Raw genomic sequence first — 57,671 nt, forward strand, 5'->3', positions numbered from 1 at the left:
TTCATCGAAATAGTCGCTGTCGTCATCTTTATCCCAGTATTCAAACTCAAGTATATCTGATGTTGTTACCGTACCAAGATAGTTTGCAGCCTCGAATGGATCGCCAGACTCACTCATATAAAAGTCATAAGATGCACCATCCACCGCTACTGATAAGCCGAACAAACGAAAGTGGTCTTCCATTGTCTCGCGTTCATATGAATAGGTCGTAAATATTGGGGAGCTAAAGTCGCCGCTCATCACTACGATAGTTTTATAACCGTCTTTAAGGTCTACCGTTACGGTGTCTATATACACTTCCTGATCGTTTGCATCTGTGCGTATGAATTCGAGCTCAAGCTCACCATCATCCATTGAATACATTGACGTTGTGTCACCAAATTGTGCTGAGCCAAAGCTATCTCCATCTACTTCCCGCATTTCCACATTCGCGCCATTAGGAGACGCATTGTAAAACTGAAGATAAGCATAAGAGTAATCTGAACTGGTGCTGTCTGAGCCACCACAAGCAGTAAGCCACACGAGGGCAATAAATCCCATTGCCAGTGTGCGGAACCAGGTTCCAGTAAGCAAAGAATGAGAGGTCAATTGCATAAATTGAATGTCCTTTAAAATTTTTCTTTTGTTGGATGAGTGCCAGTGTCGAACGGGATAGGCACAGTTGAAGTGCTTTATGGGCACGCACAATACAGCGATATGGCTGTCTTAGATGGGATTAGTTCTTGGCTTTACGCTCTCTTTGCAAAGCTGACATATCTTTATAAAACGCTGACCGCTTTATGCAGAAAATTAGGTGCAATAACCTTTTAAAAAAATAAAAAAGCCTGCAAAAGCAGGCTTAAAAGTTGTCGTTAGGGAGACCGAAGTAACTACTCGTATGAGTAAGAAAGCGTTACACCGCTATACGAAGAATAGGCACGGATTCCAATATGCCAGGTTCCAGATGCTGGCGCATCAAAGGTGCACACTTCGTTATTACCATTTTGGTAGGGGCGACAATCAAAGCTACTTGTCTCTGGTTGAGAGCCAAACTTCACGTAAAGGTCTGCATCGCCAGAGCCACCAGAAGTTTGAATTGTCATTCGCGTCACACCTTCAGGAATTGTCCATGTGTAGCGGTCCCAGTTTCTGCGCGTTCCAGACAAGTTAGTTAACTGGCCCGATACCGGCTCTACACCCGGGTCTGTTCCGTTGTCACCGCCACCGCTACCGCCGGCACAACCGTTAGTATTAAGATAGTTGTAAGCGTCTGCGAGCTGCATTAAACCGTAACCATAGAAGTTATCTCGACCTGCACTACCTTTATCTTCTGCTGTCGCATTAAGCGCACTTCTGATTTCATTGTTTGTACACTGCGGGAAATAACTCCATACCAGAGCTGCACCACCAGCGACGTGCGGCGTTGCCATTGAAGTACCGCTAAGTGCTGCGTACGTATTTGTTGGGTAGGTCGATTGAACCGCACTACCTGGCGCTGCGATTTCTACTTGGTCGTTATACTGGCTGTAGCTTGCACGGTTTTCATTTGAGTCTACCGCTGCTACTGACATAACGGCATCGTAAGATGCTGGATAAGATTTGGCGCTATTACCATCGTTACCTGCAGCTGCAACTAACAACATGCCTGCATCAGTGAAGCTTTGCATAGCGTTGCGCTCGGTAGTAGAAGCGCTGCCCCCACCTAAGCTCATGTTCACAACATTAGAGCCGGCATCCTGACACTGAGAGATGGCATCGATAAGATCTGACGCATACGTCCATTGGCCATTATCGTTAAAAATTTTAACGATGTGCATGTTAACACCCGGGTATACACCAACCACACCTTCATTGTTGTCGTATGCCGCTATCGTTCCCGCTACGTGCGTACCGTGACCGTTGCCATCGTTATACCAGTTACCTACTGCACTGTTGTTTGCCTGGCCTGTTACACCATCGTTAGTACCTGGCAAATCTGGGTGACCCAAATTGTAACCTGTGTCGATGATACATACTTTGCGAGCAGTGGTGTCTGACTGGCTGAACTGGTTGGCCTGAACCATGGTATACCCGTAAGGGGTTGTTTGCGCCATTGGCTTACGAAGTACGTCCACCTCAATACTTTCTACGTTAGGGTTATTGCGAAGCTTGTTCAGCGCTGATTTGCTCATGGTAGCCGCTACCATTTTTTGCTTTTTCAGCTCTTTATTGATAGCGCCACCTGCTTTTCTGACTTCAGATTTTGCCGCAGCAATGTCGAAAGGTTTTTTACCTTTAGTCTTCGCGCTTTTAAGTTTATTGCCGTTCAGTTTGTCGTTTGAAGAAACAACCTCAATCGACTCGCTTTGCATCTCATCTTTAAACTTAACGATGTAGCGCTGTGGCCCTGCGGTAACTAAACGATCAACAGTTAGGCGTTTACCTAATGCTTGTTCTACGGTTTGAGGTTTCTCTTTGACTTTTACCAGGCCTTCGCCGGCAGCCATTGCAGAGTTACCTGTTAAACCGAGTGATACAGCTAGAGCAGCTGCTGTTAGACATGTGTGTTTCTTATTTAATTTTGAGTTCAAAATTTATTTCCTGTTTTATCTGTCTTATTAACTTCAGCACTGTTTTTGTTCGTGCTTTTGAAGCTATTTGTTATTAAATGACATACAGGTATAACCATTACCTCATACGAAAAGCTCATCCATGACAACCGACGCAACAGCGTTGCAACGACCTACCCGTTTGTCAGGTATGCAAATAAGCAAGTGCGTCAGCTTATTCGCAGAGCTCATATTAGTCGGCTAATCAATACGTTGAGTATAATACCTCAACCTTGGTGAGTATTTTTCATACCTTTAAATGTGGGCAGAACCCCCCTCTAATGTACGCAAGCCACTCTAATCAAACGCTATGAGCGAATTCATATTAGGAATGAAACCCCATAATTAACATTTATTTTACAATTAGAAATGTAACAAAATATTAAATGCTATTCAGTAAAGCCTAAAAACTATACCTTTCGCGTTAGCAGAGTGATTTTTTATTGAGAAAAGCAGAAACGAAAAAGGCGCGCCAAAACTCGTTCTGCGCGCCTTCCAAATTTTTTGTGTGCTTTTGCGCTTAACTATCGACGCAACAGCATTCATATAGCACTACAAACTGCGCTGCCTGACTATTTCGTATAAACAAACGCCAGTAGCCACCGATACGTTAAGACTGGTTACGCTGCCTGCCATTGGCAATTTAACCAGTTCATCACAAGTTTCCTTGGTCAATCGACGCATACCCTTACCTTCAGCGCCCATTACCAGCGCGGTCGGGCCTTTTAGATCAACGTCATAAAGGGTTTTGTCGGTCTCACCTGCTGTACCTATAATCCACAGTCCCTTATCTTGAAGATGCTTTAACGTTCTAGCTAAGTTTGTGATTTGAATAAGGGGCACGACTTCCGCTGCACCACAGGCCACTTTTCTCACCGTACCGTTAAGACTTGCTGAATTATCTTTGGGTACTACAACCGCGTGAACACCTGCGCCATCCGCGGTACGCAAACAAGCGCCCAGGTTATGTGGGTCAGTAATACCATCTAACACTAAAATAAGCGGCTGCGCCTCGTTTGCCAGAATCTTATCCAAGTCGGCTTCATCTAGTACACGGGCAGGCTTCGCCTTTGCTACGACACCTTGGTGCTGTTCGCCATTCACTTTATCGTCTAGCGCTTTGCGCTGACTAAATTGAACCGAAATGCCAAAACGTCGTGCTTGGTTAACAATGTTGGTTAAGCGTTCATCGTTACGCCCTTTTAGCACCCACACTTCCATTACACGCTCTGGCTCTTTTTCAAGTACCGACTGCATAGCATGTAACCCGTATAACCATTCTTGCTGCGCCATTTAACGCTTACCTCTTTTATTCAATGACAATGTTTTGCCGCTGCTACCGCCTTTTGCGCCACCGCGACTTGACGACTTTCCACCGCTACGACTGGACGAGTTTGACCCGCCTTTACCCTTGCTGCCTTTCTTGTCAGAACGGGAGCCTTTGTCAGAGCGAGGCTTATTATCGAAGCGAGTAGGTTTATCAGCTGCTTTTTTCGCTGATTTCACTTTAACCTTCTTGCCTTTTGCGGAGCGCAGCATAGACTTATCGAGCAATAAATCAATCTTTCTTTCATCAAGATTAACCGCAGCAACCGTGACTTCTACCGTGTCACCTAACCTAAACTGGCCATGGCCTGACTCGCCAACGAGCGCTTGTTTTACGTCGTCGTAGTGATAGTAGTCATCATCTAGCGATGTAATGTGCACCAGGCCGTCGATATGGTATTCCGTTAAGCGAACGAATAAACCAAAGTTTGTCACCGAGCTCACCACACCTTCAAAGGTATCGCCAACGTGATCGAGCATAAACTCACATTTCAGCCAGTCGGCAACATCGCGGGTTGCATCATCGGCGCGTCGCTCGGTCATTGAACACTGCTCGCCTAGCTGCTCTACTTCCTCGACTGTATAGTTTTTCGCACCACTTACTGCTTTTTTGCCCTTCTGTTTAGCGATAATTCCTTTAAGCGCTCGGTGTACCACTAAATCAGGATAGCGACGTATTGGTGACGTAAAGTGCGCATAAGCCTCAAGGGCCAAACCAAAGTGACCCACATTGTCACCATCGTATACCGCCTGCTTCATTGAACGCAGCAACATGGTTTGAATAAGTTCTTCGTCTACACGGCCACGAGTTTTAAGCACCACATCGGTAAACGCAGCAGGCTCTGCATCTTCAACAATACGATGAGGAATGCCTATTTCACTTAAGTAACTGGTAAATGCGGTTAGCCTGTCAGCATCGGGCTTATCGTGCACTCGGTATAGCGCTGGCGCTTCATGCTTTTCAAGCATCAGGGCCGCACTTACGTTCGCCATGATCATGCACTCTTCAATAAGCTTGTGCGCATCGTTACGTACTAGCGGTACAATATTTTCAATTTTGCGCTGAGCATTGAAGACGAATTTCACTTCTTGGGTTTCAAATTCAATGGCACCACGTTTGGCGCGGGCCTTTTTGAGAGCGCGGTAAAGGTCGTGCAAGTTACGAAGGTGAGGCACGTGTGGCTCGTAGCGCTGATGCAGCTCTTTATCACCTTGTAGAATACCCCATACTTTATTATAGGTAAGACGGGCATGAGAGTTCATCACTGCTTCATAGAACTGAAACTCTTCTAGCTTCCCTTGGGCGCTGATGGTCATTTCACACACCATACACAGGCGGTCAACTTCAGGGTTTAGTGAACACAGTCCGTTCGACAACACCTCAGGTAACATGGGGATGACTTGGTCAGGGAAATACACTGAGTTACCGCGCTGCTGCGCTTCATCATCAAGGGCTGTGCCGGTGCGCACGTAGTGGCTCACATCAGCAATGGCTACCCAAAGCTGCCAGCCACCATCATCGAGAGGTTCGCAATAAACAGCGTCATCGAAATCTCGGGCGTCTTCACCGTCAATAGTCACCAGCGGAAGCTGGCGCAAATCCATACGCCCTTCTTTGGCTTCATCAGGCACTTGATCGGTAAGCTTTTCCACTTGCTTAGTAACGCCGTTTGGCCACTGATGCGGGATATCAAACGTGCGAAGGGCCATTTCGATTTCCATACCTGGCGCCATGTGCTCGCCAAGTACTTCAACAATTTTTCCCACTGGATTCATTTTGCGACGTGGGCGCTGAGTAAGTTCTACCACAACCACCTGCCCCATGCGGGCACCATGTGTACTTTCGGGCGGAATGACAATTTCGTGCTGCAAGCGGCTGTCATCTGGCACAACCATGCCAAAACCTTGCTCTACAAAGTAACGACCCACGATAGGTTCGCTACGAGGCTCTATGACTTGGGTAATAAAGGCTTCTTTTCTACCGCGGCGATCAGTACCGCTCACTCGCGCCTCTACAACATCATCGTGAAGGAATAAATTCATTTGCCCTGCACTTATAAACAAGTCACCGCTTTTATCTTCCGGGCGTAGAAAGCCAAAACCATCTCTATGGCCGATAATACGACCTTTAATTATTTCATCACGGTTTTGAAGTATGTATTTCTTCTGTTTAGTGAACTGTACCTGCCCCTCGCGCTCCATAGCACGTAGGCGACGCTGAATACCAATACGCGCTTCTTCGTCGAACGCGTTCACCAAATTACAGATATCAAGAAACGACAACGGGTTGTCGTGCTCTTTTAGTAAACTCATTAAATATTCCCGGCTAGCTACCGGATTGTCGTACTTCTCTTTCTCGCGCTGATAATGCGGATCGTCACTCATGTATTTTAAATTTACCTTTTGTATTTCGCTCAAAACGTTTTTATTTGCGGCCTTTATTTTTAAGGCACCAGAGAAAACGTTGGAATATGAATTTTTAGACACTCGAACCGAATTTGGTTCAGGTGGTTAATTGATGCACAGTATAACAGTATTTACGGTAAAAGATTACGCGTTGTTTGGGCATATTGGATTTAACAAATTACTTCGCTGGAAACCCAAATGTCGTTGCCGTGCTAAGCGAACTGCTTCAATTTGGGTGACACTGAAATTTTTTTAGTCACCCTCTTGCCGTAACGGCGATAAGCCAGTTAGCTGAGTTTTGGTTTAGTAAATTGATTTTAAACTGGGTTTATTATTTGCTGTTCTGTACAAATCGTAGGCAACTTGGTAATGCATCCAAGCCTGAGCACTTATTCCGCTCACGGCTTCTAGCTTGCGAGCAAATTCAATAGTTAGATTTGAATGCCCGTTAACAAATCGCGATAAATGTTTAGTCGAAATTTCTAGACATTGCGCAATCTCGTTTTGCTTCAACGATGATTTCGACATACACCGACGTTTGAACACTTCACCGGGATGAGGCCTCTTGAGATGTTCGGGCCTTGACGCTCGTTCTCCAGCATCAATTATTGCATTGCCCTGGTTACCTCTGTATTCAATACCTATGTGCATACTTTGTTTCATGGATTGTATTCTCTGAAATCAAGACTGAAACAGTCACCATCGTTAAAATAACAAGTTACCGCTCCACAAGGCTCTACGCTATTCACCGTGATTGTCACATACCAAAGAGCGCTTTCTTCGGATCTTAGTGCGCCGATATCTAGCAAATCAGATATTTGTGATGCAGCGTCCAAATCGAACAAAGCATTCCAGACTTCATGACGATATGCTAGCGGAAGCCATTCATCGTAATCTGAGAGCCACATTTCGAGTAGCTCTTGATGTAGGAAGCTCACAATTGTCATATAACGACCTATATAAGATTACCATAGAGGTAATCCTGTCTCAAAAATATGTTTATATTTTAATCGAGCACAAATGTGTAAACTTCGATCTAACGTTCAGTTATCGATTCACTTCAGCCTGACATCCCATTGTCACAAACACTCAGTATAAAAATGGGTTTGCATTTTTGTTTCACGCACGTTCAACAAAACAATTACATCACTAGTTATCTTACAAACCCTTAAAAGAGCATGGATATGGATAGAAGATCATTTATTAAACTGTCGTCATTCGCTGGAGCAAGCGTGGCTGTGTCTACTGGGCTAGCGGGCTGTACTGTTAGCAATTCTGCAAATAACTCCCCCAAAACTGACGCACAGTTTACCCATGGAGTCGCTAGTGGCGACCCACTAAAAGATGCCGTTATTATCTGGACGCGCGCCTTGCCTGCACAAGGTACAGGGATAGTTAAAGCCAATATTTTGTGGGAAATGGCAAGCGATGCTGATTTTAGCGATGTGGTAAGCAGCGGCATGGTTGAAGCCAAAGCAACCCATGACTTTACTGTAAAAGTAGATGTAAAAGGTCTCAGCCCCGCCCGTCGTTATTTTTACCGCTTCAAAAGCGCGAACAATACCAGCCCTGTAGGTGAAACCCGCACGTTACCTGAAGCCGATGTGTCTAACGTCACATTTGGTATATTTTCTTGCTCTAACTATCCAGCTGGCTTTTTCACCCCGTATATGGAAGCAGCGAAAGACAACAACATCGACTATGTATTGCACCTTGGTGACTATATTTATGAGTACGATGGAAAGGGTTACGCCACGGAACATGCAAAAGAAATTGGTCGAACCTTCGCGCCCGATAACGATACAGAGCTTTATACGCTCACCGACTATCGAAACCGTTACGCGCTATACCGCACGGATGAAGGCCTACTTGCGCTGCATCAGAATAAGCCTTTTATTGTTGTGTGGGATGACCATGAAATTACAAACGACACCTATAAAGATGGGGCTGAAAATCATCAGGCAGATGAAGGTGATTTTTATGAACGTCGCGCGGCAGCAGTGCAAGCGTATTACGAATGGCTCCCTATTCGCCCGCCATTTGGCACTGAGCGCTTAGAAATTTATCGGCAATTTACCTTTGGCAACCTGCTTGATTTATACATGCTTGATACCCGTGTACTTGCTCGTGACAAGCAGCTTGAATACGCCAACTATCGCGACGCTGAAACTAAAGCCTTTGACCAAGTGGGCTTTATGAAAGATATCAGCAACCCTAAACGGGGACTTCTTGGAGAAACCCAGCGCAATTGGCTACATACCTCTATGCAGCAAAGCCAGGCAAAATGGCAAGTTCTCGGTCAACAGCTATTGATTGGCCGCATGCTATTTCCTGTCTCTATTTTTAACGGTGTTAAGCGAGAGGAGATCCCTGCGCACGTGCACCAACTTGCGAATATTAAGCGCAAGCAAATGCAGGGGGCGACGCTAAGCGAACAAGAGTTGGCACTTATCAATACCGTAATGCCCTATAATTTAGACGCATGGGATGGCTACCCTGTTGAGCGCGAACAAGTATTGATGCAGCTAAAATCTATCGGCAAACCAGTAATAGCGCTTGCTGGCGATACGCATAACGCATGGCACAATAAATTAACCCTTAAAGATGGCACAGAGGTGGGAGTTGAACTTGCCACACCAGGTGTGACATCGCCGGGAATGGAACATTATTTAAACATGGATGATGAAATGGCAGAAACCCTTGCCGATGATCTTCCGTTACTCATTGAAGACTTGCAGTACTGTAATCTTCACCAGCGCGGGTTCATGACGTTGACCGTTACAGAGAATACTGCAAAAGCCACATGGCACTATGTGGATGCTATTCTAACCAAAACTGGAAAAGTGGTTAATACGCATAGCTATGAGATGAAGGCATAGCATTCTGCAATTTCGTTAGCGTGTATAGGCTTGAGTCTATACACGTTATTTGTACAACTAGAGGCTATGAACGCTATGTTGCGAGTCGCACAACAAACTTAATTCTTTCCAAAAACAATTTGTTTTTAGTCTGCGTTCGGCCATTGCTGAGCGTCATGAAGAACACGTAGTATTTCGATGCAATTTGTAATAATGTTCTCTCGATATATAACGATAAACGGCAGGCCATTAATCACAAGCTCCCGCGTATTCTTCAATCGGCCTTGGCGACCCGCCCTAGGGTGTTCTGATAAGATTAGGTGCGAACTATCAATGATGTTTATAACAACATCGATAGCGACAGTGGGGCTATTTTCTTGAGCAATATGAACTTCAATTTTCTCTAAGTCGGTAACAGCGAGATCAGTCCATTTGAGTTGCACGCTTAGCCTCCCATTTAGCTTTAACATCAGTTTGGTCGGTCAAGCGCCCCTCATCAGCGGACTTCACACCTTTTTCCACCTCTTGAATAAACCACTCTTCGCGAGCAACATACTGCTTGACAGCTTCGGCCATCAACCACGCCCTAGGCCTATCCATCGCTTTAGCCATTTCGCCTACACGTGCAAGCGTTTCATCATCTAATCTTACTGAGGTAGCTTTTAAGGGCATAAAGATTCTCCAAGGTTCTTTGAGAATCTCAAGTATAGCAAGACAAAAAGGAAGTATGAATGGGAGGATCACCTAAATGACAATTAAAACTTTAGGTACGACTTTTTAAACATTCATTAAAAGCTAAGTTCTATTCCCGTCAAAATGAACGGCGTTTTGACGGGAATGGTCTTTTCTGACTATCGGCTTTTAAAACTCATAGTAAAGACGCACACCTGCAATGCGCGGCATGCCGCGAACAAAAGTAGGAATACCTAAACCACCACCTGTGTTGCCCGCATCAATCAAGAACTCTTTATCAAACAGATTATTTACGTAGAACTCGTAAGCGAACTTGCTGTTGTCTTGAAGCAGTTTCACCGACACATCAGTGAGTGAGTAGGTATCTTGAGAAAGACCCGGGTAATTACTGCTTTCAAAAAATACTTCAGACTGGAAGCTGGTTAGCCAGTTAACATCAATATCAAAATTGTTCATGTTGAACACTTTATTGATATTTATCGCGCCGCTAACTTCTGGTGCTAAGCGGAACTTGTTGCCGCCGTACTGAAATGGCGAGCCATCGGCAGTGTCATTGGCAAACTCTGCATCTAGAAAACCAAGGCTTGCTGTTAATGTCAGCGTTTCGCTGTAATTGTAAGTAGCCATACCTTCGATACCCGACATGGTAGAGTCACCAACCGTCACGGTGATAGATTGAAGAGTTTCTGCATCGGTGAAGCTTTGCTGATAGTCGCTATATTCGTAGGTGAAAATGGCGCCAGAGAACATGAAGTTGGCGCTTTGATATTTAACACCTACGTCGTAGCTATCAACTATTTCTGCTTTGGTAACGTTAACACCACCTGCGTTAGTATCGACAACCGGTGAACGACGACCTTTGGCGTAGTTCGCATATACGTTCCAGTTGTTATTAACGTCATAGCTTACGGCAAAGCGCGGTAGGGTATCGTCGAAGTCACGCTCCGCGTCAAAAGTAAAAGCACCATCTGCGGTAGTAAAGGTATTGCGTGTATAGCGGGTTTCATCGATATAGCGCACGCCCGCTGTCACATTAATGCTATCTGTAACAAAGTACGACACTTCAGCAACGTAAGACGCAATATCTAACTCGGCTTCAAATATGAAGGGCCCTTGAATGAAAATAGGCGGCAGCGCAGGGTTGGAAATAGGAGAACCGTCGGCATTAAATAGCTGTGACACTAACATAGCGCGCAGTGCTTCAATGTCTCCTAGCGACGCGTCGGTGGCAATATTTTGATTAAGTGGAATGTTTGAACTGGCCTCAAGCTGTGCTTTTACGGCATCAAACGTACCACGAACAAACGGGTCTACCATTACATAGAATGGCAAAATCGAATCGTCTTGGGTGATAGACGCGCCAACGAATGCTGCAAGTTTATCACCAGAATCATACACTAAGCGCATTGACGCACCTTGAAGCGTAGCGTCGTTATCAAAGTAGGCGTCTTGAATACGCAAAGCTGAACCATCAGCGTCGAAACCTTCGCTTACTTCTACATCTTTATAGTAGGCGTCGGCATGCAAGCTAAGCATTTGGTTAAAGTCGTAGTTTAAAGTCAGATCGTAAGCTTGAAGCGTGCGTTCAATTCCCAATTCACCACCCAAACTAAATTCTGCCGAACTAAACGGACTTGTGTCACCGCCATTCGGAGCAATAGACCCGGATTTAAATGCAATACCCGGCTGGTCGTTATATTCCATTGCAGCACGAGCGATAATTTCTAGCTGATCATAGTTCGCACGCCACGTTGCGCGCAACGCCTGGACTGATACACCCTGTAAATCTTCGCTATTGCACGGCACTTCTTCGCCAAGATGATTGTACATATTGGCGTTACCGTAATAAGAGTCGGCGCTACATGCATTGTTTTCTACAATGCCGTCCATCTCACGATAAAGACCCGCTATACGAAAACTGTGGTTGTCGTTAATCGGCTGGTTATACATAAACTCGAGTTCTTGGCCTTGCTCAGAGTTGTAGCCAACCTGTACTTTACCTTCTTGCTCAAAGGTAGGAAGATTAGAGTGGATGCTTACCGCACCGTTTGCTGCTGCCACACCAAAAAGTGTTGGCTGAGGGCCTTTGAGTACTTCAACGCGAGCAATATCGTAAAGTGCAACACTCGCTACCGTTTTCTTACTGATATCAAAGCCGTCTTGATATACGGAAATACGAGGGGTTGCCGATACTGAAGATACATCGTCGGTCACTCCGCGAATGTTGAACGACGGTAGACTTACTGCTTGCTCTTGAATTTGGACATTCGGCAAAATACGAGAAAGCTCATCAAGCTCCATAATATTGGTACGCTCTAAGAACTCGCTACCAATGACATCCATAGTTACTGGCACATCCATAACAGACTGCTCACGCATTTGCGCAGTAACGGTAATTTCTTCTATGTAGTCTTTTTCGTTGGCGCTATTTGGCGTATTTTCCTGAGCAGTTGCAGCTGTAGATAGCGCAAAAGCAATTGTTGTGGCTAGCAGAGAGCGAGAATAAACCGTTCGTAGGTACAGGGGGTGCATCAAATGATTCCTTTAGTGTGCTTATTAAGTGTTTTGTATGTTTATAAGAATTTCGCCAACAAATTGACGACACTACTTATTATTTGTGAATACAGAAGCACAAGAATCTAGAGCTCGTTTGAGACGGTTCGATGAACCATACATGACAAGTTGGAGGCAATTTTATGACAGCTACCGCTTGTCTCGTCCTATACCAAAATTCAGTTGTTACACGGTAGCGGGTTATATAACTTTTGTTGAATTAATGCGCAACAAAAGTTATCATTTATGACAACTCAATTGGAATTATAATGGATTGGAAAGTCGAGTTTTATAAGGACGTAAATAAGCAAATATTGACTATGCCACCAGGAATACTGGCGCGCTTCATAAGATTACTCGAACTTATGGAAAAACATGGCCCGAATTTAGGTGCTCCGCATACTCAGTCTTTAAGTCACGGATTATTCGAATTGAGAGCGAAAGCAAAAGAAGGGATTGGCAGGGGAATATTTTGTTATGACAACGGGCGAAAAGTACACATTTTATATGCTTTCGTAAAAAAGTCTCAAAAAACACCAAAAGAAATACTGCGAATAGCTAAACTGAGGATGAAAGAGGTGACCTCGCTATGACTTTACAAAATCTAAAACAAGAAGCATTTAAAAATCCAGAAGTAAAAAAAGAGTACGAGCGCTTAGAAAGTGAGTTCTCGCTTATCGAGCACTTGTTAACCATGAGAAAAGAAGCGGGGCTCACTCAAGAAGAGCTTGCAGAAAAATTGCGAACGCACAAGAGTAATATTAGCCGCTTAGAAAAAGGAAATAGTAACCCTAGTTGGACAACCTTACGTAAATATGCAGATGCCTGTGGCTTTGAGCTTTCACTTATTCACTATAAAAAAGAGCAACACACTATTCGCTAATTTTTATTTGCTGATGCTCTTTATTTGCATACATTAATAACCTGAACCAAAAAATAGACAAGAATAAGCACTTACAGTGAACAACAAAAGCCCTATTCATAAAAGAACAAAATAAGTACACTCTTCCCCTGTAGGACAGAAATAACTTTTAACTAAAAAGCGAAATGGAGACTGCGATGAAAAAACTAATGATGGCTACTGCTATTGGCGCTGCAACCTTATTAAGCGCATGTAGTGCTGAGCACGGCACTACGCAATGTACTACTGCACCAGAATCTGAATGGCAAAATCAAGATGCATTTCAGGCTCAGTTGCTAGCACAAGGCTATAAAATTAATGAGTTCAAAGTGACAGACGGCAGCTGCTACGAAATCTATGGCTTCGATAAAGAAGAAAATAAAGTTGAAATTTACTTCAACCCTGTTGATGGCAGCATTGTTAAAAAAGAAATGCACTAAGTTCGTGTTAGCAAACGGCATATGGGTCGCTTGCTTTATAACTTGATAAAAGCGCTGCAAACTATTGCAGCGTTTTTGTTTTAACTTAAGAAGAGCTCGTGATGAGTAAAGCTAAAGACACGCCTTCAGATATTTATGTTTGGGATAGGATTGTGCGCGTATGCCACTGGGGTATTGTCGCAGCCTTTCTCACCAATTACTTTATTGTAGAGCCCGGCCGGCTTTATCATGAAATAGCGGGTTATGTTGCCTTAGCACTTATATTGTCGCGTGTTGCGTGGGGGTTTTACTCGAGCAAATCTAATTCTTATAAAAATGAAAGTGCATCATACGCTAGTTTTTCGAATATATCGCTAGATAAGCAAACCTTCTTAGACCATGTCGGTCACTTAAGACATAGGCAAATTCCGACTAGCCATGGTCACAACCCTTTCGGCTGGCTTATGGTATTTGCTGTCATAGCTCTTATGCTTGGATTGAGTATTACCGGGTTTATGATGGAAGAGATTGATGCCATGTTCGGCAACAGTACGCTGGAATGGGTACACAGTATTATGGCCGATGTACTTTACTTCTGTGTACTAGTGCACATTCCGGCAGTATTTTTAGTGCAATACATAGGCAAAGTTCAGCTCATACGCCCTATGCTTACCGGGTGGCGAAAGCGTTAGGTTATTGGCTTACCCAAATTCTGTTGAACTTGCTATCCACACCCACGCAACAGGATGAACAACGCAAGGCGTTAAAAGAAAGAGCAACCGTTCAAGCCACTGGGAATGAAGCCTCTACAGATGTTGTTTAACTGTCCATCGGACGCTTAGCTTGGCGCACAGCTTTAGGGTGCATTAGCTTTTCCAGTCGAGCTAAGTAAGACGCGATTTGTTGATGCTGTTTTTTATCGCTCGTCACCGAGTTATAAAGCCAGTGGTAGGCATCTTCATAGTCGTAAGGGCTACCGAAGCCTTCCAAGAATAATTCAACTAACCTAATCTGCGCTTTTAAGTTTTTGAGCGCAGCGGCTTCACGTAAATACACGACGGCGCGGGACTTATCTTGCTGAACCAACGTGCCATTTGCGTAATAACGTCCAAGCTGCTCGAGCGCGGCAGGCAAACCTTGGTTAGCAGCGTCTTCCATGTAACCAATGCCTCGCGACGGCGCTGCATCAATGCACACGCCCCACGCTAACATATCACCCCATAAAAACTGGTAGGCGGGGATTTTAAGTACGTCGGCGCGCGCTTCAATGTCTTGTACTAACTGGCACCTATCTTCTACTACTTTATCTAAATGCGTATTGGCATTGATCATATCGATTAACGCGTCTTGGCTGTAGAGCTGAACAGCGCGCAGCTCTTCAATCGTTTCACCTTCTAGCGCACAAGCGGAAAAGCCTGTCGCTGAGGCGCAAATAAATAAAGCGGTCGATAAAAAACGTTTCATAGCAAAAGTGTATCTGATGATTGCAGTGTCTTAGTTAAGTTATCGACTTATTATAGATTATCTTAACTAAGACATGCCTTTCTTTACACAATCTCGTACAAATGACTAGATAATAAGGCTTACATTCCCGTGAAGGCTATTGTAAGGCAGGTTAATTGGCAGTCTAAAAAACCTAGTGACTACTTTTTCTCGGGCACAATGCTGATTGGATGTGACGGGCGTGATCGGCGAGATCGATACCTAAATCGGTGAGATAACCGCCGTCGGGCTGAGTAATCAACCCTTTTGAGTACAGTCTAGACGCTGCGTTTACCATTGTTTGACTAGCGTCGTGATGAATTTTAAGGCCTTGAAGTAAACTGTCTGCAGGGAACTTAAGCAATAAGTTTAATTCGTCTAGCATATCCTGATCGAATGAGCTCATGTAACCACCTTAGGCAAAAGATAGGCCTGCTTGTCTACAGTGTAGTCGTCTCATACACGTTGGATTGACAGAACCTAGATTTGTTAAAATTTTTAACGTTTTCTTATATCACACAGAAATATGGCCTCTGTAAAGGTTAATTTGTCTGTAAAAGGTTTAATCACAGATTAGCAGCGCTTACTGATCGGACTTTATCGCTAAATAGTATATTCTTGCCATAAATTACATTCGTGGATACACCTGCACTGATGAAATACAAAGATTTACGAGACTTTATTCGCCAATTAGAAGCCAAAGGCGAACTAGTACGCATTACCCAGCCCATAGACACCGACTTAGAAATGACGGAAATTGCAGACCGTACCTTGCGCGCTGGCGGCCCTGCTCTGTTATTTGAAAACCCCAAAAACCATGATATGCCGGTTCTTGCCAATCTTTTTGGTACACCAGAGCGCGTGGCGATGGGCATGGGGCAAGACTCTGTAGAAGCATTGCGCGAAGTAGGCAAATTACTCGCCTACTTGAAAGAGCCTGAGCCGCCAAAAGGGCTTAAGGACCTATGGGAAAAGCTTCCGGTATTTAAGCAGGTACTGAACATGCCTGCCAAGGTACTAAAAAAAGCACCTTGTCAGGAGGTGATATTAACGGGTGATGACGTAGATCTATCTAAAATTCCTGTACAGCGCTGTTGGCCAGGTGACGCAGCGCCTCTCGTTACTTGGGGTTTAAGTGTAACTAAAGGCCCCCATAAAAAGCGTCAGAACTTGGGTATTTATCGTCAGCAGGTTATCGGTAAAAACAAACTTATTATGCGCTGGTTGTCGCACCGTGGTGGCGCACTCGATTTTCGTGAATGGTGCCAAACACACCCCGGGGAGCCCTACCCTGTATCCGTAGCACTTGGCGCAGATCCAGCTACCATATTAGGGGCAGTTACCCCCGTTCCAGATACACTTTCTGAATACGCCTTTGCTGGCTTGCTTCGCGGAGATAAAACCGAAGTGGTTAAGTCTATCAGTAACGATTTGCAAGTACCTGCCAGCGCAGAAATTGTGCTTGAAGGCTATATAGCACAAGATGAGACTGCGCCTGAGGGCCCTTACGGCGACCACACCGGTTATTACAATGAAGTGGATGACTTCCCAGTGTTTACTGTTACCCACATTACGCACCGTAAAAATCCTATCTATCACTCAACCTATACTGGTCGTCCGCCCGATGAGCCCGCCATTTTAGGTGTCGCGTTAAATGAAGTATTCGTACCCATCTTACAAAAACAGTTCCCTGAGATAGTAGACTTCTACTTACCACCTGAAGGCTGCTCTTATCGCATGGCGGTGGTAACGATGAAGAAACAGTACCCTGGACATGCGAAACGAGTGATGATGGGCGTATGGTCGTTTTTAAGACAGTTTATGTACACTAAATTTGTGATAGTGTGCGATGACGACGTAAATGCGCGTGATTGGAACGACGTTATTTGGGCAATTACTACCCGCATGGACCCAGCCCGCGATACGGTCATGATAGAAAACACGCCCATAGATTATTTAGATTTTGCATCACCCGTTTCAGGCCTCGGCTCAAAAATGGGAATGGATGCTACCAATAAAATGCCTGGCGAAACTGACCGGGAATGGGGTGTCCCCATCGTGATGGATGAAGACGTTAAAAAACGCGTAGATGATATTTGGGATAGTCTTGGTATTATGTAGTCACTACGTTTAAGCCAATTCATTTAAATGCAAACGAGCGGTTTTTTAATATCCCATATTAAGGCGTTACGCTAAGCAAGAAGGTTAGAAGAGAATACATGTCAGAGATTAAATGCAAGGTTGCAAGCATCACGCCTTTAACAGAAGTGGTACAAAAAGTTGAGTTAACGCCTGAAAGTGCAGTTGAATTCAAAGCAGGCCAATACGCTATGGTAGTAATGGGCGAGAAAGATATGCGCCCTTTCTCTATTGCCAATGCCGCATTTGATAATAGCCGTATCGAGCTACACATTGGTGCCGAGCCGGGCAACAGCTATGCAGGTGAAGTGCTTGAACGCATGCGCGCAGAAGGTGAAATTGTTGTGAATGTGGGTAACGGTAACGCCTTTTTGCAAAGCAACGGCTTGCCAATAGTGTTAATTGCGGGTGGTACCGGTTTCTCGTATACCTACTCAATTTTACAAGAGCACCTGAAAAATGGCGACAAGACCCCGGTTACGCTTTACTGGGGCGGGAAGCATGCCGCAGATTTATATTTAGCTGAAGAGCTTAACGCATTAGCCGATGCGAACGACCACTTTACTTTTGTTCCCGTTGTTGAATTTGCTTGCGACGAGTGGAAAGGCAGAACGGGTTGGGTGCATCATGCAGTGATGGCTGACCACGCTGACTTCTCGAACGTTCAGGTATACGTTGCCGGTCGATTTGAAATGGCAAAAGTTGTACGCGATGATTTTACTCAGCGCGGTTTGAAAGTAGAGAATCTGTTTGGTGACGCGTTTGCGTTTATCTAAACACTAACGCAGTCTCATATCCTACAAGCCGGCAGACGCCGGCTTTTTATTGTCTATTTGAACCCGTTTTAATCACCGAATTATTCGAACTTAACGTTCATCTTTTATTACTTGCGATAACCAACCATTACACACGTTTACTCTAATTGTACGTTTCTACCGTATTCGTTATGGTGAAAAGATAAACACTGGAGAAAACAATGATAAAAAAACTGTCCGCACTAACTAAAATAAGACCAACAACCAGCCGAATAGTATCAGTTATGTTGTTGAGTACTGCCGCCTCTTTTGTCGCCAATGCAGAAACCGAACAGCAACAAGCGCTTTACGATATAGCCAAAAACGTTTCTGCCGAAAACATTGAGAAAGACATTACTACTCTGGTCAACTTTGGCACTCGTCACACTCTTTCTGAAACCGAGTCTGATACTCGTGGCATAGGCGCGGCACGGCGTTGGATAAAGTCTGAGTTTGACAAGATTTCGGCTGAATGTGGTGGCTGCTTAGAGGTGTACTATCAGTCTGAAGTGATTAGCGGAGAGAAGCGTATTCCCGACCCAGTAGAGGTTGTTAGCGTAATCGCCATTCAACGTGGCACCACAGATCCTAATCGGTACGTGATCATGTCTGGCGATATCGACTCACGGGTGTCAGATGTGATGGATTTCGCCTCGGACTCACCGGGCGCTAACGATAATGCTTCGGGTGTAGCTGGAACACTTGAAGCTGCACGGGTTTTATCAAAATATAAGTTCAACGGCAGCATTGTTTATGCAGCACTATCTGGCGAAGAGCAAGGGCTTTTCGGCGGGCGTATTATGGCAAACCAAGCCAAAAAAGACGGCTGGCGAATTAAAGCGGTCTTAAATAATGACATGATTGGCAACATTGAAGGGGTTAACGGTGTAATTAACAACACCACCGCGCGTTTGTTTGCTGAAGGGACGCGAGTAACTGAGACGGAAAAAGAAGCACGTATGCGTCGTTTCACAGGGGGTGAAGTTGACTCGCCAAGTCGCAACCTTGCCCGCTATATTGATAACATTGCTGACAAGTACATTGAGAATTTAGACACCATGGTGATTTATCGCTTAGACCGCTTTGGTCGTGGTGGTCATCACCGCCCATTTAATGACTTGGGGTATCCGGGCATTCGCATTATGGAAACCAACGAAAACTACACCCGCCAGCACCAAGACCTTCGCGTTGAAGATGGCATTGCCTATGGCGATACCTTAGATGGCGTTAATTTTGATTACGCAGCGAAGCTTACCGGATTAAATGCGGTTTCCCTTGCAGCAATGGCATGGGCCCCTAACCCACCAGCTAATGTAGAGATTGCGGGCGCTGTGCAGCCTTCAACTACGCTTAAGTGGGATGCTCTGGATGCGAAGCAAAACCCTCAGCTCAAAGGTTACAAGGTGTATTGGCGTCATACTGACGCTCCGCAATGGGAATTCAGTAAATACGTGGGTAACGTTACTGAAGCGGTACTTGAGAACGTGGTTATCGACAACTACTTCTTCGGAGTTGCCAGCGTTAATAAAGATGGCGTGGAAAGCGTAGTGGTCTACCCGGGTCCCGCAGGTAGCTTCGGCGAGTAAACCAATAGTATCAACCCCTTACTCATTACGTTAGGGGTTGGGCGACGTTTAAAACAGTAAACGCTCCTTATCAAATTAAAAATCACACTTATCAAGTTAGCGACACAATATGCAATATATTGATGTCGCTTACATTTTGTTAATTTTGCGAATGGTGAGTTTATTGGAATTAAACCGCTAACTGCATTAGAGTGTAGAAAATGCATGGTTGCAGTACGGAGTCCACTTTTGGCAAGATGTAACGCTTTCCCGCTTTCCTTTTTCACTCGTCGCGCTTTATTCTTGAGCGTAAGCCTTGTACTTTACTGCTGCAATATTTTGCAACTTCACGCTGCGCCCACAACTCTTGGCGCCTCATCCTTCGAGACTTACATCAGCGATGACGGCGAGCCCGCTCGTATTAATAACTTACTGAAAAAAGTGTTTGAAAAAGCTGAGTTAGACGTCGAGCTTCGCGTGATGCGCGATGCTTTTTTGGGAAGTTCTGTTTTAACGGGGAAATTAGATGGCGAATTTGCTTACGTTAACTTAGGGGAAGATAGTAGCCACTTACTTTTGTCTGATGTCTACCTGCCCGCCTACTTATATGCCGTAAGTAAAAACGCCGAGGTAGAGAACGTAAGGCTATTTCCCCACCTCAAAGATAATCGCGTTGCCATTGAAAATCGCTTTGCCAATACCCCCATGTTCAGAACACTCAAAGAGATAAAATGGTCGCGAAACCCTAGTACGTTTGATGCATTTCGTCAGCTTGCAGATGATCGAGCGCCATTCCTGCTAACCACAGAACTGCTCGCTCGAGAACTTAATATTCTGTTGGCAAATGATAACGAAGAAACATTGCATTATTCGGCAAAACCGCTGGCACAAACTGGTTTTCAGCTCGCAGTTAGGAAAGAGCTTGCTGACGCAAAAAGCATGATCGAACGATTTAATGAAACGGTGTCTTCCATGCAGAGTAATGGGGAGTTCAACGCTCCTCTCTCATTGCCTTGGTTAACGAAAGATGTTGACGGCGATGGTACTGCTGACTTTATCGGTCATACTGATATAACACGTTCATCTGATAGCCTGGCTACTTCATACTCCCTCGACGGGAAGCCTACATCGAAAAACAGTAAGTTCTTCATTGATGGCAAGGCTTACGAATCATTGGAACAAGCGCAGGCATCACTGGTACAAGACGAAACACCTTCGATCAGAGCGTCTTTGTTAGACAAGACGACTTATCAACGCCTGCTTCAACGCTGGTAGCGGTGTCTACTCGCGGTAACCATGAGCAATCTTTAAGACGCCCTGTTAGGCGCTAATCTTTGCGCGTCATTCTTACGCGCTTGCGTTAATGCGTTTATGCGTTAGTTACCGTACTCAATGTACTGCGCTAACAAGAACTCGTTAGCGCAGCGTTTACGCTTTAACTTGCTAATGAGCAGATTCTGGCAAATACATTTCCAAAATAGTCAGTAACTCTTCACCATCGACCGGTTTAGAAACATAGTTATTAAAGCCTGCTTTAAGGGCTTTCACCCTGTCTGATGTATAAGCGTAAGCCGTTAACGCAACTGCATTGAGCTTGGCAATTTCTGGAACTTCGCTGGCGCGAATTTTAGTAACTAAACCTAACCCATCCATCTCAGGCATGCCAATATCTGACAGCAACAGGTCGAATGCTTCTGGCATATCGTTTAACTCTTTCCATGCCAATAAACCATTTTTCGCCACGTTGACGCGAGCACCATTTGATTCCAAAAAGAGTTTAATGAAGTCTCTTGCGTCTTGTTCGTCTTCCGCTACTAATATGCGCAAGCCGTCGAGTCGCAGAGACTCGGTCAAATCACTAATTTCCGTGTTTTTGGTCTCGATAATATCATCGTGCAGGCTAAGCGGCGCAATGGGCATGGAAACAAAAAATGTGGTGCCTGAATTTAGCCCATCACTTTCAGCGTATATCTCGCCACCATGCATTTCCACAAGGCTTTTCACAATAGACAGCCCTAATCCAAGACCGTGTTTATTATGCTCGTTTTTACCTTGATAAAAGCGTTCAAATACTCTGGCTACTTGTTCTTGTGTCATTCCCTTTCCATTGTCTTTCACACGGAACAAATAGTTAGAATGTTCTCGTTTGCCGCGAACATGTACTGTGCCGCCTTTAGACGTGAACTTGAGGGCGTTGCTTAACAGGTTATTAATAACCTGCTTTATCCGTAAATTATCACCTAATATTTGGGTGTATTCGTCTTCGCAATTTATGGAGAGTTTAATATTCTTGCTTGCAAACCCAGCCTCAAAAGACTTTGCCACTTCTGAAATCGACGAGGCAATATTCAACGAATGGATACTGAGTTTCATAGTGCCTGAAATGATGCGTGATAGGTCTAGGATGTCATTTATCAATGCCGCCTGAGTTGACGCAGCACGTTTTATAACACCTAAAGCGTCAGTCATTCTTTCAACGTTTTTAACATCCATTAATGCCAAATCGGTCCAGCCAACGATAGAATTGAGCGGCGAACGAAGCTCATGGGATATACTTGCCAAGAATTGATCTTTGGCCTTATCTAGTTCTTCCAACTTACTAATTTGCTTATCTAAAGATGCCTTTAGGCTAAGTGCATAGGGAATAAATAAGTGGTCAAAGCCTTCGATAATTAGCTGGTCGTCTTCTGTCCACTCTACTGACTCGTCAGCAACGCTCTGTAAGTACATATCAAACGAGTTGCGAGGAGTGAGTGATTTGCCAATGTCTTTTTTGGCAGCTTCTTTACCTGCCCAGCGTATGGTTTTGTCTTTAGGCTCTCTGAACCATACGGTGTAATACCCCAACTTTGCCGACACACAAGATATGTACATACCCCGAATGCCGTTTAGGTCGCAGTCTTCAGTGACTTCATTTCCCAGCTTATTAATAGCTATCGACTCTTCCGAATTGGTAACAACCAGCTTGTTAAGTAGCCTGGTTAAGGTTTTTTCAGACGGTGTTCTGCCCACTAAGTATTTATCGATTGGCGTTATAACCGCCATTCCTGATGCATTGGCCACGTCCAAAAGGCCTGCTTCTTTTTGAGTAATGGCCTCTAATGGGTTTGGATAACTTGTTAGCTGATGAATAATATTATTTAGCTTACGCTGACGAGTTTGAAACTGCTCTTTCTTTTCGTGTAGAGCTTTTGTATGCAGTTGCCAGGCATACAAATGACCGAGTGATTCACATACTAATCGCTTTTTCTGATCAATATATTTAGGTTCATTATTGTGGCAAGCCAGCAGACCCCATAACCTACCTTCGAATACAAGGGAAACGGAAAACGAAGAGCGAACCCCCATATTTTTTAAATAGGCAATATGAACCGGAGAAACCGAGCGGACCATCGACATGGACAAATTGACGGGAGGACGGCCCGATTCTGCTATTGGTGGTTGTAAGCCAATTGGCGCCTCTTCTACATCAAATACACAGCGTACTCTATTTTTTAAATACAACTCACGTGCTTGGCTCGGTATATCAGATGCAGGGAACTTTAACCCTTTGAAAGAGCGCGAAGAAGCGGCTTTTGCTTCTCCTATAACTTCTCCGCAATAATCTTTATCAAATTGATAAACCATGACAGAGCTAAAACCAATGTATCTCTTGAACACTTGAGCGATAGCATCAGCAACATCGTTGATTGACTCACAGTCATCCACGTCAGGTAACAAGGTACGTATATCTACGTCCATTGGTACCCACTGTTGGGCGGCTTCGTAACTAAGCTGCGGTGTAGGTTCTAATTCGATGACAAGTAAGCCATTTGAGTCAAATGCTACCCCACTACCTTCTTTTTCCCAACTATCAAGCCAAAGCGCATTTTTGGCAAATTTCCACTGATATGCGCGGCGAGTGTTTCCGCCCTTTACCGTTTCATATATGGTTTGGAAAGTTGGTGCTTCAGCAGAAGGGACGTCTATGAGTTCGGTAATAAGGGTTTGGTTGGGTACAATATCAACCTTAAAAAGATCGTTGATATTTTCACTGACCACCTGAACTTTTTTTGACTCAGGGTCTATTGCCATGACATACCCAAAGCTCTGAACACTTTCGATTAAATGTATAGCCTCATCTTCACAGTTCTGAAGCTGTGTGTTTTTTCTATCTATATTGTGTTGCATTGCCTTGGCCGAGAAATTGGGGAAAGCTAGGTTTCGTAGTAAATATTAAATTCGTGCAACGATAACAAGTTACTTACCAAAGATCATGCGATATCTATTAAAGCCCTCTAATTAATATTCATTAAATTTTCAATTAAAAATAGCTCACAAACCTAAATTACTCTTGTGTTTATTGATTTATCGCAATAAACTTTCAGTAATTTCTGAAACTTCTGGAATATAAAAATGAAGATGACGCCGTTAATTACTTCTGCCGTTATGCATTTTGGCGAAATGGGAAGTCGCTGGGGGTTCAATAGAACCGTAGGGCAAATCCTTGCGCTTATTGTGTTGAATGAAGAACCCATTTCAGCGCAAGAAATCGCCGACGCTCTGAATATCTCCAGAGGCAACACCAGTATGGGTTTAAAAGAGCTTCAGTCTTGGCGCTTAGTAAAACAGCACTTAGTACCAGGGGAGAGAAAAGAGTTCTTTATTCCCGCTGGCGATATCTGGACGCTTGCTAATCGGGTATTTGAAGAGCGTAGAAAGCGGGAAATAGACCCAACTATGAGCTTGCTGCGGGATCTCTTGCTCGACGCACCAGCCAATGAAAAAGAGGCGAACGCTCAACACAAACTGAACGAAATTCACGATTTACTCGAATCAATTACGGCATGGTCACAAGAACTTCAAAATCTTGGACCTGAAAAGCTTAACACTTTAATGAAGTTGGGTTCTGGCGTAGGTCGTATGCTTGAGCTTAAGGATAAGCTACTTCCGGGAAAAAACAGCGTTAACTAAGGGGGCCTTCTGTGGATGCATTCTTGCTGTCTCGTTTACAATTTGCGCTAAATATTAGCTTTCATATCTTATTTCCAACCATCACGATGGCAATGGGATGGTTTTTGTTTTATTTCAAACTGCGCTCAAACACTTCGGGCCATCCTGTATGGATGCGCATGTATCGTTTTTGGGTTCGTGTGTTTGCACTTAGCTTTGCGCTTGGCGTGGTAAGCGGTGTGACAATGTCATTTCAGTTCGGCACCAATTGGCCTGGGTTTATGGAAAAGGTGGGCAATGTCGCCGGGCCGCTTTTAGGTTACGAGGTGCTCACTGCCTTTTTCTTAGAAGCCACTTTCTTAGGTATCATGCTATTTGGCATACGCCGGGTCCCCAACTGGCTGCATACTGCGTCTACCCTCATCGTTGCGCTGGGCACTACAACGTCTGCCTTCTGGATATTGGCACTAAATAGCTGGATGCAAACGCCGCAGGGTTTTGAAGTGGTCGACGGTGTGGTGTATGCAACAAACTGGAAGGAAATTATTTTTAACCCTTCTTTCCCCTACCGCTTTGTTCACATGATGTTAGCCTCAGGGCTTACGGCCAGTTTTCTTATAGCCGGGCTCTCAGCGTACCGCATGCTTAAAGGCGACGATAAGCTTGCGCCTAAACTCGCGCTTAAAACCGCCACCTATACGGCAGCAGTGTTAATACCACTTCAGATATTTGCCGGCGACATGCACGGTTTAAATACCCTTGAACATCAGCCTCAAAAAGTTGCAGCGATGGAAGGGCTGTGGGAGACCACCGAAGGTGCGCCTTTGTTACTTTTTGCCATTCCCGATGAGGAAAGTAAAGAAAATCACTTTGAAATTCCTATTCCTTATGGTGCAAGCCTTATTCTTACTCATGAGCTCAAAGGTAAAATCAAAGGGCTAAATGAATTCGAAGGAGAACATCCTCCCGTTGCGCCGGTATTTTACGGATTCAGGGTAATGGTAGGGATGGGCATGCTAATGCTTGCGGTTTCATGGATAGGCAGTCTGTACTTGCTACGTAAAAAAGATTTCCCGTTATGGCTTAAACGTACCTTTGCTGGCATGGCGTTTAGCGGTTGGATAGCCACGCTTGCAGGCTGGTATGTAACCGAAATCGGCAGACAGCCTTATTTGGTGAGCGGCGTACTGAAAACCGCTGACGCCGTTACGCAGTTGCCGCCTGGAAACATAGCACTCTCGTTTACCCTGTACTTGGTTATTTATACGGTACTACTTATAGCTTACATGGGCACATTGATGTTGATGTGCAGAAGAGCTGTTGAAATAGAAGAGATCACAACAGAGGAACGGGAAGTTGCGAAAGCTAAAATGCAGCCTAGCGATCCCGATCCTGCCACGGTTTAAGGAGAGCAAACATGTTTGAAAATGTATCAGCAGAAATGCTCGGCAATATCTACGTGGGGCTACTTGGGTTATCGGTTTTACTTTATGCCATTCTTGATGGCTACGACTTAGGCGTAGGTGTATTGATCCCACCAAGAACAGAAGCGTTTAGAGACGATATGATTGCGTCCATAGGACCCTACTGGGATGCAAATGAGACTTGGCTTGTACTTGCAATAGGTCTGTTACTCATTGCTTTTCCTGAAGCCCACAGTGAGTTTTTACAAACCTTGTACTTGCCTGCAACCTTCATGCTGTTAGGGCTTATTCTTCGCGGCGTAGCGTTCGATTTTCGCGCCAAGGTTGTGCAGGTGAAAAAGCGAAAATGGGACTTGGTGTTTAAGTACGGCTCGTTGCTTACCACACTAGCGCAAGGTTATATGTTAGGTATTTACGTAACGGGGCTTCGCACAGATATCTGGGCACAAGCCTTCGCCTTACTTGCAGCATTTGGTGTTACCGCAGCCTATGCGTTTATTGGTTCGTGCTGGCTCATACTTAAAACGGAAGGTGAGCTTCAGCAAAAAGCCTATTACTGGGCGAGAAGAGGTTTGGGAATACTGGCTGTTGGGATTGTCGCAGTAAGTATCGCTAACCTAACCTTACACGATGACGTGCGAGACTTATGGCTGTCTGCACCTTGGGGGTATGTACTTTTCGCCATCCCGGTAACGTGTTTCGCGCTTTTAGCACTTTGTGGTGTGTTGCTTAAGAAACTACCTGACGCGCAAGGTAAAGGCGAATGGCTTCCGTTCTTTATTGCTCTACTCGTATTTTTACTTTGCTTCGCCGCATTCGGCATAAGCTACTATCCGTTTATCATTCCTGGACAGATGACAGTGATGGATGCGCTCAGTGACGCAAACTCTCTACGTTTTTTACTTGTTGGCGTGGTCATTGTTGTGCCTATTATTCTGGCCTACACGGCCATGGTGTATAAGATCTTTTCTGGTAAATCAGAAAAGCTTTCTTACTATTGAGGCCCGTGTATGTCTTAGTGACACACCTCCTTGTTAGTTTAATAAATTAAAGTAATAGTGGGCATCATTGGAAAACAATGGTGTTCACTTTCTTTCCAGCTGTATTATCGATTATATATTTTTTAGCCTCTCTTCACGTATTCTCATTTATTTTCCTCAAATATTTTAGCTAAAAGCGTAAAAACTGATCTTTTTCTTAAACTAAAGTATAAAAATAAATGGTAACTGTTTGATTTAACGAAATCTGTGCAAAGAGCTCGTTCTGCATGGCGTCGTTATTCCTTAACGAAGATAAGTGTTGACATCAAACTGTAACATTACTATATTTTAAGTGGGGCAATTTTTACTAGAAGGAGCCAACTTATGGAAAATGTTTTCCATTCAATCTCACGGTTCTTCAAGCGCGCGCACCCCTACCCTGTAGCTCATTACATCGGCAGAAAGAATGCGCAGCGTATCTTAGGATGTAAAATCAAAAAGAAATCCAAGATATTCGCCGAACAGCACGTTGAAGACCAAAATCATTAATTCATATGGGGCCCGTCAAACCGGCCCCATTTTTTTGCCTTTCTAATGGTAATTTAAGCCATTATTTTTTTAATATGCGTTTTTTCTTTTCTTCTTTTGTTTGTCACTGGTGTTCTGACGATTAAAGATGGCTCAGCGGCACTGCCGTCGTGTACTTTATCTGCTCCATAGCGAAGCTCGATGTGACATCTGAGAACTCTATTCCGTTAACTAGGCGCTTGTAAAAATGGTCGAAGCAATCCATGTCAGTAACCAGTACCTTAAGTAAGTAATCATACTCTCCTGACATGCGATAACATTCTACAACTTCATCAAAAGATGCGGCGTGCTTAGCAAACGAAGCAAGCCACTTTCCATCGTGCCGACCTGCTTTCACTTGCACAAAGACGGTCATGGTAAGGCCGAGCTGCCGAGCTTGTAACAGAGCAACGCGCTTTGAAATAATTCCCTTCTCTTCAAGCTTTTGAATGCGACGCCAGCAGGGCGTTACTGTTAACCCTACTTGATCTGCGATTTCTGCAACAGGCGTTTCTGTATTGTTTTGAAGTAACCTTAAAATGGCTTTATCAATCCCGTCGATGCTTTTACTTTTATCATTACGCATAAAGATATGCTGCTCTTATAAAAAGGATTGATAAGGCTTCGACGTTAACTGGCTTCATATATTTCTCTCATCCCGCGCACTACAGCCACCATGGCTGAGTAAAGTCTACATTTTCTGGTGCAATTTCATATTGAAATGGCGGAGTAAAAACATTCCAAAATGCCTCTTCTAGCGCACTGTCTACTATCTGTAATTGATTATTTTCACGATAGCGGTTGAGCAAGGCCTTATATGCATCAATCGGCATTTGCGGGTTAGACTGACGAAATATCACCTTGCCACCAAACTCGTCGAACAGGACCTTTTCAGTTTGAAACTGCATGACCTGTTTTTCTGCAATCTCTTTAATTGACTTACTGCTATTTTTCTCAGACATCTGATTGGCAAACTTTTCCGTAAATTTAGTAACGAGAGTTTGGTTAAGCTCAATTCCCTTTTTTGCCGCGTAGTCTTCTAGAACCAATTCATAAATTTTTGTCGAAGCATTTACACGAACAACATAATCAAGCATGTCGTTATAATTTTCTTTAGCCTGCTCTTTTATTTCTTTTTGCTCTTTTTCATTAGGCATCGCATCGTCGCGAGTAACGTTTTGACCTAAAACGACAGCTAGTATGTTTCCATCACTGTGCTGCACAGGCTCAGGTTGGGACTGTGGTTCTGCGTTAGCAGACTGCGCGGTAAAGACGAAAATTGAAATTAACAGTGAAACTCGCAAGAAAACGATAATTCGCATGGTGCTCTCCATAAAAGAGTAACTTTGAAGAAGTTAGCTAATACGGTGAGTAAAGCATTAAAGCCTATCGAGACGCAATATTTGTGGGCCGTATTTAAGGATTAAGAAGTGGCTTGCTATAAAACGCGTAGTAATTGATTTGAGAATATCAAAGCTGGGGAGAAGAAAAATTTTGGGTGTTGCTGAAAGAAAAACGGCGGTCTAATGACCGCCGTTTTTGAATTCTTAGATAGCTTGCACGTTAGCAGCTTGAAGACCTTTTTGACCTTCTTCAACTTCAAATTCTACTCGCTGACCTTCTGGAAGCGTTTTGTAACCGTCAGAGATAATTGCACGGAAATGAACGAATACGTCCTTGCCGCCATTATCTTGTGTTAGAAAACCGTAACCTTTATCAGCGTTGAACCACTTAACTGTGCCTGTAACTTTAGACATGTCGTATAGACCTCAAATATCATATTAAATTGCGCATAAGCGCGTGTAACTTAGTTTCTTTAAAGTCTTTAAATTGGCGGAGTATTGGGTCTTACTTACGAATGGACAAACAACTTACAACAAATTACAGGGTAACTCGAGCGGTTTTAACATATAGCAAATAATACAAAATCGCGTCTATTTAAAGACATTGGCTAAGAGCCAAGAACACTATAACACTCTTCGGGACGATTACTATACAAATTAATCACTAAACAACGGATTTCATAAATATTTCACCCCAACGTAACAATAACTAGAGCCCTTTACGCCAAGCTAAGAACCAGCAAACTGCGCCTATCAGGCCAGTAAATGCAGGGAAATACCATGATAAACCGTAAGTAGGTAGAATAACGGATGTGAGCACAAAGGTGGCACCCACCACACTTAAATGAGTGGTCTGAGTTGTCTTTTTCTGCTCTTGAAGCAGTGCCAAATGCGCTCTTTGTTGCTGTAAAGGCAGGCGCTTCATCTGCTGCAAACTGTCATAAAGCAGATCAGGCATTTCAGGCAGTTTTTCTGACCAAAACGGCAAGTTATCTTTTACTTTACCCATCATCGCTGTGAAGCCAATTTGCTCTTTCATCCAGTTTTCGAGGAACGGTTTCGCTGTTTTCCATAAATCGAGCTGAGGATAAAGCTGTCGACCCAACCCTTCGATATAGAGCAAGGTTTTTTGCAGCAGCACAAGCTGGGGTTGCACAACCATATTGAAACGACGCGCTGTATTAAATAGCTGTAACAGTACGTTGCCGAAAGAAATTTCAGCAAGGGGCTTTTGAAAGATAGGCTCGCACACTGTGCGAATGGCCATTTCAAACTCATCGATGTTGGTATCTTGCGGCACCCAGCCTGAATCAGCATGAAGCTGCGCGACTTTGCGGTAGTCGCGATTGAAGAACGCTATAAAGTTTTCAGCTAGGTAACGTTTATCTTCGCGATTAAGGGTTCCCACAATGCCAAAATCAATAGCAATATATTTTGGGTTTTCAGGGTGTTCCGTAGATACGAATATGTTGCCCGGGTGCATGTCAGCATGGAAAAAACTGTCGCGAAAAACTTGGGTAAAGAATACTTCTACACCTCGCTCTGCCAATTTTTTCATGTTGGTATTTTGTGTGAGCAGGGCGTCGATATTTGAAATAGGCAGGCCGTAAATACGTTCCATTACAAGCACGTTACTGCGGCAATAGTCGCTGTAAATTTTCGGCACATACAGCGCATCAGAACCTTCGAAATTGCGCCCTAGCTGAATACCATTTGCTGATTCTCGCAGCAAATCAAGTTCATCAACTATCGTTTTGCGGTATTCCACAACCACTTCTACCGGGCGCAACCGTTTACCGTCGGGGAGCCAGCGCTGCAATACATTAGCCAAGCTAAACAATAGCTCCATATCGGCTACTATGGTATCGCGTATATCTGGTCGTAGTACTTTAACCACAACGTCTTCGTTGTTGTGCTTGAGCTTAGCCGCATGAACTTGAGCGATAGAGGCGGACGCTAACGGTTTTGTTTCAAACTCGCTAAATAACTCGCTTAAATCAGAAAGCCCCAATGCCTGCTTAATAATCTCTTGTGCAGCATCTGATGAAAACGGCGGCACTTTGTCTTGTAAACGTGCCAGTTCATTTGCAATGGCCGGAGGAAGCAGGTCACGGCGGGTAGACATCATTTGACCGAACTTTATAAATACTGGGCCAAGGTTTTGAAGAGCAAGAGTGATACGCTCTCCGGCAGATTTTCCTTTATGCTTATTTCTCACCCAAAAAATAGTATGGCGCATTGCTCGCGCGTACCAGGGTAACCACTTCGCTGGAATCAACTCGTCTAAACCGTGTTCCAACAGTACCTTGTTAATTCGGTAAAACCTAACAATACGCATCTATGAGCCTGTTTCTATTAGTCTTGCTTTATCTTTGCTTCTAACTGGCGTAGCCGCGCATCTGCATTTTCTGCTCTATCACGAAGCTCGTTCACTTCATCACTGAAATGCATAACCGCAAGCTTGTGAGCAGCTAGCTGCTTTTCCTCTACCATGGCGTTGCCTAGCACCTGCCCCATGGAAGCCAGTGCTTTCATTGTTTTTTCATGCACTGCGTTTACTGTTTTCACAGTTTGATGAGCAACCACGTCATTGGTTTTCTGTGCCAGTATCTCTTCAACATCAATATCAAGCTGTTGAAAAAGCGCGCTTACTTGTTGAGCTACATTTAGCTCCCCCTCTAGTACCAACGCTTTTTGCTGGATAAGTCGAGTAAGCTGACTGGTTTCTTTGAGTTCGGGTAGTGTTTGAAGTGACGTTTTAATACAACAATCTTTTGGCCCTATAGACGCCACGGCTTCCTCGAAGGTTCCCTGCTCAGTGAGCACATCGATACGGTCAGAAAATGACAGCGTTATACCGTAGGGAAGCGGCGATACAAATGCGGTAAGTCTTGCACCTCGAAGAGGCTTCAACCTCGTCTCACTATCTTCATCCAAAGACAAGATCTTATTGATTACCGATTCAGCAGCAGCGGCCACTAGCGCAGATGTAGGCATTAAAACTTATACCCTCTATGCAGCGCAACAATCCCGCCTGTGAGGTTTTGGTAATCACATTGCTCGAAACCAGCCTCCTCGAACATACCTTTTAATGTCTCTTGATCAGGGTGCATACGGATACTTTCCGCCAAGTACTGATAACTTTCGGCATCGTTAGCAACGAGCTGTCCCATCTTTGGCAGAATATGGAATGAATACATGTCATAAAGTTTGCTCAACTGCTCAGTAGTTGGCTTTGAAAACTCAAGAACTAACAACCGACCGCCGGGCTTAAGTACACGATAAATTGAATTAAGCGCGTTTTGCTTTTCTGTAACGTTGCGCAAGCCAAATGCCATTGTTACAACGTCGAAGTGATTATCTGGAAACGGCAGTGCCTCAGCATCTGCCTGAACGTAATCAATATTGCTAACCAAGCCGCGGTCGCGCAATTTATTGCGCCCTACTTTCAACATAGACAAGTTAATATCGGCAAGGGTAACTCGCCCCGTTGGACCTACCAGGCGAGAGAATTTTGCCGTAAGGTCGCCAGTGCCACCTGCAATGTCCAATACCTTATTGCCCGCACGCACACCGCTACAATCAATAGTGAAGCGTTTCCACAAACGGTGAACACCCATCGACATAAGGTCGTTCATGACGTCGTACTTCGCCGCTACTGAATCAAAAACATTAGCAACTAAAGACGCTTTTTGGCCTTTATCGACCTGTTTAAAACCGAAGTGCGTTGTTTGCTCGGTTGCAGTGTCTACTTGCGTAGCGGGAGTTTGATTGTCGCTCATGACAGTCCTGTAGTTTGAATATTTTTCTTAATGCTGAAGTGTATAGGATTGTGTTGCCAAGCAAAAGCTTTATGCCCGAGTTGCGCATTAAGCTTAATGCGCCCCTTTTTCTCTAGACTGGCCTATTGTTGGTTCCCCAACTGAACGCCACGATAGCGCTTATTTCTTGAAGAGAACGCCCGCTTTCACGATGCCATTGCGCGAAGGCTGCGTTCGCTGAGGATAATGATTTTTTTGATGTTAAACCGCCGTTAACAATATCGTGCTTTCTCAGGTAATCCTCGACATCGCGAGAAAATAAAAAAGTATCAATACCCAACGCCCGAAGCATATAGGGGCCGGTATTTCCACCAAGCCGCGCGCCGCGCTTTTTCATAAACTCCCACAAGCTTGTGATGTTATCTTTTTCGAAGCTCGCGACAAACTTCCCAAAACTGCCGTATTCGAGGGCGACATCTTTAATCATCATGGCATTATCGCGAACGGTTGTGACTTTTTTATAGTTTCTTACAATGCGTTTGTCAGATGCTTTTTGCTCTAACATTTCATCAGGCATCAACAACACTTTATCCACGTCAAAACCAAAAAATACAGTTTCGAAGTCAGGCCACTTTTGTTCGATTACACGCCACACAAATCCAGACTTGAAGACTTGCTTGGTCATAGCTGCCAAAAAACGGTCATCTGAGATTTTTTCAACGTTTGCCTTAGTAAGAGGTGCCCGAAGCATTGCTTCAAGCACCCTCTCGCCGCCTTTGCGCTCGCACGCTCGGCGGTAAATAGTTTGAAAAGACTCAGCCATAGCCGCTTAGCCCTTTATACCGCTGTGGCGAAGAAGTGCATCGACCTTAGGTTCACGTCCTCTGAAGGCAACAAACAAATCCATCGGAGGCTTACTACCGCCCATTTCTAGTATATGTTCTAAGAACGCTTTGCCTGTTTCGCGGTTAAAAATACCGTCTTCCTCAAACTTGCTGTAAGCGTCTGCAGAGAGTACCTCAGCCCATTTGTAGCTGTAGTAACCCGCAGCGTAACCACCCGCGAAGATATGCCCAAAACTATTCTGGAAGCGGTTAAATGAAGGAGGGATAACAACCGCTACTTCTTCACGAACTTTGTCTAGAGTGGCTTGAACGTTTACTTCACTGCCTTTTTCGCTGTGTAATAGGAAATCAAATAAACTAAATTCAAGCTGTCGCACCATCTGCATTGCAGATTGATAGTCTCTTGCCGCCAGCATCCGCTCTAATAAATCAGCCGGTAACGGCTCACCGGTTTCGTAATGCCCTGAAATAAAGTTGAGAGCATCCTCTTCCCAGCACCAGTTTTCCAAAAACTGGCTAGGCAATTCTACCGCATCCCATGGAACGCCATTGATACCAGAAACTCCCGCAACACGCATTTTAGTGAGCATGTGATGGATACCGTGGCCAAATTCATGGAACAAGGTCACCACTTCATCGTGAGTGAAAAGCGCTGGCTTATCTCCCACTGGTGCATTGAAGTTACAAGTAAGGTACGCAACAGGAAGCTGTAGTTCACCATCTACCTTTTCACGGCGAACGCGACACTCGTCCATCCAAGCGCCGCCGCGCTTTTTCGCTCGAGCATATAAGTCTAGATAAAAACTACCGCGCATTACATCGGCGTCGTCTGTAATGGTGAAGTAGCGAACGTCTTTATGCCAAGTATCAATACCAGGCTGCTCAATGATTTTGAGGCCATAAAGGCGATGCACCACTTCAAACAAACCTGATAATACTTTGTCTTCAGGAAAGTAAGGGCGCAACATTTCATCAGAAATGGTGTATTTTTCCTGCTTCAGTTTTTCGCTGTAGTAAGGTAAGTCCCAAGCAGCTAAGTCTGTCACTCCATGTTTCTCACTAGCGTACGTTCTTACGTCTTCTAGCTCACGTTCGGCTTGAGGTTTAGATTTTGCAGCCAAATCGCGCAAGAAACCGATAACCTGGTCAGTAGAGTCAGCCATTTTTGTGGCAAGGGAACGTTCCGCATAACTACTAAAACCGAGTAGCTCAGCAAGTTCGGTGCGAAGCATCAGGGTTTCTTTAATGATATCAGTGTTATCCCATTTGCCTGCATTCGGGCCCTGCTCTGACGCTTTGGTAGAATAAGCGCGATACATTTCTTCGCGCAGGTCTCGATTATCCGCATAAAGCATAACTGGCAGATAAGAAGGAATATCTAATGTAAACAACCATCCCTGCAAATCTTTTTGATGCGCCGCTTGCGCTGCGGCTTCTAAAGCTGATTCTGGCATACCGGCAAGTTCGGCTTCATCTGTAACGTGCTTAGTCCACCCCATAGTAGCGTCCATCACGTTATTAGAAAATGTCGACGATAGCTCACTGAGCTTTGCCTGAATATCGGCAAAGCGCTTCTTTTGGTCTTCGGGAAGCGCGACACCAGACAGCGTGAAATCACGAACAGCATTCTCAATCACTTTCTGCTGCTCTTCGCTCAGTGTGTCGAATTCCTCCGATGCTTTGAGCTCGGCATAAGCATTGTACAGCCCCTCATGCTGACCAACCCAGGTGCCATATTCAGATAGCAAGGGCAAGCAGGCATCGTGAGCTTCGCGAAGCGCGTCGCTACTCACCACACTGTTCATATGCGACACGGGTGAGAACATTTTGCTTAAGCGGTCGTCTACTTCTTCTAATCGCAGCACAAGATTTTCATAAGAATAATCTTTCGATGCTACAACTTCTTCTATCTCACTTTTACATGCTTCAATTGCTTTTTCGATTGCAGGCTTGATTGATTCAGGTTCAATAGCAGAAAAAATAGGTAGGCCGTCGACCATCTCAATTGCAGGGGTTGTCATAATCTTTTCACTCTTTACGCTTTGATAAAATAATGATGGGGCTTCACGGGGTAAAAGCAAGCCATTGTTGAGCCTCTAATTGATCTACTTCGGTTTTACTTCTATTGTTAGTGTTAGGATCAGGCGTTCGTGATACTCAATTTGCACTATGCGAGCAAACCAAGACTCTGTCGCAATTGTCACATATCATCCTTTTGTCTACTTTGTCTCACCCTACTTCTCATACTATAATTTTGATTAATAAAACAACAAGGCCATGATATGAAAACGTTGACGTCAGGTGAGATAGCGTCCTACTGCGATGTGAATCTCCGTACCGTTATCCGGTGGATAGAAAGCGGCAAGCTCAAGGGTTTTAAGCTTCCCGGACGCGGCAATAATCGCGTATTAGTTGAAGACTTTGTAGAGTTTTTAGAGCGTCATGAGATGCCCATACCAGATGCCTTGAAAGGTGTAGCATCATCTTCAATCCTTATTGTTGACGACGAGATGCCAGTTGCTAAATCTATTCAGCGCGTTGCCAGACGTGCAGGTTTTGACTCTCACATTGCAACGGGTGGGTTTCAGGCGGGCATAATGCTAAGTCAGTACGAACCCAAAGTTATGACGCTTGATTTGAGTATGCCTGGAATGGATGGTTACAGCGTCATCGAGTTCACAAGAGAGCAGTCGAAATTTAGAGATCTAAAGATAGTAGTTATTTCAGCACTTGATGATTCGAGTTTAGAGCGTGCACTTGATATCGGAGCAGATGCAACGCTTCAAAAGCCGTTTTCTAACCACGATTTAACTGTTGTATTAGAACAGTTTATGTCAATGTAATATCACCTACAGGGAATAAGTATGGGTCTATATCTACGATGTGTATTTGTGACTGTTTGCTTTTTGCTGAGCAGTTTTTCTTTGAGTGCAGACCCTATAACCATCGGTGTGGTGCCGCAACAGTCGGCGAAAAAAATGGCGGAGAAATGGCAGCCGTTAATTGATTACATTAGTAATTTCACCGGCCTTGATATTGAGTTTAAGACGGCTAAAGACATCCCTACGTTCGAGTCTGATTTAGCACAAGGCAAATATGATTTAGCTTACATCAACCCCTATCATTTTGTGGTCTTCAATGAATCACCGGGTTATCGCTCGATAGTCCATCAGAAAGACAAGAAAATACGTGGCTTAATTGTCGTACGCAAAGACAGCCCGATCAAAGAAATCGATGATCTAGCAGGCGCTGAGATCGCATTCCCTGCGCCCGCAGCGTTTGCTGCGACTATTATTACAAGCGCGCACCTTCGCAACAACGATATCCCGTTTATCCCACGGTATGTTAATTCACATGACTCCGTTTATCTTGCTGTACAACGTAACTTTTTCAGTGCCGGGGGTGGTATTATGCGCACTCTTAATACGTTGCCAGAGAATGTAAGAAAGGATTTGCGAGTTCTCTGGACAAGCGAGGGTTACACACCCCACCCTATTGTGACCCACCCAAATATGGCAGAAGCCGACAGACAAGCTATTCTTAATGCGTTAATAGCAGTATCTAACGACACAAGTAAATCATTGCTTTTGAAGAATATTGGCTTAAGTGGTTTTACCGCGTCTGACGACAAGGACTGGGATGATGTAAGGGCACTCGGGATTGCATCGTTATCTAGGCCTCACCTATGAGTAGACTGAGCATGAAGTTTTCATTACGCACAAAAACTATAGCAGGGGTAGCATCGATAGCAGCCTTATTGCTTCTAGTACTACTCGTTACTGTGTTTCAACTGTTAAACGATCTCGTCGATAACAATGTAAAAAAATCTGCCGACACCACAGTGTCACTCTTTGTTTCGACAACCAAGAACGCATTTTTAAGTTATGACTTAGCATCGCTTGATGCCGATGTCTCAGAAATACTGACTAACCCCAATATCGCCTATGTAAAAGTTAAAGATAAGGATGGCAATATATTTGTAGAAAAAGGCAATCAAGAAGCATTAAGCCGTGATTTTATTGCCGATAATTCAGTGTCAGAAGCTGGCGATGGTATTTATGATACTCGTGCTCCAATCATGGTAGGCAACACGCTTTACGGATATGTAGAAATTGGGTTGAACATAGCTTCAGTTACTGAGTCAGTGTCGCGAGTTAAGAACTGGACTGTTACGCTAGCGCTACTTGAATTTATCTTAGTTGGGCTCTGTTCATACTTACTTGGCTCATTCCTAATGTTGCAGCTTCGTCAATTACACGAGGGTGCGAAACACTTAGGCGATGCGGTCAAAAGCAATGACTACAAAGAAGTGTTTGTACCTGTTCGTGGTAAAGACGAATTAAGTGAATTGGCAGAGGCATTTAACCAATTGGTTGAGCGCTTAAAAGAAGAAAATGAGCAAAAACAACGTGCGCAAGACGAGTTGAAAGAACTTAACACGTTACTTGAAGAGAAAGTCCAAGATAGAACCTCTCTTTTAAACCAGAAAAACTTCCAATTACAGGAAGCAAATAAAGACTTAAAAGAGACCCAAGTTCAGTTGCTACAAGCGGAAAAAATGGCTTCAGTGGGTCAGTTGGCAGCTGGCGTGGCGCACGAAATAAACAACCCTGTTGGCTTTGTTGGTAGCAACATAGCCACGTTGAGCGAGTATGTTGCTACGTATCAAATGATTTTTTCACAGATAAACGCAGCGCTTGAAGCAAAGGATGAAAAAACCAGAAACACTGCGCTTAGCGAGCTTGAAAAAATGCTAGCCAATCAGGATATGACGTTTATTAATGAAGACATATCAGAACTATTGGCTGACTCGCAGGAAGGGCTTCATCGGGTTGCTGAAATTGTTAAAGGACTTAAATTGTTTTCGCGCGTTGATAGCGACCAAATGCAACAGCATAATATCAACGACTGTGTTCGTACCACGTTAGCCATGGTTAACAATCAACTTAAATATATTTGCACAGTAGAAACCCATTTGGGCAGAGTGCCAGATGTAACAATGAACGTGGGCAAAATTTCACAGGTGATTACGAATCTATTAATCAATGCGGGACAAGCAATTGAGGCAACGGGTAAAAATGGAAGAATTGTCATCACTACTTGTACGGTGAACAACTTCGTTGAACTTCGCGTAGAAGATACAGGGTGCGGTATTCCAGCTAGCCATCTAGATAAACTTTTTAACCCATTCTTTACCACCAAACCTGAAGGTCAAGGTACAGGGCTAGGTCTCTCTATTTCCTTTGGCATTGCACAGGAGCATGGGGGGTCGCTTTGTGCAACTAGCATTGAAGGTGAAAGCAGTACGTTTACTCTTATGCTTCCTATTGACTCAGGTGAGTCAAACAACAATAGTGAGGGAGAACACGAATAATGGGCGAGTTATCAGTGATTTTATGCTTTGCTTTAAACAACAATTATAGTGTCGTGCAAAAGGATTATTATTTATGACAGAGCCTAACGTAAAAGCAACAACCTACACGGTACTATTTGTTGACGACGAGCCCAACATACTCCGTGCGATAAAACGCGCGCTATTTACCATGGATATTACATTGCTTCTTGCTGACAGCGGTGCAAAAGCCTTGGAGCTAATGAGTCAAACCGAAGTTCACGTGGTTATTTCTGACATGAAGATGCCACAGATGTCCGGGGCTGAGCTATTAGAGCAAGTAGCCATTAATTACCCTGAAACGTTTCGTGTTGTACTCACCGGCTACGCAGACATAGAGTCAACTATCAAGGCAGTAAACCAAGGCAAGATCCATCGCTATTTGCAAAAGCCATGGGATAATCAAGAGCTAATCGCGGTCGTTGAAGAAGGGCTAGAAAGGGTAAAATTAAAAACAGAAAATTTACGCCTTCAGAAACTGACTCGACTACAGAATAAAAAGTTAAAGGATGTTAATGCATCCCTAGAACAAGTTGTTCAAAAACGCACGCGTCAAATAAAGGCCGCCCTTAACAAGATTGAAAAACACAATATTGCGATGGAACAGGTGCTTTTTAATGTAATTAGTATTAATCCGAACATTGATGGCAAGTTCGCTATTGAAGTAAGCGAACTTGCCTCAAAAATTGCGCGCATCGCTCGTTTTGAAAAAGATGAAATAAAGAATGTCCGTTACGCGGGCTTGATATGTGAATTAGGGCTTTTAGGGTTAGAAACGGAAGACTTTAAAGCGCCATTTTCAAAACTTAAGTATCAGCAGCAACAAAATTACCTGTCGCAAACCAAGCAAGCTGCGCTGATCTTAGCGCCTGCCCACGAACTTAACCAAGTTTCAGATATCATTGAGTTTCAATTTGAACACTATAATGGTTCAGGACTTTACAATAAAGTCGCCAAAGAGATCCCCGCCGGAGCGCGTATACTCGCTATAGCGCGCGACTATTGGCGCCATGTGACTGGCCGCATGAGCGGTATTGAGATGAGCCCCCGTGACGCAAAGTTAGAAATGAAAAAGCACCGAAATACCCGCTATGATGGTGAGTTTCTTGACTTTCTTTTAGAGGCGGAAGACGTAACGACGTCTAAATTGCTGTCCACCTCGTTAAAAGCGTCACAGTTAAAGTCTGGAATGATTTTGGCGCAAAACTTATATAACGATAGCCATATACTAATACTTCCTGAAGGTCACGTACTTAGCGATGCAACGATACAAAAACTGATTCACTTTGAAGAAGAACGCGGTAAAGCGTTTAGTATTCAAATTGAACCAGAAAACCTTTCTGCACCTATAAATAGCTAAAGTGAATAAAAGGCTATCGGGCAAAGCGAGATGGTAACTTACATAAAGTTTATCTCGTTTTGTCTTTTATCCAGTTAAACTCATCCCCATTGATTATTTATCTGAAATTCCTTGAAGCAAGTTCCGGTCTCTAGAATACTATTCTATATGATACGCACTGGCGTCGACGTTGCTTCGCGAGCGAACCTCATCAAGGCGTAGAGAATTTTTAGAGGTTTGTACTCGTCTAACCCACAAAAAAGGCTTTTTGTATGACACATTTTGACTATATTTGCATTGGTGGTGGTAGTGGCGGTATTGCCTCTGCCAATCGCGCGGCTAAACACGGCAAAAAAGCCGCCATCATTGAAGCAAAAGACATCGGCGGAACCTGCGTAAATGTTGGTTGCGTTCCAAAAAAAGCCATGTGGTACGGGGCCCAAATTGCAGAAGCCATTCACCGTTATGCGCCAGAATACGGTTTTGACTTATCGGTAAATCACTTTAGTTGGGACAGTCTTATTGCTAGTCGCCAAGCCTACATTGAGCGTATCCACGCATCTTACGACCGTGTACTCACTGTAAATGACGTGACGCTAATTCGCGGTTTTGCCAAGTTTATCGATAACAATACGGTAGAGGTAAACGGGGAAAAGTATACCGCTGACCATATCACTATTGCCGTTGGCGGGCGCCCAATCATTCCAGATATCGAAGGTGCTGAGTACGGTATTGATTCCGATGGTTTCTTTGCTCTCAAAGAGCAGCCAAAGCGCGCCGTCGTTGTGGGTGCAGGTTACATAGGTGTTGAGTTAGCGGGTGTCCTTCATGCGCTGGGTACTGAATCACACCTGGTCGTTCGCAAACACGCACCACTGAGAAATTTCGACCCCATTATTCATGAAACCTTGGTAGATATGATCCACGCTGAAGGCTGCAAATTACATGACCATGCCAGCGTGGAAAAAGTAGAAAAAGCTGACGATGGTGAGCTTTCAGTGCATTTAACCAATGGCGAAGTGATAAAGGCCGATTGCCTCATCTGGGCCATTGGCCGTAAGCCATCTACCGACAATATTGATATTGAAAACACTGACGTTGAGCTTAGTGATGACGGAACAGTAAAAGTGGATAAATATCAAAATACCACAGCGAAAAACGTTTACGCAGTAGGTGATATTACCGGTGAAGCCGAGCTTACTCCGGTGGCGATTAAAGCAGGTCGTCTGCTCAGTGAACGTCTGTTTAACGGCCAAAAAGATGCACACATGGATTACTCGCTCATTCCTACGGTTGTCTTTAGCCACCCGCCTATCGGTACGATTGGTTTAACAGAACCTGAGGCCATTGAGCAGTATGGTGAGGACAATATTAAAGTATATAGCTCAAGCTTTGCGTCTATGTATACTGCAGTGACTCGCCATCGTCAGATGACAAAAATGAAGTTGGTGTGTGCAGGTAAAGATGAAAAAGTAGTTGGCCTACACGGTATTGGTCATGGCATGGACGAAATTCTGCAAGGTTTTGCTGTTGCAATTAAGATGGGCGCAACGAAAGCTGACTTTGATGCATGCGTGGCTATTCACCCTACCAGTGGCGAAGAATTTGTTACTATGTAGATCGCGTTCTGGAATGTTAGACTGTAGCTGAGCACTTTCTGGAAAATGTACTACCCTTTAGAAATTCTTAGATTCATTCGGGGTAGTACATGACTTACGTGATTCAATCAAATCCCTTCTCTGTTCTTCCCCTTTCGGTACCCAATAGTGGGCATATTAAGCTGGAAGGTATCCCAACTTTTTACTATTCAAACCACGAATATATTACACCTGTAAATCTTTGGATAAATCATCTAGTCAACTACAGGAAGGCGAAAGATTTAAACTCCACGGTTCGTGCTTTAAAGCGCTACTTTAATTTCTTGGAAGAAAACTCATTATCTTGGGATAAATTTCCGACTGCTAAATATTTAAGACCTACCTATAGGTTTAGAAACGATAATTTACTAACAAACGCAAGGCTAGGACAAATCCAGTTCTCTACGGCATCTCTTTACATGAGGCATGTCGTAAAGTTTTACGAGTGGTGTATTCACCAAAAATTTCTTAACGTTAACGAATCCGGTAAACCATTTGACTACGAGATGGTGAAAATCAGAAACACCGGAATGATGAATCATCTTAACCCTCATTACATTGTCAGTAGCACGGACCTTCGCGTAAAAGTTCCTTTAAAAGAGCGAGTGCAATCACTCAATCCGCTATCAAAAAATGAGCTAGAGCCCTTTGCGAAAGCACTCTCCACGTTCAACATAGAGTTTATAATCCATCAACTCTTGCAAGTACAATCAGGTTTGAGATTACAGGAAGCATGTACTTTCCCATTATGTTTAGCGTTGGAACTTGAGTTTTCCGATAAATCAGAAGTGAAAATTGGTCCGATGAATGGTGTAGCTACAAAGTATGGAAAAGAAAGAAAAGTCGAAATCTCTCCCAGCCTCAGAGCTCTACTTGTTGGCTATGCAAAATCAAAAAGGCGCAGGCTAAGGCTCATAAAGAACAATAGTTCATTTTTGCTAGTCTCGAAATCAGGTGCTCCATTTAGTCCTAACAACGTTCAGCAATCGTTTAGAAGATTAAGAAACGCTGTTGAGCGTGAAACGTCTTCGCTATTTTCTCATACCACTCATGACCTCAGAGCCACGTACTGTACGTACCGCCTTGCATCGCTTTTAGAGATAGGGATGCAAAAAGACGCAGTAACACAAATGATGGCATGGATGGGACACAGTAGTGAAGCAACAACTTGGAAGTACGTCGACTTCTTGGAGCGTAAAAAAAACGTTAGAGAAGCAGCAAGCTTTCTAGATACCATTCTTGAAGAGTCGCTATATGAGTCAATCTGAGCAAGATAAAAGCCTCATCATTAGTTTGAAAGTAGGGATAGCTCGGTATCAGCAATTCGACTTCAATAGATTTCGATACTTCAATGTGCCAAAAAAAAAGGAACTAACTGGTGGTAAACATGCAAATAGAGACGAACTTGTTCGACGCTGGTTTACAGCTCTTTATGATGATCAAACCTACTCAGACAGGACGAAATTTGGGTACGTCAATGATCTTGTAAGATATGTAAAATTTGTAGATTCATCGAATCTCGACTTGGAAACACGCGAGTCCATAGTTGCGTGGGAAAGGCATCAGGTCGAAAAAGTGAGGCTTGGCTCCTTGAACGTCAATACAGCTCGAAAAAGAACAAGTTCTATAAAGTGCATGCTTACTATACTAGGGTTACCTTGCAAGGATTGGTTTTCTCCGAGAGGTCTTTTCAGACGCGAGCTGAACCCTACGGAGGGCTATTCAGACTTTGAACTCAAGTCCCTTTTAAAACCAATCTACTCAACGTTTAATAAGCTCTTTGAACAAATACTCAGCACTCCAGAACTGCACTTGTACACAGAGCCAAGAGTTGCAACTGCAGAAATTGCTTTCGGGCCCCGGAGAATAGAAGTTGCGGGGGCCATCACAAAATGTTTTTCACTTGGTTATTTCCTCATGTCTTATTTTACCTGGGGAAACATGACGTCCTTATTATCTATGAAAAAGTTTAGGGAAAGTAACTTCAACGAAGAACACATTTACTCACAAAGCGTTTTAAAAGCCAGAGCGAATAAGTACGTAACAATATCAATTGGAGAAAACAATCGTCAAAATGTACCAAAACATTCACTGCGATTCATAAAGAAGCTCTTAAAGTTAAGTCACACTATCGCGCCGAATAACGAGCATTTGTTTTTTATGGCTTGTAGGGGCAAGTTAAAGCCTCTTGAACCAAGTCATCTAAAACATACTAGTATTTGGCTCCAATCCACCTTTAATTTAGTTACGGATGACAACCTACCGCTCAGGCCTATGGCAAAGAGATTCAGGGCGACTGGCAGTGCTCGATACTTAGATTTAACAGGCGACTATGCTGGCGCTTCTATTTTATTAGGCAATACACCAAAGACTCTCCGTCAGCACTATACTACGGGTAATCCGATAGAAAATAAAAAGCAATTACAAGCTGCCACTCATACATTGGAAGCTGTTGCACGATGTTCTGACCTTGCCCAGGCGAAAAGCTATGCAAAATCGAAACTGGATGTTGAAGTACTTCCCTATGAGCAATTTCTTGCTAAGTATGGTGACTTAAATAAGCACTCTCAAAAGACAGCTCTTGGTTCTGGATGTATTTCTCCTTTCGGTAAACAAGCTAGTGTTTACAAACGAAAAATGAATTTAAGTCCAATGCACTTTGATGTTGATCACTTGGCTTGTGCCGATATCTTGAATTGCTTCGATTGCCCCAATCAGGTAATTATCGAAGAAGTTGAGGATATTTGGTGCTTAATGAGTTTTCGGGAAGTAATTGAGGAGTCAATTATCGACCATAAAAGTCATTCTCAGTTCGTTAGAAACTTTGCTTCACTGGTTGAAAAAATAGACTTGTGTATTTTTAGCGTTGACCCGAAGGTACGCCGTAAAGCAACTAAAAAGCTCAAACAGGAAGGTCGTCACCCCATTTGGCCTGAAGGTATAAATTACAACTTTTAGAGAGCACGATGCAAATACTTCTTAGTCTTCCTGGAAATGTAGTGAATGAAAACCTCGATGGTTTTCAAAAAGTACTTGAATCCTATAGTAAGTTGGACTTCAAGTATCTAGATAACGTGCCAGTGACTAAAGACCATGCGGGGACTACAGTTAGCTACTTTGGCGATGAAGAGTGGATTTTATCTGCTTACATAGATAGAAAGATAACCAACAAGGATAAAATCACTTTTTCAGAGATCAGTTCTTTTGAACTTGCTACAGAGCTGAAAATGATTTGTTTTTCTTGGCTTTACACTAATGCAGGCAGAGGGAACTCTTACCCACTGAAGCCATCAACAATTATCTTTCAGCACAGTAAGTTGCTACAAGTCTATAAGTTTTTGGAAAAAATGAAATGGGCTAGCATTTCCAAACTGTCGCATGCCGTTTTGTTTTATGAATTTTGTACATACTTAACATCTTTGCAATACAGTTATGGCAACACCGTCCAGATATTCAGCATGTTGAATAAAGTACAAAGGGCGGATCACATTCTTCCCATAGGCCTAGTAATCCCTACCGATCAAAGCACAAAAGCCTTAGCAATTGAATGCTGCGCGGTTGAAAAGACTAAACCAAATCAGTTTTACGCTATGCCTACAAGTATCATGGAGAAAATTTATTCGAGAGCAATCGATTATATTGAAAAACTCTATCCGTATAGAGTTTTGCTAAGTGAACTGATACGAGAGTTGCGCATAAATTACGAAGTAGGCAAAAAGGTTGTTGATCGCAAAATAAATGACGGGAGTTGGAAGTGGTTAACCCCAAATTCCGCAGACTATAGGGTAGAGGTAAATAAAGCTAAGCCTCAGAGCTACTCATCCATTATTGAGTTGTATCTTCAAGGGACGCCATTAGAAAAACATATTTTACCCTGGCGACAATTTGAGTCGTGGTTATCAAAAATCCAGGCCGCTTGTTATATCGTTTGCGCAGCATTTACAGGAATGCGACGCAGCGAACTGTACTCTTTGCATCCCGATAGTTTTAAGACTAGAACGTACAACGGTAAAATCATTCACACTGTACAATCATACCACCACAAGATGACACAAGGACGAGGACAACTATCTGAGTGGGTAACAACAACTATCGTAGGAGACGCCATCTCACTCGCTGAGGCATTGACGCAATATATGCGAGAACAACTGTTCAATCATCCAGACCCGATGAAAAACCACGAGGCGAGTTGTTTATGGCTTACTCAAACAAAGAAAAGTGAAGCTCCAAAGATCATCTATGAAGGGCATTTTCGCAACAAATTTAATGAGATAGCTAAAGAGGCAGGAGCAATTGTAGATGACGAGGCCCTTGAAGAATTTTACTTGATCAACCCAAACCAAAACTCTGTTTTATCTAATAAAAAAATTGCACTTGGATATATATGGCCCATTACTTCTCATCAATTTCGAAGAACTTTTGCCGTATTTGTAAGACGCCACAACCTCTGTTCCACGATAGCCGTTAAAGAACAGTTTAAACATTTGGATATACCAACCAGTGAGTGGTACGAAGAAGGCGGTGCGGCAGCAGTACTTAGAGGGATTAATACCGATAGCGAGCTGTCAGAATTGATAAAAAATGTTCGTAATGAAGTTATTACTGAAACTGTTTTTAAGTGGTACAACCGAAAAGATAAATTATTTGGCAAGCGCGGCCTTGAAATAATGAAAGATAGAGGGTCAATTCCAACAGAGCATAAAAGTTGGCAAGAAATTCACAATCACGTTAAAGCTGGCAGAATAGACTTTGTAGGAACGTTACACTCCTATTGCTTAGCAGGATATCAATGCCAAATGAGCAAGGTCGCCTCACCAGCAAATTGTTTTAAATGTGAAAATCAGTTAATAGATGAAGAACAAGCGAAGGGCTGGTCAATAAGACACCAACAATGTATCCAGCAGATAAAATACCTTAAGAGTATAGATTCTTTTTCTAGTTCTATTGAAAGCCATTACCTTTCACAAATTAAAGCAGCCGAGCGAGTCATGCACTTCTTTAACATTCCATTTTCTGAGTACAAACAAGACGGGGGAAATGATGACTAAATCAGAAGTTACGAGAGCGAGGATTGAAGAGGCTCTAGACAGAATACTGAATAAAGCCACAACAATTGTCCCGTACTCCCAAAAGCTCTCGGTTAAAGCGGTTGAGGAGGAAGCAGGCCTAGGCAGCGGTTCAATATACTATTACGAAGATATTGTCGAAAAAATTTGGGCTTTAAAAAAACAAAGCTATTCAGTGAGTATGATACCCGAACACTCCTCAGACGCTCTTTCAAAACTGAGGTTACGACTCAAAAAAGAAATTAAATTGAAAAGAAAGTACAAGAGCGAAGTAGCTGAGCTTCGTGAAAGGCTATCCAATATGGCTAGCCAGCACAATTCTTTTGCATTAACCATCGAAGAGTACAAACAGAGAGTGGCAGAATTAGAGTACCAGTTAACAAATGAATAGCATGTCTAATTTATCTTGTATCGTCACATCGAAATCACTTGGTGTTCACACGCTTGTGTGGAGTAGGCAACATTTGATTTAACAAAATTGCTAGAAAGCTTGCGCAAATCTGACAGTTTCTCATTGCACATACTGCGCTCGCACTCTCATTGAAGCTCATTGGCATCCATTAGTGCGTAAGAACTTGTCTGTAAAAGCATACTAGGTTAATTGGTTGCTGATCATTAAAGAAGAGATTTTCTATTAACATAAGACAATTAGGACAGTACCTTCTGAAAATAGGCCTGCTACATGTGTAATTATGGTAGTGTGCCAGAAACGGCACACTACATGCTCCTTAACTTAAGCGGCATAACGGCCTAAATCTGGACCTATAAAAGCAACAATGTCTTTCACAGTGATAGCAGTCAGCTTAGGTGCTGATGACCGGTAAGAATTTAAAAATTCAATGGCCCTGTCATGTTTCAATAGCTCACATCCACCACATACGACTAAGTAATCATCGTATGCAGAGCGTGCCGCGTCCATTACTGTATATCCAAGTTTCTCTATAGCAGTGCCGGCAGATTCTTGATACTTAACAACAACTTGAATTGTGCGTATTGGTGTATGAACGACAAAATGTGCATAGTCCCTTTTATCCGAGAAAATACTCGGATATTTGACATTTCGTTGGTACGTCATTGGCTTTTCGTTAGTATTTTCAGAAAACCCAAGCCCCTGAAAAGTACTAGTAATATCGTTTAGTAAATCTTTTCTACTCATTAGTAGTTACCTCAATAAATTTTCTAAGATAGGGTAAGCCTAAAAAACAGGCTAATTCCGAGCAAAAACTTACCGCTTCCCACATTTTTATCTAAGAAACGGCTCAAAATATTGAGGTGAACATCAAAGACATGTACTATCATGACTCTTAAAGATTGATAGGCTGTTCTTCAATGGACAAGCACTTCAGTGTCGTGTCTTATTCTTTCTGTTGGCGCAGATAAATAAATCACCTCACAAAAAAAGCACTTTTCAGTAACACTGATAAGTGCTTTTTTATTTCTCCCTTCTAACTCCTTTGAACGGCTTCCGATCACTTTTGACGTCCATAAATTGTCCGGTGTTTGCATCACGCTTGACCCAGTGACCTGAACCAGTTTGAGTTTGCGATCGTTTTCGAACAGCTCCGCAACGGCGGTTATCACCGACTTTTCCGTTAGTTGCCATATACAACCTCCTTTCTTCATTAGGATCTATATGTTAGAGACCAATTCTCCAACTATGATCAATCTTACGATCAAAAAACAACCAAGTCAATTCTTGCGTAAAGTTTTTATAAGTTAAAATGGAAACTCAATAGCATAAAATCAACAACAAAGACCGAAATCAAAATACGAAAGTAGACTCTAAGACATTAGTGAAGTAGTATTTAAGCCACATACATGACTAGATATACTGATAATGCTTACCTATAAAGACCTAAAAGAACAATATACAAATACTGCAGATCGCCTTGCATACATCGACTTTATGTTGCGCTTCACTGGTATCGTTAAACGTTCTGACATCGGTGAAATGTTCAATTTATCTGATGCGGCGGCTTCAAAAGTTCTAGCTGATTACAGTAATATTTGTAAAAGAAATATTGTGTACAACAGAAGTGTAAGAGCTAATGCTATTGTAAGAGATAGTTATGAACCTCTCATAGATTTTGACGCAGAAACAGCATTAGGCATGTTAGCTAATGGTTTCAATAAGAACAAACTCTCTCTACCGGCCAAAACTATAATCCCCTTTGAAAAAATAGGGAAAGTAACTAACAATCTCTCAACTAATTTTATTGGGAAAATTACAAGAGCAATTAAAGGTAAATACGCTATTAGTTGTGAGTACCGTTCAGAAAACAGTGATAATCATCATAGGCGAACAATCATTCCTCTTGCAATGATGCACGATGGGGTTAATTGGATGTTTAGAGGTTATCATCGAGACGACGAAAATAAGGTATTTTTTAAGAATTTCCATTTTTCAAGGGCGTTTGATGTTGTTGAGCATTTTGGAGAGAAAACATATAAAGCTCTATCCCATGAAACCTTAGATTTTGACAAAGAATGGAATTTAATCCTTCCCCTTCAGCTCCAGCTTCATACCGATAGAAGTGAATCACAAAAAGCCAGAATCAGAACTGATTTTGGTATCCCTGAAAACAAAAACGAGATGACCACATCAGTACGTTGTGCATTCCAGTGGATTATCGAAAAAGAATGGTTTATCGATAGCAGAAATGGAGAGGAAAAGTTAGAGGATAAAACTCCGAGATTTTATAAATTTAAACTCTTAAATGCTGAAATGCTGAAGCTTTTAAAATCAAGCAACATCTAAAATGAAGCACAAGTACTAAAGTATCGATAGGTTTAGATGTTTGAGCGGTTGGAGGAAAAATACTGAAATGCAGTTATTGTTAACAAAGCATAGCTGTTGAAAAAATTCCTAATGTGTACGTAAATGGTGAAGTTGACACAACGGTATCCGCAAGGCATCAAAAAATGAAAAATATTCCCTGCGATGATTTAACAAGAAAAATTGTGTACCTAGCAATAAAAGACGCCGGTAAGAAATGATCGATACTGATTCAAAACTGGCCTCTCGGTACTAGCATTGTTACGTTTAGTAGCCCATATTTGATCTAGCACTTTTAGATGTAGGTTAAGATGTCATCTGACAGGCAGCTTCAGACAAACAATGGACATTCAGGACGCACAGTTCATGATTTCGATATGTGCCAGAAGGCGACGTTGAAGAAGGCATTCTTGAATGGCAGTTACCATCCAATTGCGGTCATTGGGAAAAATCAATTTAGGCATTTTGTCATATGTTTAGACTAAAAAAATACATTCCGTTATCTGGTGTCTTATTAGACAAAACCATTGCTATTGATACTCAGCGTTAGAAAAGCGGACGGTCGTCCGCACACACTAATCAATATCAAATGGGCTTATCGCCCCTGATGAATGTTATCCAATCACATGGGTGTAAATCTGTGTTGTTCTTAGGTCGTTATGACCCAGTAATTCCTGCACGGTACGAATATCCGCGCCGGCCATAAGCAACTGTGTTGCAAAGGAATGCCTGAATGTATGAGCAGTAAAATGCTTTGTCACGTCAGACTTTCTGACAGCTAACTTCAAGGCTCTTGCCAATGCTGTACTGTGAAGGTGGTGCCGACAGTAATAACCGTCATAAGGGTGCTCACATCGAGTGGTTGATGGGAATAAATACTGCCACTTAAACTCTTTTACAGCATTCGAGTACTTTCTTGCTAGGCTTGGCGGCAAGCTCGTCATCCCGCTTCCCTCAGCAATATCTTTCATGTGGATGCCGCGTACTTTTTCTAACTGTGCTTTTAATGGTTCAATCAGCTTTTTAGGTAACATGGTAGTGCGGTCTTTACCGCCTTTTCCTCTAAACACGAATACTGTCTTAGCCTCAAAATCGATATCTTTGACACGCAATTTAAGTAACTCTGCTTTTCGCAGGCTGCTGCCATATAGCAATGAAAACATGAGTTGATATTGGGGTGTCATTAGTCCAATGATAGATAGCGCCTCTTTGTGTGAGAGTACAGTCGGCACTCTAGTAGGTGCTCTAGCTCTCACTGCATCGGGTAGAAGCGTTAACTCTTTTTCGAAGATATGCTTATACATAAACACAATGGCGCACAATGCCAAATTCTGTGTAGATGAAGTCACTTCTCGATTCACGGTGACCTATCCCCCTAAATCAAAGCCAAATTATTATTGGCGAGCGGATAATATGATTGACGTATCAATTAGTTGTTGTTGATGTAGGCTTGATTAGATGTGAGCTATATTATTTTAAGGGATAGTTAAAGCGGTATATATTTGTAATAGGAGAACCGAAAACGATTAATCATAACTTTGTGATGAGACTAGCTGAAATTTGTTGCAATATGATAAAACTTGAATTTAAGATTGACGAAAGGATTGCGCAAGATGGTGTTGCAACAACGGTTGTTGTTCCACTTGTGATATTAAGCTAATTGCAAATGGTAACTTTTTAAGTAACTTGAAGCTCATGCAGAATCTAAAAGTGGAAGAGGATTCAAGTCAACTTGCAAAAGACGCCAGGTGGGCAATATGCATGCTTCGGTCGAAACCGATCGCTCATTTCCCCGCTATGGCAAGTGGACCGCATCAGCAGCCGTACCCTCTTCAAATATGTATACGAGCTTAGTGCCAAAAGGCGACCATCAGAAACCTGCGGCTGAACGATCACTTTGTACGTCAAACGAACCTTCAGCATACTCAATAGTTAATAGCAGAAATAAGCGGTAGCAGACTTCTAGTTCTCAGCTAAAACAAAACTTTGAGTTAGCTTCATTGCCCCTCAAGTATCTGGAGTAATTTATATTAGCTACTTCTGGGTAGCTCGGTACTCCTTCGCTTTGCAGCAAGCGGACTCTTATTAACCCATCTAAACAGATACATTATAATTAGCTTGGTGACACCGCTAGTAACGGCCAAGATTAATAGCGGCCAGCCTTCTGCTAACCCCATACTTAAAGCAAATACAATCGTGGATATATCCATCATAAATATGAACTGGCTCATCTTAAGATCGACCGCTCCTGTGTTACCGGATTTATAGATGAGCCTGATTTGATGATAGTAGCCTTGAGCAATTAAAAATGAAACAACGAGTATGATGGTGGTAGATATCAATTTTCCCTCGTCAGAGATAGTTTCACCAAAGAAGAGGCCGACAAATGCGAGAATGAGGCTAATAGTCGCGACCGCAAAGCTTACTGCAGATTTTGCTGACTTTCTATCTAACAAGATTTCCATGATGATCCGTAGTACCAGCACAGACGCTATCAGTCTGGGCCAGACAATATAGTGATTAAACGGCACTATCGAGTAGCCGTATACGAAAAAAGATAAATAGGCCAAATAACTTACTGTAAGTTGGTTCAAAGACAAAAGCTCCGTAGGCCGGACGTTATCATCACTATTGGCTTTTCTTCTCCATATTGTTCTCAATTGCGAAAATACACCATATAAGCTAACGAATATAAATACTGTATTTACCGTCCCGGCAATGTTGTAAAAATCCAAACCTTCACCTCACACAATTAAAAGTTGTCGACAAATTAGCATGACAAGTCTATTAAAACCTTATTTAAACGCTTAATTCTTTCTATAATGACGACAATATGAATATTAGACTGAGAAGTTATGAGTAAGAAAAGAGTTACGCTTGTGACAGGTAGTAGCAAGTGAACCGCTACATAGCCGCCATGACGTAGGTTGTGAACAATCAACCTAAAATTGTGTGGATCTTCGCTATTAAAATATTGCTAAGTCATTATTTTTGTGAGATGTATAGAAATTATAAAATTTGTTTACACATTCTGTGAGAACCTTTTATGTACCCCCTCTATCGAAATTCCGGTTAATTAAACGGAATAAAAACAGACCCATGAATATGCTTTTTGCAATAATCCGCCATATCCCGCCCTTGCTTCTTTTCTTTGTCAGCGCTGCAGTCATCAGTAAGCCAATGGAACCGCCAATGATTTTAGTGCCGGCGGGCGAGGTGACGTTGGGGCCAACAGAATTTGAAGATACAACGCCCATGACTCTGGTCAGTCTTGATGCTTTTGGGGTGGGTAAATTTGAAGTAACACGGCTCGAATTTGCCCAGTTTATAAAAGATACCGGCTTTTCTGCACCTTCTGCGTGTTATCACGAGATTGGCTACTGGTGGTTTGAACAGGACTCAGCGGGCAGTTGGAATGATAACGGCATCAACACCAGTTTGTATGAACCCTTGTCATGCATTGGCTACGATGCCGCTGTTGCCTATACAAACTGGCTTAGCCAGAAAACCAGTAAACCCTACCGGTTGCTGTCCGAAGCTGAGTGGGAGTACCTCGGTGTCAATTTTGCCGATAACTCGGCGCCCGTATGTGAGCACGCTAATATTGCTGATCAGCGCGCTGAATCTTTTGCTCAGACCAAGTATGGCAGCTCCTATATCAACCTTATCGGCATAGAGGACTGCGATGATCACGCCGGTACCGTTAGCATGGTCGTGCAGTACCAGCCTAATGTACTGGGTGACGAGTACGGCTTTATTTTCTCAGCTAATGCTGGCGAACAGACACTGACGCTGACTACCGGTGATGCTGGCTGGCAGTTAGATGAGTTAGTCTTTACTGAAGTGCAATAGCGCCACCTGACTGCCTGATACAAAAAAAGGAAAATAGAACGTGGTTTTGACAGAAGTGCCCTTACTCCCGGTAAACATTATTCAGATCCTGTCTGTCTTTACGTGTTTGCTGGCCGTTGCCATGCTACATGGTGAAAAACGCTATACCGGTGTTGTCTTAGCATTTTCTGTCCACGCACTGGTGATGCTGTTTAACCTCCTCGAAGAGTTGCGACTCACTACAAATCTTATATTGGTAACGCCAGCACTATCGCTGACCAGCGGACCGGCGCTCTATTTATTTATCCGGATCCTGCTCAAGCCCGATCGTCCTATGAGCATGTCGGATATCTGGCATTTCTCTCTGGCCTGTATCGCGTTGTTCTTTACTCACCACATTACCGTGGTATTGGCAGTCGGCGCACTCAGTCAGCTTACCTATCTGGCCGTTTCACTTCATATGCTCATCCGGTATAAGCGCGCTATTCAGGAACGGCGCTCCGATCCTGAACGACTTGAACTCAGCTGGCTCTTCCGATTGTTGTTTATACTTTCTTTTATAATCGTCGCCGAGGTTATCAGAGTTAACCTGCAGCCCTACCTGCCCTACCAAATAAGAAACCAGTGGTATTTTACCGATCAGGTTGTCTTGCTATTACTGTTAACCGGTTTGATTGTTGGCTTGGTCAGACAATCTGAAGTGTTCTCAGGCTTGAGTGAGTTTGAGCAAAACGAAAAAGCCCCAGCTCACGATTCCCATGATCAGGCGCAAAGCATTTTTTCTGAGCTTGATGACACCATCAAGCAGACCCAACTGTTTCGGACTCCCCGACTGGCGTTGCAGGATCTTGCTAACCACACGGGTCTGTCTGTAAAGGACATCTCCTGGGCCATTAACCAGGGAGGAAGAATGAGCTTTGCCGATTACATCAACGGCCTTCGCATCAACGAGGTTATTCAGGGTGCCCAGGCGTCTGACCGCAGAGCTTTACTGGATATTGCCCTGGATGCAGGCTTCAGTTCCAAATCGTCGTTTAACGCAGCCTTCAAAAAGCACACTGGTTTATCCCCAACGCAATACTTAAAAGGACCAGAATCATGATTCTGGTCGCAGAAATAACCGGTTTTGCTAGGTTACAGGTATCCGCGAAGATAACCTAAGCAATTACTATGAAACGTCAACATCTTCATTTTGCCAGACCAAACTGGCTGGGCAAACTAATGCTTTTTATCTGTCTTTTGGCAGTGACGGTAATGGCGCTATGGAGCTTTCAGACCTTTGAAAGTGGTACAACGTCACTTAACCGCGCCCATTCTAATAGTTTTGTATTACGTCACGTCAATGTGCTGACGATGCGCGATGCCAACATACTTGAAAACCAAACCATAGTGGTTCAAAACGGCAAAATAACCAACATTGCTCCTGACGCAGCAACTTTTCCAGATGATCTTCAGGTTATAGATGGAGACGGACAGTATGTTATGCCGGGCCTGATAGATTTACACGTTCACATCTTGGACCGGAGCTACGCAAAATCCGCGCTGGCTGCGGGCGTCACCACAGTCAGAAATATGGGTGGTTTTCCTTATCATCTCAAATGGCAAAAAGAGCTCGAAAGCAGAAAGTGGTTTGGTGCCCGCCTTATCACGTCTTCCCCGATTATGAATAGCGTGGCACAAGGCGACCCCTTATCTCACTTTATGGTTGACAACCCAATGGTTGCACGCAAAGCAGTGCGTGATTTCATCCGCGAAGGCTATGATTTTATCAAGGTTTATGAAGGGCTTAATGCCGCTGTTTACCAGGCCATACTCGATGAAGCAAATAAGCTTGGCGTGGCGGTAGCAGGACACCCCTCTTATGCATTGATGGCCAGTTCACCGGAGCTACATGCTTCATTGCGAACGTTTGAGCACACCGAAGAGATATACGATGGTTTTTTGCATCAAAAACACGACCTTGAGGGAGCGCTTGCTGCTGCTCGATTTCTGTCTGAATACACAATTACGTTGGTTCCTACGCTGGCAGTGAACCGGGAATTAACCCGACTGAGCAATGAAAAGCAGGGCTACTTAGCTGAAGTAGACCTTAATGGTATGAATCCTTTTGTCCGAACTATTTATGAGCAAACCTCATTTAAACGCTGGCTGAACGCCTCATCGGAACTGGCACAATACAATCTTAAAACCGATGCCTATTTTCATGAGCTGACCCGACTGATGCACGAACAGGGGGTTGAGTTAGGACTAGGTTCTGATGCCGGTGCTTTGACCGGGCTACCGGGTCCTGCTTCCGTTGACGAGTTATTATTGATGGCCGAAGCAGGCATAGATCATTTTAGCATTCTTCAGGCAGCCACCACGCAGGCCGCCAAAGTCCTCTTTCTGGACAATCAGCTTGGTCAGTTAGCCCCTCACTATCAGGCCGACATGCTCGTGCTAAAAGAGAACCCACTTATTTCATTGACCACACTTCGCCAACCTGAAATGGTGATCCAGCAAGGCCGCATCTTTGATCGCTCCGATTTGAAAACGCTCAGCAAAGAGGCGCATGAACACTCCGGGTGGCTGTTGAGCATTTTGCGCCATCTGGATTATCTGGTGTTTGGCTAGCGCCGTATTTCACGGCTAAATCTTTCATCATCTACTAGAAAAAATTGATGTTATATACACTAAAAAATACGCTACTTTCGGGCACCGCATTGTCTCTTTTTACCGGTTGTACATCGTCAGATATCAACAGAAACTCTCTCGATACAACCATTCGTGAATACCATGCAAGCGTAATCGCAGCTGCGCCAGTAAAACTCAAATCAGATATTCCGGAAGGGGCTCGAAAGCAAACAAGAAAAAGTGTCAGCAGTCGTCAGCTAAGTCGCGCACGAGCTGGTGAACGTTCATCTCTGGCGCCTGCAACACAAAGAGCGCCCTGCTCGTCGCCAGAAAATCAACGCTGATGTAGTACTGCACTCGTCTGTTGCGCTATTATTGCGTCAACCTCTGAGCTCGGAAAGCCCGGGCAACACAGTTTTTCTGGAGCCTGACATTGCCATCGTTATACACACACTTTAGCCCTGATACCGGCGAGGTGACAATTGGTGAAACAACCAAAACATTGCGCCCCAAAACATTTCAGTTGGCGCAATACCTTGCCAGTCATACCAACGAAGTCGTCAGTAAGGAAGCACTTCTCAGTGCCATCTGGTCTGATAGCGTAGTGGAAGATCAGGCAGTGTTTCAATCGGTGAACGAAATCAGAAAAGCATTTGCTCCCCATCAGGTTATTCGGACGTACCCTCGCCGCGGTTATGTCTGGCTGATTGATTGCCCAGCACCTTCCGTTGAACAGGAAGTATCATCAGACGATGTAAAAAGCGCTCCAGATGTAGTTGAAAAAGCACAGGCAATGAAGTGGCGACTTCCAAAGGCTATCTTGTTTCTCGTGGCAATAGCTGTCGTGCTTGTTACTTTATTGTCATCGCAAAATGGCGCTGGCGACAGAGTTGATGATCTTGAAGTTGCCCACCATGCCCTGCTGGTATTGCCATTTGACACCAGTCACCTTGATGCACAGATGCGCTGGCTGCGATTCGGCGCAATGGACGCGGTCATTCGACAGTTTCACAACCAAACCGACCTGACCGTTTTTCAGCCCGATGACACCCTTGATATCCTGACCAGAAAGCAACCGGGACAGAATTCTGCTGATGACCTGTTCGGTGTATCCGGAGCCTCATTGATCATTGATGGAAAATTCAGTGGCGTTCCTGGTGAATATACCCTTACTTATATAATATTTGAGCGTCAGAGCCGGCAACACGGCGTACTGCATGGCAAAACCACCGACCAGTTACTCACAGGTTTAGTCGCCGAATTGCAGTCCAGATTCAAACTATCGCCCTCACAGCGCGATATTTCTTTTGAAACGCAGTTTAACAACACGCTGATGTTCAACGCGATGCAATTGATGGCTGCTGGCGACATAGTATCCGCTGCTTCGTTTCTCCAAAGCGCTATTATTGCAATGCCAGAACAGCCCGACGCCTACTATTGGCTTGCTAGAGCCCGTCTTCTT

The 57,671-nt window shown here is 43.6% G+C and carries 53 protein-coding genes (2 of these 53 cut by a window edge); 29 read left to right on the top strand and 24 right to left on the bottom strand.

Annotated features, from left to right (window positions below):
* From GVO62_RS10850 to GVO62_RS10875, 6 genes are all read right to left on the bottom strand, one after another.
* Nucleotides 1-594: the beginning of a DUF4397 domain-containing protein gene (locus GVO62_RS10850; RefSeq protein WP_159119263.1), read on the bottom strand. Its footprint begins 801 nt before the window's first position; only the first 594 of its 1,395 coding nucleotides appear in the window; the start codon lies at nt 592-594; the stop codon falls past the left edge of the window.
* Between the two features lie 275 nt (nt 595-869).
* Nucleotides 870-2,549: a S8 family serine peptidase gene (locus GVO62_RS10855; RefSeq protein ID WP_159119264.1), complete on the bottom strand. Its 1,680-nt coding sequence runs from the start codon at nt 2,547-2,549 to the stop codon at nt 870-872.
* Between the two features lie 570 nt (nt 2,550-3,119).
* On the bottom strand, nt 3,120-3,860 hold the full coding sequence (gene rlmB, locus GVO62_RS10860; protein WP_105932239.1) for a 23S rRNA (guanosine(2251)-2'-O)-methyltransferase RlmB: 741 nt from the start codon (nt 3,858-3,860) through the stop codon (nt 3,120-3,122).
* Nucleotides 3,861-6,278 (bottom strand): ribonuclease R, encoded by a 2,418-nt coding sequence (rnr, locus tag GVO62_RS10865; protein WP_159119265.1) that lies wholly within the window; start codon nt 6,276-6,278, stop codon nt 3,861-3,863.
* 324 nt (nt 6,279-6,602) lie between these two features.
* The gene (locus GVO62_RS10870; protein WP_159119266.1) at nt 6,603-6,962 is read right to left on the bottom strand and encodes a HigA family addiction module antitoxin; all 360 of its coding nucleotides are present in this window, start codon (nt 6,960-6,962) and stop codon (nt 6,603-6,605) included.
* Nucleotides 6,959-7,246, bottom strand: coding sequence for a hypothetical protein (locus GVO62_RS10875; RefSeq protein ID WP_159119267.1), 288 nt, complete (start codon nt 7,244-7,246; stop codon nt 6,959-6,961). The genes GVO62_RS10870 and GVO62_RS10875 overlap by 4 nt, the downstream gene beginning before the upstream one ends.
* Before the next feature lie 237 nt (nt 7,247-7,483).
* Here GVO62_RS10875 and GVO62_RS10880 point away from each other — a divergent pair, with 237 nt between their 5' ends.
* Nucleotides 7,484-9,178: an alkaline phosphatase D family protein gene (locus GVO62_RS10880; RefSeq protein WP_159119268.1), complete on the top strand. Its 1,695-nt coding sequence runs from the start codon at nt 7,484-7,486 to the stop codon at nt 9,176-9,178.
* A gap of 125 nt (nt 9,179-9,303) precedes the next feature.
* On the opposite strand, the gene GVO62_RS10885 is transcribed toward GVO62_RS10880, so the two are convergent.
* From GVO62_RS10885 to GVO62_RS10895, 3 genes are all read right to left on the bottom strand, one after another.
* On the bottom strand, nt 9,304-9,600 hold the full coding sequence (locus GVO62_RS10885; protein WP_159119269.1) for a type II toxin-antitoxin system RelE/ParE family toxin: 297 nt from the start codon (nt 9,598-9,600) through the stop codon (nt 9,304-9,306).
* The gene (locus GVO62_RS10890; RefSeq protein WP_159119270.1) at nt 9,581-9,829 is read right to left on the bottom strand and encodes a CopG family ribbon-helix-helix protein; all 249 of its coding nucleotides are present in this window, start codon (nt 9,827-9,829) and stop codon (nt 9,581-9,583) included. Before GVO62_RS10890 ends, GVO62_RS10885 begins: the two co-directional genes overlap by 20 nt.
* Nucleotides 9,830-10,018: 189 nt before the next feature.
* A complete protein-coding gene (locus tag GVO62_RS10895) occupies nt 10,019-12,382 on the bottom strand; it encodes a TonB-dependent receptor (RefSeq protein WP_159119271.1) in 2,364 nt (787 codons plus the stop codon).
* Nucleotides 12,383-12,672: 290 nt separating this feature from the next.
* On the opposite strand from GVO62_RS10895, the gene GVO62_RS10900 reads away from it, so the two are divergent.
* The 5 genes from GVO62_RS10900 (at nt 12,673) to GVO62_RS19460 (ending at nt 14,546) form a co-directional block, all read left to right on the top strand.
* Nucleotides 12,673-12,996 (top strand): type II toxin-antitoxin system RelE/ParE family toxin, encoded by a 324-nt coding sequence (locus GVO62_RS10900; protein WP_159119272.1) that lies wholly within the window; start codon nt 12,673-12,675, stop codon nt 12,994-12,996.
* Nucleotides 12,993-13,286, top strand: a complete 294-nt coding sequence (locus tag GVO62_RS10905; RefSeq protein ID WP_105932230.1) for a helix-turn-helix domain-containing protein — start codon at nt 12,993-12,995, stop codon at nt 13,284-13,286. The genes GVO62_RS10900 and GVO62_RS10905 overlap by 4 nt, the downstream gene beginning before the upstream one ends.
* A 176-nt stretch (nt 13,287-13,462) precedes the next feature.
* On the top strand, nt 13,463-13,744 hold the full coding sequence (locus GVO62_RS10910; protein ID WP_120963344.1) for a PepSY domain-containing protein: 282 nt from the start codon (nt 13,463-13,465) through the stop codon (nt 13,742-13,744).
* 101 nt (nt 13,745-13,845) lie between these two features.
* Nucleotides 13,846-14,415 (top strand): cytochrome b/b6 domain-containing protein, encoded by a 570-nt coding sequence (locus tag GVO62_RS10915; protein ID WP_159119273.1) that lies wholly within the window; start codon nt 13,846-13,848, stop codon nt 14,413-14,415.
* Nucleotides 14,400-14,546, top strand: coding sequence for a hypothetical protein (locus tag GVO62_RS19460; RefSeq protein ID WP_236547128.1), 147 nt, complete (start codon nt 14,400-14,402; stop codon nt 14,544-14,546). Before GVO62_RS10915 ends, GVO62_RS19460 begins: the two co-directional genes overlap by 16 nt.
* Here the strand turns inward: GVO62_RS19460 and GVO62_RS10920 are convergent.
* Together GVO62_RS10920 and GVO62_RS10925 are read right to left on the bottom strand one after the other, a co-directional pair.
* Nucleotides 14,543-15,187: a tetratricopeptide repeat protein gene (locus GVO62_RS10920; protein WP_159119274.1), complete on the bottom strand. Its 645-nt coding sequence runs from the start codon at nt 15,185-15,187 to the stop codon at nt 14,543-14,545. The genes GVO62_RS19460 and GVO62_RS10920 overlap by 4 nt on opposite strands.
* Before the next feature lie 172 nt (nt 15,188-15,359).
* On the bottom strand, nt 15,360-15,611 hold the full coding sequence (locus tag GVO62_RS10925) for a TIGR02647 family protein (protein ID WP_120963341.1): 252 nt from the start codon (nt 15,609-15,611) through the stop codon (nt 15,360-15,362).
* A gap of 248 nt (nt 15,612-15,859) precedes the next feature.
* Between GVO62_RS10925 and ubiD the strand changes: the two genes are divergently transcribed.
* The 4 genes from ubiD to GVO62_RS10945 all read left to right on the top strand — a co-directional run bounded on the left by ubiD (nt 15,860) and on the right by GVO62_RS10945 (nt 20,978).
* The gene (gene ubiD, locus GVO62_RS10930; protein WP_159119275.1) at nt 15,860-17,326 is read left to right on the top strand and encodes a 4-hydroxy-3-polyprenylbenzoate decarboxylase; all 1,467 of its coding nucleotides are present in this window, start codon (nt 15,860-15,862) and stop codon (nt 17,324-17,326) included.
* A 98-nt stretch (nt 17,327-17,424) separates the two neighbouring features.
* On the top strand, nt 17,425-18,120 hold the full coding sequence (fre, locus tag GVO62_RS10935; protein ID WP_159119276.1) for an NAD(P)H-flavin reductase: 696 nt from the start codon (nt 17,425-17,427) through the stop codon (nt 18,118-18,120).
* Nucleotides 18,121-18,383: 263 nt separating this feature from the next.
* Nucleotides 18,384-19,724: a M28 family metallopeptidase gene (locus tag GVO62_RS10940; RefSeq protein WP_236547134.1), complete on the top strand. Its 1,341-nt coding sequence runs from the start codon at nt 18,384-18,386 to the stop codon at nt 19,722-19,724.
* A 228-nt stretch (nt 19,725-19,952) separates the two neighbouring features.
* Nucleotides 19,953-20,978, top strand: coding sequence for a substrate-binding periplasmic protein (locus GVO62_RS10945; protein ID WP_159119278.1), 1,026 nt, complete (start codon nt 19,953-19,955; stop codon nt 20,976-20,978).
* A gap of 168 nt (nt 20,979-21,146) precedes the next feature.
* Here GVO62_RS10945 and GVO62_RS10950 read toward each other — a convergent pair whose 3' ends face one another.
* A complete protein-coding gene (locus tag GVO62_RS10950; protein WP_159119279.1) occupies nt 21,147-23,873 on the bottom strand; it encodes an ATP-binding protein in 2,727 nt (908 codons plus the stop codon).
* Between the two features lie 225 nt (nt 23,874-24,098).
* Between GVO62_RS10950 and GVO62_RS10955 the strand changes: the two genes are divergently transcribed.
* From GVO62_RS10955 to GVO62_RS10965, 3 genes are read left to right on the top strand one after another with little or no spacing between them, the layout of a single operon-like run.
* Nucleotides 24,099-24,656, top strand: a complete 558-nt coding sequence (locus GVO62_RS10955; RefSeq protein WP_120963335.1) for a GbsR/MarR family transcriptional regulator — start codon at nt 24,099-24,101, stop codon at nt 24,654-24,656.
* 11 nt (nt 24,657-24,667) lie between these two features.
* Complete coding sequence (locus tag GVO62_RS10960; RefSeq protein WP_159119280.1) at nt 24,668-26,041, top strand: cytochrome ubiquinol oxidase subunit I; 1,374 nt, start codon at nt 24,668-24,670, stop codon at nt 26,039-26,041.
* 11 nt (nt 26,042-26,052) lie between these two features.
* Nucleotides 26,053-27,060 (top strand): cytochrome d ubiquinol oxidase subunit II, encoded by a 1,008-nt coding sequence (locus GVO62_RS10965; protein ID WP_159119281.1) that lies wholly within the window; start codon nt 26,053-26,055, stop codon nt 27,058-27,060.
* A gap of 649 nt (nt 27,061-27,709) precedes the next feature.
* Here GVO62_RS10965 and GVO62_RS10970 read toward each other — a convergent pair.
* The 8 genes from GVO62_RS10970 to prlC form a co-directional block, all read right to left on the bottom strand.
* Nucleotides 27,710-28,192, bottom strand: a complete 483-nt coding sequence (locus tag GVO62_RS10970; protein ID WP_105932218.1) for an Lrp/AsnC family transcriptional regulator — start codon at nt 28,190-28,192, stop codon at nt 27,710-27,712.
* 79 nt (nt 28,193-28,271) lie between these two features.
* Nucleotides 28,272-28,928 carry a hypothetical protein gene (locus GVO62_RS10975; protein ID WP_159119282.1) on the bottom strand — a complete coding sequence of 219 codons (657 nt, stop codon included), beginning with the start codon at nt 28,926-28,928 and terminating at the stop codon, nt 28,272-28,274.
* Nucleotides 28,929-29,153: 225 nt separating this feature from the next.
* Nucleotides 29,154-29,363, bottom strand: a complete 210-nt coding sequence (cspE, locus tag GVO62_RS10980; RefSeq protein WP_012519905.1) for a transcription antiterminator/RNA stability regulator CspE — start codon at nt 29,361-29,363, stop codon at nt 29,154-29,156.
* A 295-nt stretch (nt 29,364-29,658) separates the two neighbouring features.
* Nucleotides 29,659-31,287 carry a ubiquinone biosynthesis regulatory protein kinase UbiB gene (gene ubiB / locus GVO62_RS10985; protein ID WP_159119283.1) on the bottom strand — a complete coding sequence of 543 codons (1,629 nt, stop codon included), beginning with the start codon at nt 31,285-31,287 and terminating at the stop codon, nt 29,659-29,661.
* Nucleotides 31,288-31,304: 17 nt separating this feature from the next.
* Nucleotides 31,305-31,946 (bottom strand): ubiquinone biosynthesis accessory factor UbiJ, encoded by a 642-nt coding sequence (locus GVO62_RS10990; RefSeq protein WP_159119284.1) that lies wholly within the window; start codon nt 31,944-31,946, stop codon nt 31,305-31,307.
* A complete protein-coding gene (ubiE, locus tag GVO62_RS10995) occupies nt 31,946-32,731 on the bottom strand; it encodes a bifunctional demethylmenaquinone methyltransferase/2-methoxy-6-polyprenyl-1,4-benzoquinol methylase UbiE (protein ID WP_159119285.1) in 786 nt (261 codons plus the stop codon). Before ubiE ends, GVO62_RS10990 begins: the two co-directional genes overlap by 1 nt.
* A 112-nt stretch (nt 32,732-32,843) precedes the next feature.
* Complete coding sequence (locus tag GVO62_RS11000) at nt 32,844-33,533, bottom strand: DNA-3-methyladenine glycosylase I (protein ID WP_159119286.1); 690 nt, start codon at nt 33,531-33,533, stop codon at nt 32,844-32,846.
* Between the two features lie 6 nt (nt 33,534-33,539).
* Nucleotides 33,540-35,576: an oligopeptidase A gene (gene prlC / locus GVO62_RS11005; RefSeq protein ID WP_159119287.1), complete on the bottom strand. Its 2,037-nt coding sequence runs from the start codon at nt 35,574-35,576 to the stop codon at nt 33,540-33,542.
* 261 nt (nt 35,577-35,837) lie between these two features.
* On the opposite strand from prlC, the gene GVO62_RS11010 reads away from it, so the two are divergent.
* The 9 genes from GVO62_RS11010 to GVO62_RS11050 all read left to right on the top strand — a co-directional run bounded on the left by GVO62_RS11010 (nt 35,838) and on the right by GVO62_RS11050 (nt 47,380).
* Nucleotides 35,838-36,398, top strand: a complete 561-nt coding sequence (locus GVO62_RS11010; RefSeq protein WP_159119288.1) for a response regulator — start codon at nt 35,838-35,840, stop codon at nt 36,396-36,398.
* Nucleotides 36,399-36,419: 21 nt separating this feature from the next.
* The gene (locus GVO62_RS11015) at nt 36,420-37,244 is read left to right on the top strand and encodes a phosphate/phosphite/phosphonate ABC transporter substrate-binding protein (RefSeq protein WP_159119289.1); all 825 of its coding nucleotides are present in this window, start codon (nt 36,420-36,422) and stop codon (nt 37,242-37,244) included.
* 11 nt (nt 37,245-37,255) lie between these two features.
* Nucleotides 37,256-38,929 (top strand): HAMP domain-containing sensor histidine kinase, encoded by a 1,674-nt coding sequence (locus GVO62_RS11020; RefSeq protein WP_159119314.1) that lies wholly within the window; start codon nt 37,256-37,258, stop codon nt 38,927-38,929.
* Nucleotides 38,930-39,002: 73 nt separating this feature from the next.
* Nucleotides 39,003-40,307 (top strand): response regulator, encoded by a 1,305-nt coding sequence (locus GVO62_RS11025; RefSeq protein WP_159119290.1) that lies wholly within the window; start codon nt 39,003-39,005, stop codon nt 40,305-40,307.
* Between the two features lie 251 nt (nt 40,308-40,558).
* Nucleotides 40,559-41,905: a glutathione-disulfide reductase gene (gorA, locus tag GVO62_RS11030; protein WP_159119291.1), complete on the top strand. Its 1,347-nt coding sequence runs from the start codon at nt 40,559-40,561 to the stop codon at nt 41,903-41,905.
* A gap of 89 nt (nt 41,906-41,994) precedes the next feature.
* On the top strand, nt 41,995-43,191 hold the full coding sequence (locus tag GVO62_RS11035) for a tyrosine-type recombinase/integrase (protein ID WP_159119292.1): 1,197 nt from the start codon (nt 41,995-41,997) through the stop codon (nt 43,189-43,191).
* Entirely contained in the window at nt 43,178-44,881 is a 1,704-nt protein-coding gene (locus GVO62_RS11040; protein ID WP_159119293.1) for a hypothetical protein, read from the top strand. The genes GVO62_RS11035 and GVO62_RS11040 overlap by 14 nt, the downstream gene beginning before the upstream one ends.
* Before the next feature lie 41 nt (nt 44,882-44,922).
* Nucleotides 44,923-46,971, top strand: coding sequence for an integrase (locus GVO62_RS11045; RefSeq protein WP_236547130.1), 2,049 nt, complete (start codon nt 44,923-44,925; stop codon nt 46,969-46,971).
* Nucleotides 46,964-47,380, top strand: a complete 417-nt coding sequence (locus GVO62_RS11050) for a hypothetical protein (RefSeq protein ID WP_236547131.1) — start codon at nt 46,964-46,966, stop codon at nt 47,378-47,380. The genes GVO62_RS11045 and GVO62_RS11050 overlap by 8 nt, the downstream gene beginning before the upstream one ends.
* A 342-nt stretch (nt 47,381-47,722) precedes the next feature.
* On the opposite strand, the gene GVO62_RS11055 is transcribed toward GVO62_RS11050, so the two are convergent.
* Together GVO62_RS11055 and GVO62_RS19355 are read right to left on the bottom strand one after the other, a co-directional pair.
* Nucleotides 47,723-48,145, bottom strand: a complete 423-nt coding sequence (locus GVO62_RS11055; RefSeq protein WP_108568723.1) for a PD-(D/E)XK nuclease superfamily protein — start codon at nt 48,143-48,145, stop codon at nt 47,723-47,725.
* Between the two features lie 170 nt (nt 48,146-48,315).
* On the bottom strand, nt 48,316-48,570 hold the full coding sequence (locus GVO62_RS19355) for a hypothetical protein (RefSeq protein WP_163085620.1): 255 nt from the start codon (nt 48,568-48,570) through the stop codon (nt 48,316-48,318).
* Nucleotides 48,571-48,826: 256 nt separating this feature from the next.
* Between GVO62_RS19355 and GVO62_RS11060 the strand changes: the two genes are divergently transcribed.
* Nucleotides 48,827-49,747 (top strand): WYL domain-containing protein, encoded by a 921-nt coding sequence (locus GVO62_RS11060; RefSeq protein WP_108568722.1) that lies wholly within the window; start codon nt 48,827-48,829, stop codon nt 49,745-49,747.
* A 632-nt stretch (nt 49,748-50,379) separates the two neighbouring features.
* Here GVO62_RS11060 and GVO62_RS11065 read toward each other — a convergent pair.
* On the bottom strand, nt 50,380-51,126 hold the full coding sequence (locus tag GVO62_RS11065) for an integron integrase (RefSeq protein WP_159119295.1): 747 nt from the start codon (nt 51,124-51,126) through the stop codon (nt 50,380-50,382).
* A 396-nt stretch (nt 51,127-51,522) separates the two neighbouring features.
* Between GVO62_RS11065 and GVO62_RS11070 the strand changes: the two genes are divergently transcribed.
* Nucleotides 51,523-51,720: a hypothetical protein gene (locus GVO62_RS11070; protein WP_159119296.1), complete on the top strand. Its 198-nt coding sequence runs from the start codon at nt 51,523-51,525 to the stop codon at nt 51,718-51,720.
* A gap of 75 nt (nt 51,721-51,795) precedes the next feature.
* Here GVO62_RS11070 and GVO62_RS11075 read toward each other — a convergent pair whose 3' ends face one another.
* Nucleotides 51,796-52,359, bottom strand: a complete 564-nt coding sequence (locus tag GVO62_RS11075; RefSeq protein WP_236547132.1) for a hypothetical protein — start codon at nt 52,357-52,359, stop codon at nt 51,796-51,798.
* A gap of 598 nt (nt 52,360-52,957) precedes the next feature.
* Here GVO62_RS11075 and GVO62_RS11080 point away from each other — a divergent pair.
* The 5 genes from GVO62_RS11080 to GVO62_RS11100 all read left to right on the top strand — a co-directional run.
* On the top strand, nt 52,958-53,617 hold the full coding sequence (locus tag GVO62_RS11080; protein ID WP_159119298.1) for a formylglycine-generating enzyme family protein: 660 nt from the start codon (nt 52,958-52,960) through the stop codon (nt 53,615-53,617).
* A 40-nt stretch (nt 53,618-53,657) separates the two neighbouring features.
* The gene (locus GVO62_RS11085; RefSeq protein WP_159119299.1) at nt 53,658-54,698 is read left to right on the top strand and encodes a helix-turn-helix domain-containing protein; all 1,041 of its coding nucleotides are present in this window, start codon (nt 53,658-53,660) and stop codon (nt 54,696-54,698) included.
* Nucleotides 54,699-54,766: 68 nt separating this feature from the next.
* A complete protein-coding gene (locus GVO62_RS11090; protein ID WP_159119300.1) occupies nt 54,767-56,209 on the top strand; it encodes an amidohydrolase family protein in 1,443 nt (480 codons plus the stop codon).
* Between the two features lie 47 nt (nt 56,210-56,256).
* Entirely contained in the window at nt 56,257-56,553 is a 297-nt protein-coding gene (locus tag GVO62_RS11095; RefSeq protein ID WP_159119301.1) for a hypothetical protein, read from the top strand.
* An 89-nt stretch (nt 56,554-56,642) separates the two neighbouring features.
* On the top strand, nt 56,643-57,671 hold the 5' portion of the coding sequence (locus tag GVO62_RS11100; protein WP_159119302.1) for a winged helix-turn-helix domain-containing protein. 471 nt of this gene lie beyond the right edge of the window; 1,029 of the gene's 1,500 nt are visible here — the first part of the coding sequence; it begins with the start codon at nt 56,643-56,645; its stop codon lies off the right edge, out of view.

The sequence above is a fragment of the Alteromonas sp. KUL150 genome, from assembly GCF_009811475.1.
In the GTDB taxonomy this organism is placed as follows: Bacteria; Pseudomonadota; Gammaproteobacteria; order Enterobacterales; family Alteromonadaceae; genus Alteromonas; species Alteromonas gracilis.

What these genes read in the sequence shown, in the direction of transcription:
- rlmB (WP_105932239.1), bottom strand. Translation starts at nt 3,860, where the DNA reads ATGGCGCAGCAAGAATGGTTATACGGGTTACATGCTATGCAGTCGGTA.
- rnr (WP_159119265.1), bottom strand. Translation starts at nt 6,278, where the DNA reads ATGAGTGACGATCCGCATTATCAGCGCGAGAAAGAGAAGTACGACAAT.
- GVO62_RS10870 (WP_159119266.1), bottom strand. Translation starts at nt 6,962, where the DNA reads ATGAAACAAAGTATGCACATAGGTATTGAATACAGAGGTAACCAGGGC.
- GVO62_RS10875 (WP_159119267.1), bottom strand. Translation starts at nt 7,246, where the DNA reads ATGACAATTGTGAGCTTCCTACATCAAGAGCTACTCGAAATGTGGCTC.
- GVO62_RS10880 (WP_159119268.1), top strand. Translation starts at nt 7,484, where the DNA reads ATGGATAGAAGATCATTTATTAAACTGTCGTCATTCGCTGGAGCAAGC.
- GVO62_RS10890 (WP_159119270.1), bottom strand. Translation starts at nt 9,829, where the DNA reads ATGCCCTTAAAAGCTACCTCAGTAAGATTAGATGATGAAACGCTTGCA.
- GVO62_RS10895 (WP_159119271.1), bottom strand. Translation starts at nt 12,382, where the DNA reads ATGCACCCCCTGTACCTACGAACGGTTTATTCTCGCTCTCTGCTAGCC.
- GVO62_RS10900 (WP_159119272.1), top strand. Translation starts at nt 12,673, where the DNA reads ATGGATTGGAAAGTCGAGTTTTATAAGGACGTAAATAAGCAAATATTG.
- GVO62_RS10905 (WP_105932230.1), top strand. Translation starts at nt 12,993, where the DNA reads ATGACTTTACAAAATCTAAAACAAGAAGCATTTAAAAATCCAGAAGTA.
- GVO62_RS10910 (WP_120963344.1), top strand. Translation starts at nt 13,463, where the DNA reads ATGAAAAAACTAATGATGGCTACTGCTATTGGCGCTGCAACCTTATTA.
- GVO62_RS10915 (WP_159119273.1), top strand. Translation starts at nt 13,846, where the DNA reads ATGAGTAAAGCTAAAGACACGCCTTCAGATATTTATGTTTGGGATAGG.
- GVO62_RS10920 (WP_159119274.1), bottom strand. Translation starts at nt 15,187, where the DNA reads ATGAAACGTTTTTTATCGACCGCTTTATTTATTTGCGCCTCAGCGACA.
- GVO62_RS10925 (WP_120963341.1), bottom strand. Translation starts at nt 15,611, where the DNA reads ATGAGCTCATTCGATCAGGATATGCTAGACGAATTAAACTTATTGCTT.
- ubiD (WP_159119275.1), top strand. Translation starts at nt 15,860, where the DNA reads ATGAAATACAAAGATTTACGAGACTTTATTCGCCAATTAGAAGCCAAA.
- fre (WP_159119276.1), top strand. Translation starts at nt 17,425, where the DNA reads ATGTCAGAGATTAAATGCAAGGTTGCAAGCATCACGCCTTTAACAGAA.
- GVO62_RS10940 (WP_236547134.1), top strand. Translation starts at nt 18,384, where the DNA reads ATGTTGTTGAGTACTGCCGCCTCTTTTGTCGCCAATGCAGAAACCGAA.
- GVO62_RS10950 (WP_159119279.1), bottom strand. Translation starts at nt 23,873, where the DNA reads ATGCAACACAATATAGATAGAAAAAACACACAGCTTCAGAACTGTGAA.
- GVO62_RS10955 (WP_120963335.1), top strand. Translation starts at nt 24,099, where the DNA reads ATGAAGATGACGCCGTTAATTACTTCTGCCGTTATGCATTTTGGCGAA.
- GVO62_RS10965 (WP_159119281.1), top strand. Translation starts at nt 26,053, where the DNA reads ATGTTTGAAAATGTATCAGCAGAAATGCTCGGCAATATCTACGTGGGG.
- GVO62_RS10970 (WP_105932218.1), bottom strand. Translation starts at nt 28,192, where the DNA reads ATGCGTAATGATAAAAGTAAAAGCATCGACGGGATTGATAAAGCCATT.
- GVO62_RS10975 (WP_159119282.1), bottom strand. Translation starts at nt 28,928, where the DNA reads ATGCGAATTATCGTTTTCTTGCGAGTTTCACTGTTAATTTCAATTTTC.
- cspE (WP_012519905.1), bottom strand. Translation starts at nt 29,363, where the DNA reads ATGTCTAAAGTTACAGGCACAGTTAAGTGGTTCAACGCTGATAAAGGT.
- ubiB (WP_159119283.1), bottom strand. Translation starts at nt 31,287, where the DNA reads ATGCGTATTGTTAGGTTTTACCGAATTAACAAGGTACTGTTGGAACAC.
- GVO62_RS10990 (WP_159119284.1), bottom strand. Translation starts at nt 31,946, where the DNA reads ATGCCTACATCTGCGCTAGTGGCCGCTGCTGCTGAATCGGTAATCAAT.
- ubiE (WP_159119285.1), bottom strand. Translation starts at nt 32,731, where the DNA reads ATGAGCGACAATCAAACTCCCGCTACGCAAGTAGACACTGCAACCGAG.
- GVO62_RS11000 (WP_159119286.1), bottom strand. Translation starts at nt 33,533, where the DNA reads ATGGCTGAGTCTTTTCAAACTATTTACCGCCGAGCGTGCGAGCGCAAA.
- prlC (WP_159119287.1), bottom strand. Translation starts at nt 35,576, where the DNA reads ATGACAACCCCTGCAATTGAGATGGTCGACGGCCTACCTATTTTTTCT.
- GVO62_RS11010 (WP_159119288.1), top strand. Translation starts at nt 35,838, where the DNA reads ATGAAAACGTTGACGTCAGGTGAGATAGCGTCCTACTGCGATGTGAAT.
- GVO62_RS11015 (WP_159119289.1), top strand. Translation starts at nt 36,420, where the DNA reads ATGGGTCTATATCTACGATGTGTATTTGTGACTGTTTGCTTTTTGCTG.
- GVO62_RS11020 (WP_159119314.1), top strand. Translation starts at nt 37,256, where the DNA reads ATGAAGTTTTCATTACGCACAAAAACTATAGCAGGGGTAGCATCGATA.
- GVO62_RS11025 (WP_159119290.1), top strand. Translation starts at nt 39,003, where the DNA reads ATGACAGAGCCTAACGTAAAAGCAACAACCTACACGGTACTATTTGTT.
- gorA (WP_159119291.1), top strand. Translation starts at nt 40,559, where the DNA reads ATGACACATTTTGACTATATTTGCATTGGTGGTGGTAGTGGCGGTATT.
- GVO62_RS11035 (WP_159119292.1), top strand. Translation starts at nt 41,995, where the DNA reads ATGACTTACGTGATTCAATCAAATCCCTTCTCTGTTCTTCCCCTTTCG.
- GVO62_RS11040 (WP_159119293.1), top strand. Translation starts at nt 43,178, where the DNA reads ATGAGTCAATCTGAGCAAGATAAAAGCCTCATCATTAGTTTGAAAGTA.
- GVO62_RS11050 (WP_236547131.1), top strand. Translation starts at nt 46,964, where the DNA reads ATGACTAAATCAGAAGTTACGAGAGCGAGGATTGAAGAGGCTCTAGAC.
- GVO62_RS11055 (WP_108568723.1), bottom strand. Translation starts at nt 48,145, where the DNA reads ATGAGTAGAAAAGATTTACTAAACGATATTACTAGTACTTTTCAGGGG.
- GVO62_RS11060 (WP_108568722.1), top strand. Translation starts at nt 48,827, where the DNA reads ATGCTTACCTATAAAGACCTAAAAGAACAATATACAAATACTGCAGAT.
- GVO62_RS11070 (WP_159119296.1), top strand. Translation starts at nt 51,523, where the DNA reads ATGCATGCTTCGGTCGAAACCGATCGCTCATTTCCCCGCTATGGCAAG.
- GVO62_RS11080 (WP_159119298.1), top strand. Translation starts at nt 52,958, where the DNA reads ATGATTTTAGTGCCGGCGGGCGAGGTGACGTTGGGGCCAACAGAATTT.
- GVO62_RS11090 (WP_159119300.1), top strand. Translation starts at nt 54,767, where the DNA reads ATGAAACGTCAACATCTTCATTTTGCCAGACCAAACTGGCTGGGCAAA.
- GVO62_RS11095 (WP_159119301.1), top strand. Translation starts at nt 56,257, where the DNA reads ATGTTATATACACTAAAAAATACGCTACTTTCGGGCACCGCATTGTCT.